A 57,671-nucleotide genomic window follows, 5' to 3' on the forward strand; every position below is an offset into this window, starting at 1 on the left:
CATCGTAATCAAGCACTCAAAAAGATTGAAATCGAAATACCTCAGCATTGTACGCAGGATCGGAAAGAAGAGGGCGATAGTTGCAATAGCCAGAATACTGCTTGAAATGATATACACAATGCTGAAGAAAGACGAGGATTTCGTTGACGAGATCGATGCCTTGACAGAGAGAAAGATGAATTCCATGCGCGTAAGGGCACAGAATCCCTCCCTGATAAAGAAACTCTATGAGGTGATGAACTTTATAAAGAAGAAAAGGATGAGAGGTTCGCCTAACGAACTTTTTTCATAGAAGCGAATACTCTCGATTTCATCTGAAAATTCAATAACCCTTTATTTTTTTGACTGCTTCTACTACTTTTTTTATCCTCTCCTCAGTTCTGCTGTCCTTGAATTCAATATGCGATATTTTTTTACTTTCCAATAATCGAGCCGCTTCATGTCTGAAAGAGTCACCAATAACACACTTTTTTATTTCCCAGCCATTTACATTGCGAATTACGCTTATACATTTTTCAATTTGAGTGATAGCTTTACTTGCAGCACTGCTGTCTACCCTTCCTTTGCATTCTATTATCCAGAGTCGTTTAATCTCGGAGGACTCTATTAGTATTACATCGCATCTGTTTTCACCGCTTCCTTTCGGTTTACACTCGGGTCTATCGTAAAGAAATGACACAATCCCGTTATTTGCATAGACATGACATTCATTCGACAATGAAATCACCATGTTATGTTTCTAAAAGGAGTTTGTTCATTACCCTCCCAATTGTTACTATTTCTTCGATTTCCCCCTTTTTATTAATGTTTAGGGGAGTGGTACGACCCTCGTTCAACAAATAAACTCTCAATATCTTGCTCTTATTATCTTTAGATAGATGTGCTAATCTCATCACAAAATAATCACTGTGTGTGCTAACAAGTATAGTTTTATTTCTTTCTTCAACAAGGTTCCAAAGGTATTCGGCAACCTCGACCTGTTTGTTGGCATGTAGATTTATTTCGGGCTCTTCGATTAGAAGAGCATTGTTAAGATCAGATTCTGCTAGAACAACCAGTGGGATCAGTTGTAAAGTTCCGGAAGATATTAGGTGTAAGGGTAAACTGTTTTCACCCAACCTGAAGTTAATGAAAAATGGTAAATTAAAATCCAGAGTTAAATTACCCATAATTAAATCAGAAGCGTTTCTAGAGATTTCTTTCTTACTTGTTGTTATGAACTGGATGGCACCTAGGTAATTTGACATAAATTCTATTAGCGATAGCTTACTTGCTTGATTTGGTTGGGCTTGAGGCAGAATCGGAAATAAGTTTTGTAGGCCCCTAGATTTCGCAAGGTCTTCTATAATGTTTGGCATGGTCACAAGAACAGATAGCCTTTCTGTGGGTATGAGAACACTTCGTAATTGCTGCGATTGGAATGAACTGCCGTATGAACCTCCGCCACTTCCCATGAAATTAACTGTGAATCCTTTTACGTAGTTTATTAGAAATTCACGATAAGGCAGGAATTCAATTGAGGGGCCCTTGTCATGTGAAATAGTAATGTTTATTTTCATTTGTTCAAAGTAGGCTGTTATTCTTGCTCGGTCTCTTCCGAATCGAATAAGATTTTTAGGATCTGTCTGAAAATATCGGAAGAGTTGGCCATAAACATTTCCTAAACCAATGTTCTGTTGATTTCCTATTTTGCCAAGATTCTCAATAACATAATCAACAACCTGATTGATGTCGTCTTCTGGATATTCTGACATGTTTATACTTATTGGATATCCTTTATTCTCCTTTTTAACCAATATCTCCTCTACGCCCCTGAAAACGATGTTTGAAATTGTAAACATGTATGTAGTGGAGGCAAAAGCCATCAGTCTGTCAACAAGATTTATTATGAATGTTTTTCCAGAGGAATTAGGACCTATTATAGCTGTGAAATCCCCTAGCTCTAGGTCTGCTCTTTCTATTGGGCCAAAGTCTTCGATAAGCAATCTGACTAATTTTCTATTTGTAGGTTTCATACTATTTCCTCCCTGCATTTTCATTATTGTCTAGTAAGATATAGCTAATAACTATTACTTTTTGTTCCCCCTGTAATGATAGGTGTTTGATTTCTCCTAAACATCGCATAAAAGTTAATTTTTACCTACCTTTTCTAAAAAGGTATGGTCGCAGTGCCGTGCAGTTATTGCTCCTTGAATAGTTGAAGAACAGCACGGTGCGAGGCCCCTCATATCCCCGTAATTCCGCACTGAGCGGAGGACACAGAGTAAATAGCGAAGTCGGGGTGAATTTGAGCCTGAGCATACCAAAAGGTATTAAAATCTGAAAGAATAAAGAGTCATATTATGACCAGAGAGAAACAGTCAAGGCTAGTAAGCATACCAAAGTCCGATCTGGATAGCCTTGAGGCTACAGTTGAGACTCTTGAGAATGAGTATGTAATGGATCAGCTTGAAAAAAGTGAGCAAGATATACAGAATGGAAAAGTCAGAAACGTTAGAGATTTCCTGAAAGAACTCTAATAATATTTCTTCGCTTCGTCTTTGTGAAGAATTGCTCTAAGAATCACTTACTTTTACTCCTAATTTATTTCATACCAAACTCTGAAAGAGCCGATTCTGAGCTGCCATAGTCGGTGGAGCTTGCATCTCAATGGCTTACCAAACTGCGGTTCCTGTTCCAGTCTCAGGGCAATGAGAATACAAGAATACAGAAGTAAAAAATATTCTATTAATAAATTAAATGGACCGGTCGGGATTTGAACCCGAGACCTCCTGCTTGCGAAGCAGGCGATCTACCGCTGATCTACCGGCCCGTTTATGGTTTCCTGTCAGGAATTATGTAGAACTACATTATTCTATTCCAAATTCTTGGGTTTCAAACGAGAGGAGAGCATTTAATTTTTGAATTTTTTGGCCTCACGCTTTAATTTGTTCCTAAGACAATTTCGTTTTAATATCCGTTTGCGATAAATCAGAATGAATTTGCTTCCCGGGGGGAACATAGAACCAAGGGAATACCAGATCAATCTCTTCAATTCTGCAAAAGAGCAGAACACGTTGATTGTTTTACCGACAGGTCTCGGAAAAACAGTAATTGCCGCAATGGTTGCAAATTACGTGATCAACGGAAAGGGGGAAAAGGTACTGTTCCTGGCTCCAACGAGACCACTTATACACCAGCATTTCGGAACGTTAAAAACACTTTTGGATCTGAAAGAAAACGAAATATCTGAATTCACAGGGGAAGTTGGGGACGAAGATCGCTCAGCATCATGGGTCACAAGCAAGTTGGTCGTTTCAACTCCTCAGGTTGCCCTAAACGATCTCAGGCATGGCCTTTACGATTTATCAAGGTTCGGTCTTATCGTCTTTGATGAGGCACACAGGACAACGGGAAATTACGCCTATGTTGAAATAGCAAAAAACTACCTGGAAGCCCGGAAAAAATTAATTCTGGCAATAACCGCAAGTCCGGGGTGGAACAAGGAGAAACTGAACGAAGTCATTTCTTTATTGGGAATAACAAACGTACAGATAAAGAACGAGAATGATCTGGATGTCAAAAAATATTTTGGCGGCATAAACATAGAAACCATAAGGCTGAAGAGATCTCAGGAGGAGATCGAGCTTTCAGGCATTATAAGAGAGATAAGCAACAAAATTTCCTCACGCTTAAAAGAGATGGGCATACTGAATTCAACGAAAGTCTCAAGAAGCGAACTGGCAAAACTTATTCCGATACTGGTGCAGAAGGCAAAGGATGGAGACAAATCTATATTCAGGATCATTCCGTATCTCACGGCTCTCATTCGCCTGGATTATCTTTCTGAATATCTCGAGACACAGGGTATAGAAATCGCTTATGATTACCTGAACGAGATGCTTGAAAGCGAAGAAAAGACCATCCAGAGGACAGTGTCAATTCTTTCCAAATTCGCAGAGTTTGCTGAGTTGAGAATCAGGATGAAGACCTTTATAGACGAACATCTGACGAATCCAAAAGTGTACATGACTCTCAGGCTGTGCGAAGATCAGATCCGGAAAAACCCGGGGTCCAGGATAATCATATTTACTCACTTCAGGAAAACATCTGATATCGTTGTGGAATATCTTACCAAAAACTCCAGGTTGATAAAACCAGTAAGATTCGTTGGCCAGTCATCAAGAACATCCGATCAGGGGATGTCGCAGAAGATTCAGGAAGAGATCATAGAGAAATTCAAGAGCGGAATATACAACGTCCTGGTGGCTACAAGTGTTGCCGAGGAGGGTCTGGACATACCATCAACAGATCTTGTGATATTCTATGAACCAGTGCCCTCTGAGATCAGGAGCATTCAGCGACGAGGAAGGACGGGAAGGACACATGCAGGATCTGTCAAGATCCTTCTCAATGAAGGGACCAGGGACATAGGATATTACATGTCCAGCCTTAAGAAGGAAACCAAGATGAACAGGAACATATCCAAAATGAATAACACGAAAGAGAACGAGGGAAAAGCGGAATCCAAAGAGAAGAGGATCGAAAAGAGTCTTGATGACTACTTCTAATGAAAATAAAAGATCAGTGCAGTTTAAAAATTCAACTGTATTCCTGGCCAATGTAAGTAAGTTTTGCAAGCAGAGCGTCAAGCTGGATCCTCTCGCTTGAACCCTCAACCAGCCGGAATTCGGCTTCTCCGAGTGCCATTATAACCTGCAGCTTCTGTTTCGCCTGTATTCTCTCATTCCTTATTGCGCTGTGCAGGCCACGGATTATGTCAAATCCGGATAATCCTCTGGACATCAGGAGCGAATCTATGCCATCTCTGGCGTCATCGAACTGCCCGGCAAGTGCCTTTGAGAGAATCGATTGAAAATCCTTCGGATTCGCTAGACCAGAAATCTCGTAAATATTCTTTGCAGATATCTCCCCAGAAGAGGCTGCTGTCTGCAGAATGTTTATGGCTCTCCTCATGTCTCCGTCCGAAAGATCGGCTATTGCATCCGCACTGTCTTCGGAAAGTGTAATCTTTTCCTTTTCGCATATGTATTTTAGCCTGCCCTTTATATCTTCATTTGATAGCGGCTTGAATCTCATTACAACAGTCCTTGACTGTATGGGCGGTATGATCTGAGTGGAGTAGTTGCACGACAGTATGAATCTGGTGGTGGATGAATACATCTCCATGGTCCGTCTCAAGGCTGCCTGAGCTTCCTGCGTCAACTGATCAGCCTCGTCCAGGAAAATGATCTTGAAACCAACGGGATTCGAGGATAGTAGCCTCGCAAAATTCTTCACGTTCTCCCTTATAACATCTATCCCCCTCTCGTTGGATGCGTTGAGTTCCATGAAATTTTGTTTCCAGTCCTCTCCAAAAAGCTCTATCGCTATGGCTATGGCTGTTGTCGTCTTTCCGGTACCGGCAGGGCCAGCAAATATCAGGTGCGGAAGCTCCTTGTGCGTGACAAACGATTTGAGCTTGGCTATTTCTTCCTTCTGTCCGACGATCTCGGATAGGCTTTTTGGCCTGTACCTTTCCGTCCAGATATCTATCATCTTAACTTTTCCTCTCTTGGCCAGGATTATTCTGTCTCACGCCCATTACTGTAAAGCGAAACAAGCTCGAGAGCCATGATCCCGATGTTCTCTCTTTGAACTGATACTTAGAATATATAAAAAGTTGAGTCCATCTCCTTCGTTCACTCAACGTTCACACTTATCTTTGGCAAATCCCCAGTCTAGGAATCGAGGCTGCTGCTCTTTTTCGTGACCTCACCTTCATTTTAGCATCCGTTTGATCTGCCTGCGAACATTTTATGACTGTGGATAAAATACGATGCGCGTAGATCATGAAAAAGATCCTTGTTATGGCATCCGGACACGGTACGAATTTTAGGGCGATCATTTACAGCATAAAAGAGCACAGACTCATGGCAGAAATAGCGATGCTGGTTACAGAAAATCCCGAATGCGGTGCGGTAGATATCGCTAAGCGGAACAACATAGAAACTAAGATCGTTCCGTTTGACAAAAACGATCGTGAAAGTTTTTTCCGTCAAGTCTACGGGATCATAGATCAGGTCAAGCCAGATCTTGTTGTCCTTGCAGGATTCATGAAGATACTTCCCAAGTGGATGGTCGACCGCCTTCCGGAGAAGATAATAAACCTTCACCCTGCCCTTCTTCCATGTTTCGGTGGCAAAGGATTCTACGGAAGCAGGGTGCACAAGGCAGTGCTTGAAAGCGGTGCTCGGATAACAGGATGTACAGTGCATTTCGTCACATCAGACGTGGACGGCGGTCCCATAATTGTACAGAAAGCCTTGACGGTGAAGGACGATGACACAGAGGAATCACTTGCCGATCGCCTCAGCACTCTCGAGCATGAATCGATTGTTGAGGCCATAGCCCTCATCCTCTCTGGAAAATACAGAATATCAGGGAAAAGAGTCATCAGGGGGAAATAGTGGCAGTCTTTCCAGTTCTGGATGATACTCTGTTTACAAGGAACAGGATAAGAAATACCGTGGCGATAATGCCGGAAAATATGAACCAGAACGAAGCGATGTCGATAAACGGACTTGTCCCGGGAGCTATATAGTTTAGCGTTAGAACGCCATTGTAGAACCAGTGCATGGGGATGTCCACAAATACCCCGAACTCTAGGTAGCCAAAGGCGAGAATGACGCCGATCAGGGCGGCCTGTAGGAATTTTCCCCAATCCCAGGCACCGAAGAGCACATGCGCATATCCGAAGGCAGCGCTAGTTATTATTATCAGGGAATATCCAACCCATCCAAGCTTGAGCCCGTACTTCCTGCGAACGTATCCCGGAGCTAAGAACGAAAGAAGAACATCCTTCTTGAACGGTCTGTAAAGGGAAACAAGAACCATGGCATAAATCCCGAGAGGAATGATTCTGAAGCCAAGCTCCTCCACGAATGGTGCGTATATGAGGCTGATGTAACTGAGGTATTTTTCAGAACTATTCACAACACTACCGCCGCCTATGGGTATACCGAAGTGTCTCTCGACGGCGATCACGACGAGGGAGAGGAAAAGGCCGAACGTTGTCATTGCTCCGTAAAACAACGCTGAGTTCCTGTCCAGAGCCCTATCCTGTTTCTTCAGGAACGATGTTACGAGAATGACCGCGAAGAACACTACGTAAAGGATCATCATTACCAGGGCAAGGTTGTAAACGGTGACTCCAGGCATCGGAACGTAAAGATGCGGTACCGTCATGCTCTGCCTGCCAACGAACAGCAGGAATATCCAGAAGTACGGTGCTATGTATTCCGAGAGGTAACGGCTAAACTCAACACTAAACAGTTGCAAGCTGGAAAATATGAGAAAGATAAAAACTATGGAAAAACTTGCCAGAAATACGTAGAAAAAGAACCTGGAGCTTAGTATTCTATCCAGATCCTTATTTGCTGAATTACCCTGATGGTTTGTTTTCTGGCTCGCTGACATCTCAATGGGCGATGACAAGATACTTATTTAAGCATTATTTAAAATCCGATCGCCTGGGTCACGGATTCTCCGTCGGTGGAAATATCATGCTCCATCAAGAACGAATTTGTATCCATATTCTATGATCCCGTAATCCCCCTCCTGGGAGACACGCCTGAATACAGATCGCACTCTCTTACCGATCTCAACCTCGCCAGGATCGCTGTCAACGATCTGCCCTGTGATCATCGGACCGTCATCGAGCTTTATTATTGCAAGCGTGTATGGCCTCTGCCTTGTGAATGCAGTTGGCGCATCATGCACAACGGTGAACGACACGATCTCTCCCTTTCCTGAGAGCTGTATTTCCTTCATCTTTCCGATAGATTCACGATGGCACTTCGGACAAATGTCTCTTGCAGGAAAATACACCCTTCCACAGTTTCCGCACTTCACGCCGAGAAGCCTGTATCTTTTTTCTGATTCTCTCCAGAACCTTGATAGCTCTCCCATCAGTCCACCCCCACTATGTGTACAACTGATGTGGAACCGGTTCCACCCATGCTGTGGAGCATAGCAGTCCTTGCATCCTTGACCTGTCGATCACCTGCTTTTCCCTTGAGCTGCATGAATGCCTCAAAGAATTGGCCAACCCCCGACGCACCGTACGGGTTGCCCTTGGCCTTGAGTCCTCCCGATGGGTTCATCGGGATTCTTCCATTGAGCTTTATCTCGCTTTCCACAAGATCCTTCGCCTTACCCTTTGGAGCAAATCCCAGATCCTCGAGTTCAAGAAGGCCGTATATGCTGTAAGAGTCATGAAGTTCGACAAAAGAAAGATCGTCATTCTTCATTTCTGCCTTTTCCAGCGCCTTTCTCGAGGCTATCTTTGCAGATTCAAGCGTGTACATGGATCTCCTGCTGTGCACGGCAAGATAATCCTGACCCTCCGCCGAACTTATGATCCTGATTCCTTCCAGCTTGTTCTTCTTCATGAATTCCTCAGACGCGAGCACTACTGCAGCGGCACCATCGCTTATCGGGCTGCAGTCCATCAGGTTGAGAGGCTCCGCCACCTGCGGGGATGCCATTGCCTGCTCCATCGTGATCTTGTTCCTGAAATGCGCGTCCGGATTCTTTGATCCGTTAAGGTGATCGTTTACCGATACGGCAGCTAAAGCTTCCTTTGGAACGTTGAAGTCACGCATGTACTTTCTGGCAACTATGGCAGCCATGGCAGCAGGGGTGGCGCCAAGAAATGCTTCCCATTCCCTGTCCAGTATCGAACTTGTAAGATCGAGAATCTCGGAGCCGAATATGTCAGTCATCTTTTCAACACCGCCAACCATGGCAACATCGTATTCTCCAGACTTTATCGCAAGGAAAGCTTCCCTGACCGCAGCTCCCCCAGAGGCTGTCGAGGCTTCAACCCTGATCGCTGGCATGTCATTTTCCGCCATGCCAGAGAAATCAGATATTAGGGCACCGATGTTCTCCTGGCTGTTTATTATGCCAGAGAGGCTGTTGCTCCCGTAAAGCACCTGGACGTCCTTGGAGTATATGCCAGCATTCTGGACGGCAAGGAGTCCTGCGCTGACGGCAAGTTCTCTGAGCGATTTGTCCCACAGTTCACCGAATTTTGTTTCACCTGCACCTATTATATAGACATTACTCAATTCCTTCACCCACTATGATCTTCTTCTTGAATTTTGCATAGAGCGCATAATCTACCCATCTCACATTGGAAAGCATCTGCTTAATTGTTGGAGCTGCATTCCTGTCCATCTTTTCTATTTCCTCTGTTACCGTAATGTCGAACGCATCTGATCCTGCACCCGATCCAAAGGATACAGCCAGGATCCGGTCTCCGGGTTTTGCAACATCCAGTATTGAGGATAGGCCAGTCATCATCGAAGCGGAATACGTGTTTCCTATAACAGGGGTCAGAAGGCCCTGTTTTACCTGTTCGTCCGTGAAATTGAGAATCTTTCCCGCGCGTGTCGGGAATTTTCCGTTGGGCTGGTGGAATACGGCGAAGTTATAGTCCTTCGGCGTTGTGCCCATCCGCTCCATCATCATCTTCGCGGCCGAAATGACATGCCTGAAATAGGCGGGTTCACCAGTGAACCTCTCACCGTGTGTTGGGTAAGGTTCTCCTTCCCTTCTCCAGAAATCCGGAGTATCTGAGGTTACAGACAATGTATCGTTAATCTCAGCTATGACATCCTTCTTTCCCAGCACGAAAGCTGTTCCTCCGGCCGAGGCAGTATATTCGAGAACGTCTCCCGGAGCCCCCTGTGATGTATCTGCACCTATTGCCAAACCGTATTCTATATTCCCTGCATCAACCATTGCTTTCACGTTCTGCATCGCCGCTGTTCCTGCTTTGCACGCAAACTCGTAATCTGCAGAGAACAGCGAAAAATCCGTTCCAATGGCCGACGCCACTATGGTCGCAGAAGGCTTAACAGCATATGGATGTGATTCGGAGCCTATGAACAGGGCACCTATCCTTTTCGGGTCGATGGCTTTTCTCTTGAGTGCGTTCCTCGCTGCTTCGACCGAGATCGTTACCGTATCCTCGTCCGGGGCCGGAACAGACTTGCTTAAAACATAAATACCGTTCTTGATCGAATCGGCATCCTCCCCCCAGACCCTTGCAATTTCCTCTGGCTTTATCCTGAATATCGGGACATATGAGCCATACGTTACAATTCCAGACATAATATAACCTGTACTTTAAGAGATTAGTTGTATTAAAAACTCACGAAATCAAAGACGGCAGTTGACGTATTTTTATCGAGCGGAATCTGAAAAATTAGCCATTATGGTCTTCCGGTACTTTGAATCCGGTAAAAACAGCGCACCTCAGAATAGTATATATATTGTTTATTAATTTCCTTCTATAAAAGGTGTAGGAATGGTTGATTTAACTCCTAACGAAAAAAAGGTTTACGATGCGATTAAGAAGCTCGGTGCGACTTCTGAGGACAAGCTGAAATCCGCAGACGATATCATGAAGGCATCAGGTCTTGGAAAAGCCATAGTCACAGCGGCACTGCAGACTCTTGCGAGCAAAGGATACGTTAAGAGAGTAGCAAGATCCAAAAGCGCCGGTTATTTTGCTACAAAGTGAATGCTTTTTCATTCCTTCAATTTGGAAAGAAGCGTGTGTTCAAGGGCGTATGCTTTAACTTCTTGGCGGGTCAATAATTTTCTTCTAATATCTCATGAGACTGTACTTGTTCGGTCTCAGGAAGTTACTTTTTTAGGAACTTATCAGGATTGTCCGTAACGATTCCGTAAAGCTCCACATTGATTGCTGATATTTCCGATGGATCGTTTACCGTCCATGGAGATATTTTGGTTCCATGAATATCATGCATCTTATGGCCTTTCAGGAGAGTGTATTCTGGAAGGAGATGGTCGATATGCTGCCTGTCGATAAACTCCTGCAGATCGCCGATAGAAAAATAGTTTAGTGAATCCGAAGAAACATCAAGGCCAATCTCGATCTTGCTTGACAGTTCCCTGATCCTTTCTATAGAAAGTGGGTTAAAGGATATGATTTTTGCAGTGTCTGAAGCTCCGTGATCATTTACCAGTTCCAGTACCCTTGCGGGAAGATCAGGGTAGCATGGCGTCCCATTGTCCCTAACGGTCTTTAGCTCAATAAAAATCTGCTTTTCTCCAAGTTCCGACAGGACTTCATCCAGGGTTGGCACCGCTATGTCTGTTCCTGGGAAGCGGTATCGTTTAATCGTGTCGAGATCGAGATCATTTATTTCAGCATCCACGCCAAGCAATCGTTTTAGATTGAAGTCATGAAAGACGACGATTTTTTTGTCCTTTGTAAAATGAACATCAAGTTCCACAGCGTCCGACCCTATCCTGAAGGCATCTACGAACGCCGGGATCGTATTTTCCGGATAATTTTTCCTGAATCCTCTGTGTGCTATAATTTTCACGTCCCACTGATTGGGAGAATTTATTAAAATTATACTGTGTTGTTGGGTTTCCATTAAATCTGGAACAAAGAGTCATGTATTATCATCTATATTCTACGGACTTAGCAGTCCATGGTTCTTTTTCAGAGATTATATATTAAATTGCATTATAATGGACAAAATTGTCCATATTAATGGATAAAAATATATTCGATTAAAGACTATCAGATCGTGAACATTTATAGTATATTGGAAAACCTGAGGAAATCCGGCATGGCAGTATTTAATTCACTAGAGTTTCAAAGGTTTGCGGGCATATCTCAAGATTCGGTTCCGAAATATATTATGCGTATGAAGGAGAGAGGTTTGCTACTCGGTGTGGAAAAAGGAAAAATATCCATAACCGAAGATCCTTTTATAGTGGCATCCCAGATAGCATACCCTTCATATATATCATTCACAACCGGCCTCTATTTGAATAATTTGATGGAGCAGACTGTTGACAAAATATTTGTTGCAACGCCTGTTAGGAGGAACAAATTGGCGTTCAATGGGATGGACATAATTTTTGTTCACTTTAACCCATCTATGATGTTTGGGTACCAAAAACATAGACAGGAAAATTCATACATTGTGTTCGGGGAACCAGAAAAAATAATACTGGATATGCTTTACAAACCATGGATTGCTAATCTGTCGTACGTCCTGGATATCATGAAACAGATTGATGTTAAAAAATTATTAGGTTTTGTCTCCTCGGTAAAGGAAGAATCGGTAAAAAGACGGCTATTTTATTTACTGGATTACAGTGGTATAAGTGTAGATGCAAGCGATTTTAAAGTTATATACACACTGAATCCCCATAATAAGTTCAGGGGGAAGTATGTCAGCAAATGGAAAATATACGACAATGAGGTGAACTTTTGATTGACAGGAGCGATATTTTAAGTCTGAGCAAATTGAACTCGTTGAAGCCATTTCAGCAGGAAAAAAATTACATACAGACGTTGATGTTGCGTTCTATTTACCGAAGTGCAAACAGCTTCATTTTTAAGGGTGGTACGGCGCTATTTTTTTTCTACAGGTTACCTAGATTTTCTGAGGATCTGGATTTCAATGACCTGTATGGGACAGACGAACAGAGAATAATTGAAACCTTGCACAGGGACCTACTGTTAGTCGGCATCGAAAATAGGTTTAAGATCACTTCCTCAAACGAAGCCTCAGCAACATACCAGTTCTCGGTCAAAGGTCCTTTGTATACATCCGAAGTTTCGGGCTTGACAGTAAAGGTAGACATTAGCAAGCGCGAAAAAACACTGAGGAAACCAAAGGTAATGCAGATCGATTCCCAGTACAGGGATGTACTCCCGTTTAGCGCAATTGTCATGGATATTAGTGAGATTAAGGCAGAAAAGGTTAGAGCAGTAATTACGCGGGACAAGGCGCGCGACGTTTATGATATTTTTTTCCTCATGAGAAATTTTGGAGATACGATTGACAAGGACCTCGTGAATCTAAAGCTTGGATATTATGGAAGAAAATTTTCAATTGAGGAGTTTGCTGAATCTTTGAACAGGAAGAAATCAAAATGGATCAGTGAGCTGAGTTCGATCGTAATAGGAGAGATACCAGATGTGAACGACGTAGTATCCTCAATTATGGTATCGGCGGAAAAGCACCTTGTTTGAACCAGGGCAAGGTTTAGCAGTGAATCTGGCTGTAATTAATGTTAGAACAAATTTTGAGACTGTTAAATCCTGAAAATAGAATCTAAGCCATAGGAAAAAAGGGAATGTCGATCAGTCCGGAAATGGGAGTAACTACGAGTGTGAGAGGAAAATAAACGAGATACTATAGAAAAATGTGTCTGAAATGAACTCATCCCTACTTGATATACAAATTGGATATCTTTATATTGTAGGACTCCATAAATAGATTTGTTCACAGAACCATAATTGGGTAGAAAGCAACATGACGACATTAATCCTTAACGTTGACCGCGATAACGACTTCGGAGAGAAAGCGAATTTCAATGGGCCAGTCGTAGGATTGGAAAATTGCCACATTGCCGCCGAAAAACTCATGGAAGTGGACCCTGAAGATTCTGACGCAAATGCTTTGTTTGGCGCAATTAAGCACTATCGCGATCTCAAGAAAGAAGACGAGGATGTGGAGATAGCACTCGTTACAGGGGATAAAAATGTCGGTGAGGTTTCCGACAGAAAACTTGGGAAGCAGCTTGAACAGCTTCTCTCGGGCAATAAGTACAGCGGAGTCATCCTTGTAACAGATGGAGCGGAGGATGACTACATCGTTCCTCTGATAGTCTCATTCAAGAAGATAGAGTACGTCAAACATATAATCGTGAGGCACAACCAGAACATTGAATCACTATATTATTACATTGTCAGGGCTATACAGGATAAGAGGCTTGTAAACAAGTTCATAATCCCGATAGGCCTTATTCTGCTGGCGTATGGTGTCGTGTCGGTTGTTCTCCTGAGCTATAACTGGGTGACAGCAAAGATAACATACCTTGATCCGAGCATTGCCGCGTTGACCGTTGTTACGATAGTCATTGGTGCGTATCTGCTCGAGAAGGGCTTTGAGATCGGAAAATCTACGCAGCAGATGGTTGGGAGGATGTGGGATTACGCATCTGAAACCAGGATACTATTTCTTTCTTATATAATTGCCATTGGCTTAATATTCGTTGGAATAGCATACAGTTACGCATCTGCAAGGGCCATAGTCAATTCTCCGTTTAACAGCGTCCTTGTTTTTCTTAGCGTTTTTACATGGTGGGTCCTTGCCTCCATTTTTGTAAGGGAAGTGGGCCTTTCCCTTGAACTTTACACAAACGGGGAACATGGCGGTGTGTCCAAATCCTTATTCGGAGTGACATTCTCTGCTTCCATAGCATTCATAGTTTACGGAATAATAAGTTATATCCGGTTCCTTCTTCTGTTCACATCTTTTACCACAGGGATACTCAGTGTCTTCTATATTGTCCTTGGAGTAATAATAGCCATCCTCTCTGCACTTGTGCACAGGTACTTCAACGAGAAGGGTGTCTCTTCCAGCAATGTCAAAGTGGAAAGCAACACCCCAGATGGGCCTGCAGATAACAAATGAACTTGAATGAATGGAATGCTGTTTATGATCGTATATCTCGCGATCTTGGTTTTTCAAAGGAGTTGGATTTCAAAAGTTCCAGGATACTCTCCTCGATTCTTGGGTCATCTTCAGGCCTTGCCATTACGGAAAAATTTCGTGGAAAGAATGCTTACGTTGTTGGGAATGCGCCGGATCTGAAAAATTATCTTGAAAAGAGGACCGGGGAAGTATCAATAGTTGCGGACTCTGCGATAGATACCTATCTTGAACTTGTTGGCATGCCGGATATAATAGTTACGGATCTTGACGGTGACATTCCTGCCATGCTCAAATGCAATGAATCAGGGACACTATGTTTGATACATGCCCATGGAGACAATATTGGTTTGATAGAAGAGTGGTCCAGGAAATTCACAGGGCCAAGGATTGGAACGACACAGAACCAGCCACTTGATAATATATTCAATTTCTTCGGGTTCACGGATGGAGACAGGGCAGCTTTTTTCGCAAATTATCTTAATTCCAGGGAGATTCGCCTTGTAGGATTCGACTTCAAGAATCCTTCGTACAAAAGTGGCGGAAATAGAGAACGAAAACTAAAGAAGCTTACGTGGGCTAAGTTCCTCCTGGACTTGCTTTCTAAGGAGAGGGGAACGGAGTTAATTGAGGGCGGCGTTATTCTTCTTTAATAATTTCGGATCCATTGAAAACTACCGGAAATTTTGCTATGTCAAGCTTCAGGGAAGCTTCCACATCGCCTGATGATCCGATAAGCCTGAGCCTTCTTGCTCCATTTGAATTTCTGATCTTTTCCGCGTAATCTTCAAAATCTGGATTCTCGTTCAACAGGAGTTTCTGCAAATAGCTTGAGAAAATATAGTCCTCATCGGCAGAGCCATCCGGTCTCCCAGACATGACTATCTCCACGGTCTTCTCATTCATGAGGGAAATTTGTGTGGCTTCTGCGTTCAGGAACGATGAGATGTAAACCTTGTCGTTTCCATATATCTTTTTCAGGACCAGTGTTCCGTTTGTTGACGTAAAAATAACAGTTTTTCCATAAAAATTAATCTTTGACAGAATTGATGGCGAGTTATTGAAATCGAAGCCAGGAACCTTGAATCCGAAACGTTCGCCAATAAGCACGTAGGATGGATTTTTTGATTTCATCCTCTTTGCGTCGCCTACACTGTACATCGGTATTATCTTCTCGGCACCTTTCAGAAGGATCATCGGGATGGAACTGGTTGATCGAAATATGTCTACCAGGACTTTTGTCGAATCACTGAACTTTCCAGTTTTTCTTCCCTCGGTTATTAGGACTTCCAACGAAACGGATATATATGGATCATTAAAGAACTATTCAGGTCATAATTTTTGAAAATGAAAAAAATAATGAACGATCAAAAACATTAATGAGGGTAAAATGGATATGGCGAAAATAAAGAGGTAACATATAAATGCCACAATCTGTATCAACTATGGTAGAAGGGGGTAAAGCTACAAGCGGTCCTCCACTTGGTCCTGCACTCGGCCCACTGGGCCTGAACATGGGGCAGGTTATAAAGGATATCAACGAGTTAACAAAAGACTTCAAGGGACTTCAGGTCCCAGTTACTGTGATCGTTACGGATCCTGCCAACAAGAAATATGAGATAAAGGTTGGCATGCCCCCAACATCAGCGCTACTTAAAAAAGAACTGGGCATAGAAAAAGGATCGGGCAAGCGGAAGGAAACAATAGCCGGGAACATTACGATCGACCAGATAAAGAAAGTTGCGTCTTCAAAGATTGAGAAGTTACTTTCAAACGACATTAAGGCAGCTGTCCTTGAAGTTGCCGGTACATGTGTTTCAATGGGAATAACAATAGACGGAAAGGACCCGAAAGAATTTCAAAAGCTTGTGAAGAGCGGAGAGATCAAGCTCTAGGATCCTTATTGTCAGTTGAAACAAGAAGAGTGATATTTAAAGTAACATATACTATTTAAGACTCACGTCAAGAGTTGCTAAGGTTAATATCTACCTTTGATCTTGCGGTGTACAGGCATCGACTGTAATATGTTCGTTCAAAATAGACGGAAGGACTTATGGTTTTGCTGTAATTGGTAGGAGAAGGTTATCTTCGCTGGCACTACCGGGTGATTGAATTGGCTGAAAAAAACGCTGTATCTGAAACAATCGAGGAAATTAAGAAAAATTCCAAGGAACGCAAGTTCAAGGAAAGTATTGAGCTTGCAGTTAACATGAAGGAAGTAGATTTGAGCGATCCTAAGAACAGAATAAACGAGGAAATAATTTTGCCCAAGGGACGGGGAAAGGATCTTAAGGTTGCGGTCATTGGAACAGCCGAAATGAAAACTAAGGCTGCCAAGGTTGCAGATTTTGTTTTTGGCCCGGAGGACCTTGGCAAATTCGCCGAGGACAAAAAGGCGTTCAAGAAACTCGCTGGAGATGTTGATTTCTTTGTAGCCGAAGCTACACTCATGGCAGGGATAGGTAAATCTCTTGGTCAGGTTCTTGGTCCAAGGGGAAAGATGCCAAAGCCCCTTCCCCCAGGTCAGGATCCTACACCTTTGATAAACAACCTCAAAAAGACTGTGAGGGCAAGAAGCAGGGACAGGAGGACTTTCCATGTACCTGTGGGCACAAGAGACATGAACACCAGTGATCTTGTGGACAACATAAATTCAGTGGTAAAGAGGATTGTGGGCAGGATGGAGAAGGGAAGGGGAAATATCGAATCCATATACCTCAAGACGACGATGGGTAAAGCAGTGAAACTTGATCTGGAGGCGATACAATGACGCACCCAGCACCTTGGAAAATAGAGCTTGTAAAGGATCTTGAGAGCGATATCGAGAATAATCCTGTCGTGGTGGTTGTAGGCATTAAGGGAATAGCGAATGCACAGCTTCAGAATATTAGAAAAACCCTGAAGGGGAAAGCAAAGTTGAGGGTCGTGAGAAAGAGGCTCCTCCTGAAGGCTCTGGAAAACAGCAAGAAGGAAAACATTCATGACCTGGAAAAACTCTCTGAAGGACAGGTTGCTGTCGTCACAACATCTTCTCAACCCGCTATTATAGGGAAAATACTTGAGGGAACAAGGCAAAAGGCTTTTGCAAAGGGGGGAGAAATTGCGGAAGATGACATAATAATACCTGAAATGGCAACAGATTTCCCGCCGGGCCCCATGATGAGTGAATTCCAGAAAGTTGGCTTGCAGACGGGAATCGATAAGGGGAAGATAGCCATTAAAAAGGAGGCTCTCTTCGTAAAGGCTGGAGAACCGATACCTAAGAGCAAAGCGAAGATACTCGTTAAACTGGGAATACCAACGGTTGATTCCGGGCTTGACATCAGGGGTGCATACAGTGAAGGTCTTATTTTCGATAAGGAAACTATGTCGATCAATGTGGACTATGCCACTTCAAACATAGCGATTGCTTTCTCACAGGCGAAGAATGTCGCTCTCGAGGCAATGTTCCTTGTTCCAGAGATACTGCCCTCCCTGATCGTGAAGGCAAGGTTCTCTGCCGAGCAGCTTGCCGTGATGACGGGAACAGTTGACGAAGGCAATGTAGACTTATTTATACTTAAAGCTATTAGGGAAGCAAACAAACTGAATGCTACTGTTTCTGGCGAGGAAACGGAAAAACAGGAAGAGAAGAAAGAGGAAAAGAAAGAACAAAAGGCAAAGGCTGAAGACACCTCGGACAGTGTTTCAGAGGGTTTAAGCTCGCTATTTGGATGAAAGGAGGAAGAAAAATGGAATATATATACGGAGCACTTTTGCTCCATTCGGCTGGAAAAGAAATAGATGAAGAGAATCTGAAGAAAATACTCAAGGAAGCTGGCGTAGATGCGGACGATGCAAGGCTGAAGTCCCTTGTTGCTAGCCTCAAGGAAGTAAAAATAGATGAAGTGCTGAAGAACGCTGGCACGGTCCTGGCCGCTCCGAGCGCCCCGGCATCATCAGATTCTGGAAGCAAGAGCGAAAAGAAGAAGGAAGAGAAGAAAGAGGAAAAGAAAGAAGAGGCACACTCTGAAGAGGCTCTTGAAGGCCTGAGCTCACTTTTCGGATGAGAGTGATAGATGGACTATTATGCATATTTCTGGGATCTGTTGAAATATTACATCCCAGTGATATTACTCATTCTTTCCCTTGTCGTTTTTAAGAGTATTCTTCTCTTGATAATCTCGATAGTGTGGATACTGGCTTCCGTTTTTGTTTCAATTTCAGAAATGGAGCCGCGCAAGGGCAATTTTGTATAAATTAAGATACTAATTTCAATTCTTTTAACTTTTCAAAGACCTCAACAGCGTGTTCTTTTGGGCTCACCCTCGGATATACGTAAGCAATTTTTCCATCCCTACCTATAAGATATGTGACTCTGCTGGCGGTCCTCTCCTTAAGCACGCCATATTTCTGTGTGATATCTTTCTTCTTGTCGGATACAAGCGTAAAGTTCAGATCGTACTTTTTCTCGAATTTCTTGTGCGAGGTATCGCTGTCAACGCTCACACCAAGAACTTTTATGCCATTCTTCTCGTAATGGTCTATGTGATCCCTGAAATTGCATGCCTCAGCCGTGCATCCCGGTGTGTCATCCTTAGGGTAAAAATACAGGACAACAGGTTTGCCCTTAAAGTCCGAAAGCCTGACAGTTTTTCCGTTCTGATCTATAGATTCAAAGTCTGGTGCTTTTGCCCCCACTTCCAATAAATTCGCCATGAAATATGATTGCCATTTTCATAGATAAACCTTATGTTACTTTTAGCTCATAAAAATTTGTTAACACTATATTTAATAACGCGTTTTTCCTCATTACTTTTATGGACATTGGATCGTTGAAGAAAAATCTCCTCTGGAGCGGGGTGGTGGCGATGATCTCTGCAGCGATATGGATCGGCGCTGCAATAATTATCAATCCAAGTTTTGACTTCTTTACTGGAGCGTTGAGCCAGCTGGGATCCCCAGGGGCAAATTATCCATGGGTATACAATGTTGGTCTGATGTTTACCTCGGTCATTCTTTTCGCCTTTGCGATCGCACTTCTGCTTAATTCGCAGAATAAGGTGGAGTCTTCAGGAAGCGCCTTTCTGATGATCGCATCCTTATTTCTGGCCCTTATAGGAATCTACCATGGGGGGACGTATCCTCATGATTTTGTTTCTCTCTGGTTCTTCGTTCTTGCGGACATTTCCATCCTGACATGGGGGATAGGCATGATTCTTCATGACCTGCTACATGGGGCATATGTGATCGCAATTGTGGCAGTTGCCACAGGTGCGGGTTTCGGAATCTCATGGCCGTCAAGTGCTGAACTTGAAACTTTCGGTACGGCTGCGATTGCGTTTTGGGCGGCCTTAATGATCGTGTTTTTTATGCGTAATTCAGGAAAAGTGGGGAAAAAACGACAGATATAAACAGCTATTCTTGGTTTTCTGCTAAAAGGCTGAGATAGTGTACATAATTTGCTGTAATTTCTGAAAGATCCTGCACATTTCCTAATTTTCTTCCATGACGTTGTTGAGAAAACACTCCATCAACTGTTTCTTCCTTCCTTGCTGTCATTCAGGAAAATACTTATTACTTCTTTCACTACATCTAATTGATTCTGTGTATTTTCGCCTCTTCAAATCCAAATTGTGCGGGATCCCGTCAATTCTACAGCAGATTCGGTACACTATTCATCGAACTGAATAGTTAAAAAACTGCTCATTTTAATATACATCGTTAAATCATGGTTTATGGCAGTAACGGTTGCGAATATTATAATAAATACGCTGGCAGATCTCGGTGTTAAGAGAGTTTACGGAGTTCCAGGAGATTCAATAAATCCACTTGTGGATGCTCTCAGAACACAGAAAAGAATAGAATTCGTCCAGACAAGGCATGAAGAGGGGGCGGCACTGGAGGCAGCGTTTGAAGCGAAGTTCACGGGGCATGCAACTGTATGCATGGGTACTTCCGGTCCAGGGTCAATACATCTGATAAATGGTCTCTACGAGGCAAAAATGAGCAGGGTACCTGTCATAGCTCTCACTGGGCAGGTTGAGACGGACCTGCTCTACCAGGATTATTTCCAGGAGGTTGATCTCAACAGGCTGTTTGACGATGTCTCTGTATTCAACGCACAGGTCATCAATCCCGATTCAGCATTCGCCATAGTCAAAAGAGCGTATCGGGAGAGCATGAGTAAGAGAGGTGTATCTCACCTCACCCTGCCGGTCGATATACTGAGAAAGAATGCCAGCTCAGGCATAATCGATAATTTTTCATTCAAGTTTCCGCAAACGGTTATTGATGCGAAACCTGCAGAAGAAATGATCAATGCAAGCCAAAACCCTCTGATATTCATCGGAAGGGGTGCATTTGGCCTATCGGATCTAATAGGTAAGTTCGCAGAGAAGATAGGTGCCCCCATCATATACAGCGTGAATTCTAAAGGCGTGGTTGACGACAACGATCCCAAAGTCATGGGCCCGCTAGGTCTTCTCGGGTCAAAACCAGCCGTCGAGGCTATGAAACACGCAGATCTCCTGATTCTCCTCGGTACCATATTCCCCTACGTATCATTCATGAACGATAAGGCCAAGGTCATACAGGTCGATATAGACACCGCAAACATAGGAAAGAGAGTTCGTGTCGACTTACCGTACCAGTGTACGGTCTCAGATTTTCTCAGCAGTGTGTCACCTGAAGAGAAAGAGGAAAAATTCTATGCTAAATTCTCCGAAGACAAAAAAGACTGGATCTCAAACCTTGAAAAACTGGAATCCGATATGTCCACTCCCATCAAACCGGAATTCCTTACATCGATAATATCCAGGAAAGCTGATAAAGATGCTGTCTTCATAGTTGATACCGGCAACGTTACAGTCTGGTCAACAAGAGATATAAGAGGAGGTACGCAGAGGACATTTCTGCTCTCCCCCTGGCTTGGTACCATGGGCGTTGGAATTCCAGGAGCCGTCGGGACCTCGTTCGCCACAGACAGGCAGGTCATAGCCATTACCGGTGACGGAAGTTTTGCAATGACAATGATGGAACTGATCACTGCAAAGAAGTACTCAAGGCCGGTTAAGATTGCAGTGTACAACAATTCCAAGCTCGGAATGATCAAATTTGAAGAAGAGATAATGGGGTATCCGGAATGGGGTGTCGATCTCCTTAACCCCGATTTTTCGAAGATTGCAGAAGCCATAGGGATAAAGGGAATACGCGTTGAGGACCCGAATAAACTTGAAACCGCGATCGATGAGTTCCTGAAGTTTGACGGGCCAGCTGTCCTGGACACTGTAATTTTCGCAAACGAGAGACCCATGCCGCCAAAACTCGTGTTTTCACAGGTAAAGGGATATATCACCTCGATCCTTAGGGAAAAGCTGGAGTGATCATAAAGTGGCGCTGGAACTCGGAGGCGTTGACGAAGTGCTGTTCTTTGTAGATGATGTGCCTCGAGCAACAAATTGGATCATGGAACTCCTAGGCAAGAAACCTGTTTTTGAGAGTGAAAATTACTGTTCCTTCGACCTGGGATTTTGCAGGATCGGACTACACGCTTCAGATGAAAAGACAAGCTCCGGCGTTTCCGGTCAGGTAACATACTGGAACGTGAGTGACCTTACGCAGGCAATGTCGTATTTCATGAATCATGGCTGTAAGTTGTTCAGAGGTCCCTTAACAGGTGTAGACGGGGTGGACGTTTGCCAGATGGTCGATCCGTTCGGCAATTCATGGGGACTCGTCCAGAGAGCAAAAGTACATTGAAAAATCATTTCATGAATTCGTGCCAGCGTATTGGGTGGACGTCAATATGATCCATTAATGATGAAGCACCTTTTCCAACCTTGATCAGCGTTTGCTTTTTATATCTTATGTCTACAGAAATGTTGCTTGAATTAAAAAATTTAGAATAGGAACGCAACGTTGAAAGTTTCATCAAGTTCTTCGGTATCTTTGAAACCAAAAGTTTTGAAAACTTTTTGTCCAACAAATCTATCGTTACGTTACCTGCATCCATTGATACATGCATAAGTGGTGAATTATTCAAATTAATTGAGATATTTCCGTTTACAGATTTAATGAATGCCGCAGATAAACCTTTAAGACTTGTCTTTGTCATGGATAGGCCGGACCAAGACACTGACTGTTCCGTTTATTGTTATATTAGCATTCACACCTGGTAACTTTATACTGAGCCCCTGAAACGTGAATTCAGCGGAACTTTTAGTACCTTCTATTGCGTCGAGAAAACTCTCTATTAATGATTCTTCTTCTGCCATAGTTACGTATGTATTCATATATATTTAAGCTTTTCAATTTAGAGACTCGAATTCAAACAACTTCTCCAAAATTGAAACGGTCGAATAAGATATGAACCGGAATTCACGTATTCCAGAGATTCGCAGAAGCTTAAGCTAGATCAGCTCCTTTTTACTGTTAATTTTTCAGATCAGCTTCCAGATTGTTGAGCAATTTCTTCATAGAACTCTGAATATCCAGGACCACACCTTCGGCCCTCTTTTTGATTACAGTCGGATCGTTAACGTGGAACTCATAATACTTCCCCCCGGCCTGCAGCGTCTTGGGTGTCTTGTATACCAGGCCTACGCTTACAAGCCTCTGCAGGGATTTGAACACAGTGCTCCTGTTACGCTGAATCTTCTGGGAGAGCTGATCCAGTGTCATAGTTCCATTCGCTTTAAGCACATTAAACACATACGCGTCTGAAGTCGAAAGGTCGTATATGCACGTAAGAAAATCCGTGCACGTTGATCCTCTTCTGGTTAATTCTGTTACGTTTACCATGTATGCATATCCCTTGGATATAGAGATATTTTTCGCTAATTGAAATAGTGACATAAAGTATGATTTGTACCCGGATAATAGAATTGGAGAATCGCTGTGCAGTCCTTTCTCCAATCTTGTCCAGAGGCAAAATTCCAAGGTCGCACAATAGATATCATTGTGAGATACGCTATTGTATAACTTTATAATCATCAAACATGGAAATGGATTACGCGGCATTAATCAAAAAATATCTAGGTGAATTTACGGATCTAAAAAGCGTTAAACCCATTGGTCGAAGAGCGATCGTAACCGGAAGCGGTGATGCTTTTGCAGCCGCAACGGTTATCGAAGACGCATCAGGTGGCAGGTTTATCGCCATGGATCCAGAAACTCTCTTGGTGTCAGATTCAGAGATTCCGATAATAATTGTGTCGGCTTCTGGGAGAACCAAAGAGGCAATAAATGTTGCACGTAAATTCCACGGCAAAAACACGTTGGTTTCCGTTACTGGAAACATGGACTCTGAAGTATCGAGGTTGTCAGATCGTACTATAGCAATTCCGATAGAATCAGAAAAAATGAGTGGAGTGCTGTCCTTTCTTGAAATGCTCGACGCACTTTTCAGACTCGCGGGCTTGCATGTTGAATTTGAAGACGTGAGATCTTCGGAACACTTTGATCATCCATGTTTTGTTGGTTCTGCGTTAAATTTTGGAGTGGCTCAGTTTCTCTCGCTCAAAATGGCAGAGGTATTCGGTATCAGTTCTGAATACTTTAGAGGAGGGCAATTCTTCCATGCGCCAATATTCTCCATGAGAAAGAGAGAGGTAGTGTTTCTGTCGTCTTTGGATCATCGGCTGGAAAATTATCCAGTTGATGTTTTTGGCAGGATCGTGACCTCAGGTACAAATAATCCTTTTTCTAATACTATATGGGGGCTCGAAACAATAGCCAACACTATGGTAAAAAATGGGAGGAAAACCTTGTATTTTCTGGATGATAAGGAAATTCTTGATATAAGTTCATCCGCAATTTACGGCTGAAAGAACAACAAAGAATTAATCTTGGAAGAGATTGCGGATACATTGGAGTACATAGGATATAATTCAATAGCCAGTGGCAGCAAGGGAAACTGCTCAATAATCTGGGACGATCAGGATCTTCTGATATTTGATTTTGGCATAAGCCTTAAATCTTTTAAAAAGCGTATATCTGAACTTAAAATTGACGCTTTGAATAAGTCACTTTTCATAAGCCATGAGCACTCTGATCATACAAAGGGTGTTGGGTCCCTTGTCAAACACGGACATGTCGACGTTTATTCTACAGGAGAGACTCTCGAAGCGATACGACTCAGCAACGGATACCCAATTTACGGGAAAATTGCGCTTGGGAATTTTAAAATTACACCTGTTAAAATATCGCATGACGCTGTTAATCCCGTAGCATTTGTTGTATCTTATGGGCACTACAAAATTTCCATAGTTTCAGACCTAGGTATTGTATCCCAGGAATTGATCTCAGAAACAAAAGGGTCGAAAATTGTATCTTTTGAATCGAATCATGACGTGGAAATGCTGAAATCTGGAAGGTATCCGGATCAGTTGAAGAAGAGAATTCTAAGCGATCATGGTCATCTCTCAAATGAACAGGCTGCCGAGGCACTTTCAAAAATAGTTGATCGAGATACAGAGATCGTTTTAGCGCACCTGAGCCAGGAAAACAACAGACCTGATATTGCGATGGACTGCACAAGATCTTATTTGAAAAATAGAAACATAGAGTTCGGAAGCCTGGAATTTGCAAGTCAAGAAAGCGGTTCTACTCTTCACCTGATTGATATGCTATAACTTAAGCCGATTCCTGAGGCAACTGCTAATGGTAATATTTGATATTGTCATACGTAAAATATGAGTAGCAATATAGGTTTTGTCGGAACTGGAAAGATGGGTTCAAGGATCATATCAAGGATCCTGCAGAAATACGAAGTGACTGGAGCATACAACAGAACAAAGGAAAAATTGAATCAATTCCCATCATTGAGGCAATACCAGACGCCTGCACTTCTGGCAGCTGAAAACGATATAATATTCATAATGCTAACAGATGATAATGCTTGTGGTGAAGTTGTATTCGGAGAAGATGGCATCCTCTCCACGATCAGGCCAAAGTCCATTATAGTAAATTTGAGCACTGTTTCCTATAAATTCGCTGTGTCATGCGCGTCAGCGCTTTCTGAACATGCAGTACATTACTTGGATTGCCCCGTGCTCGGTAGTATAATCCCTGCGGAACAGGGAAAGCTGACCGCACTGGTTTCCGGAGAGGAAGATATATTCAATATCGTAAAGGGTGTAATCGAGACCTTCTCAAGCCATGTTCTGTTTCTCGGTCCAGCCGGAAATGCGATAAAAGGGAAACTGGCAAACAATCTCCTGATGGCAACAAATTTTGTCGTTGCATCTGAGGCGATACTGTTTCTTGAAAAAAGCGGCTTTAAGAGAGAAATTGCTCTGGACATACTCCTAAACGGAGGGGGTAGTTCAAAAGCGCTTGAATCGAAGGTGGACGACATAAAATCTGAGGACTTCATTCCACAGTTCACGCTCAACCATATCGTCAAAGACATAAGGTATGGAGAGGAGCTCTGCAACTCCGCCAATTTTCCAATGCTGAGCATGGCGTCGGCTCTCCAGATATACAACATTGCAGAGTCTATGGGGCTAGGAAACCTGGATTATTCTGCAGTGTTTAAGTCCTTCCGGCTCTCCCTGGGCGTGAAAAAATAGATAAACGTCTCCAAATTGTGTTTCAATCAAAGAGACGTACCGCTATCATAGTATCTATATAGGGATGAAATATACTTTTGCGTAAATGGACAACCTCATAATTAGGAACGCCTCGCAGATGCTTACAATGTCGGGCTCCAAAGGCCATCCCCTTGTAGGCGATAAACTGGGAAGATTGAAGATAAAGAAACATCATTCCATAGTCATAAAGGAAGGATACATAAGCCGGATCATTCCAGATGATGGGCTTTCCGAGATGAAGCTCGACAAATTCAGGATCATTGATGCACATGGATCTGTCGTTATGCCCGGCCTTATAGACTCCCATACACACATAGTTTTTGGCGGTGACAGAACCGAGGAATTTTATTTGAGGCTGAAGGGAAAAAGCTATCTCGACATCCTCTCCTCCGGAAATGGTATCTACAAGACGGTAAATGATTCCAGATCGATGGAAGAGGAACAGATCTTTAAGGAAACCTACTCCCGCGTAACAGAATCCATAATGATGGGCACGACGAGCATGGAAATAAAAACAGGCTATGGCCTCAACCTTGAAACGGAAATGAAGCTTCTGAGGATAATCAACAGGATTGCTTCTCTTGGAACTATGAACGTTGTGCCAACTTTTCTTCCGTTGCATGCTGTGCCTCACGGAATGACCGAGAGTCAATATGTAGACTACGTGGTTGAGCAGATTCTTCCTAGGATAGGCAAAGAAGTAAAATTTGTGGATTCGTTCTGTGACAGGGGCGCGTTTAGCGAGGAAAGCACGGACGTATTCTTTAGAGAAGCATCAAAGAGAGGCTTTGAATTGAGATTGCATGCAGATGAACTTGCGGATATTGGTTGCCTGAAACTATGTGAAAAATACAGGTTAAAGAGCGTCGATCATCTGATAATGACCGACAGAAAAGGGATCGATAAGATTTTGCATTCAGGTGCCTTTGCGACATTCCTGCCTATAACTGCATTCAACATCGCAAATGGCAAATATCCAGACATAAGACAATTCATCGAAGCCGGAATCCCTGTTTGCATCGCTTCTGATATATCGCCACTTTCAATAAACTCCAACCTGTTCTTCGCTGTGTATCTCGCAGTGCGGTTCAGTCGAATCTCAATTGAAGAGGCCTTGAACGCTGTTACCATTAATGCTGCGAACTCTCTTGGTATTCAGGATAAAACAGGTTCCATTGAAAAGGGGAAAATCGCTGATATCATAATTTTGAATGTAGACGATTACAGAAAGATTCCCTACGAATACGGTACACGGTTGATAAAAACAGTGATAAAGTCCGGGAACGTGCTTTTTGAAAATATGTAACATCCTTGTATCTTTATGGCCATACTCCGGACTCTATTGGACCGCAAGACTGAGCAACAATCCTCTGACAGATCCAATATTCCAATTTCAAATCCAATCCGACATGCAAGAACAAGATAACTAGTCTAATGCGAAATTATGTTGCGTATTTTTTTGTTGGAAAATCAATAGTTTTGCTCGGTCCGATTCGGCTATTCCTCAAGATTTTCACTGATGATTTCTGCTATATCCTTCACCGATATCTTATCTTCTGCGTTAAGAGTCCTTGAAGCGTCCTCCATCATGGGCATGCAAAATGGGCATGCAACAGCCAGCTTAGTTGCACCAGTATCCAGTGCCTGCTTGAATCTTATCTGGCTTATAGAATCCTGGCTTTCAACCTTATACCAGTAATTGCCTCCTCCAGCGCCACAGCACAAGCTTTTTTCTTTCGACATGATCATCTCTTTCAGATCGCCCGAACTGCTGACTATCGCCCTCGTATTGTCGTATTCCCCATTGATCCTTCCAAGATAGCACGGGTCATGAAGCGTTATAATTTCCTTTGTTTTCTTCACCTTAAGTTTTCCCTCATCGATCAATTCCTCCAGGAACTTGCTGTGGTGAATCACTTCTGCCTTCAGGCCGAATTGTCTATACTCATTTTTGAATGTATTATAACAGTGCGGACATGATGTTATTATCTTTTTCACGGAGTGGTTGTTGAATGTCTCGATGTTCTGCATTACAAGGTCCTGGAAACTTCCCTCTTCGCCTATCCTTCTCGCAGTTTCGCCAACGCATTTTTCTTCGGATCCGAGAATGCCATAACTAACACCCGCCTTATTCAGGAGTCCAAGAATTGTTCTCGTTGTCTTGTTGTCTCGAGGATCGAACGCACCCATGCATCCCACCCAATAAAGATACTCCTTCGTCTCATCATACTTAGGGGCAATGTCAAGGAGTTTGTCTCTCTCGAAGGGACTGTTGCCAAACGGGTTCTGTGCATTTGTAAGGTTGTTCAGATAGGTGCTGGTCTGCTTTGAAACTTTGCTTTCCATGACTAAATCCTTTCGATAATCCATCACAAAACTGAAAGGCTCTATAAGCACCGGACATTCTTCGACGCAAGCCTGACAGGTGGTGCAAGACCACGCTGCGTTTTCAGTGATAAGAGAACCTATTGCAACCTCGTTATCGTATAGATTTTTCTTTATGTTCTGAACAAGAGCTCTCGGGCTTAGATCAGTTCCAGCCATAAAAGCGGGGCACGCACGCTCACATCTACCACAGTCCGTACACGCGAGTGCATCTACTTTTTGCATCAGCGGTACCTCTGAAATAGTCTTTGTTCCTACCTTGAAATTGAAATCTCCTGATTGGAGGGCATCAGCGAGAATAAAAGGCGTAGGAAGCGCACCCCTCTCCTTGATACGCTTTTCGGAAATGCTGACCATTGCAAGAGCCATATGAGAAAGCTTGGAAAATGGCAGGTAAGCAGCAAGAAGAAATCCAGTATAAACGTGTACCATCCACATTATACGATATGTCTGGACGCCAAAGGAGAAACTCCAGGAAGAAAACAGATAACTCAATGGCCATTCCACGAACCTGTATACATCAAAGGATTGCCGAAAGAGATATATTTTTAAAGCCCCTAGAAAGAAACCTTCGGCAGCCATAACGAGCAGGCCAAAGAGTATAACATAATCTTCATTTTTTGTGTCAAGCAATACACTCTTTCTTAGGCGTCTGTAAAAAGCCATTAAGATACCGGCGATCAGCATTACTCCGCCCAAGTTTGCAAACGCTTCAAAAATAAGGTAAAATTCCCCTACTAGTATTCCATGGTGTATTGTAGGTTTGAGGATATCATGGGAAAGCATGATCAATGAAGTTGCAATGAAGAGTATGAGTATGCCCCATGAGATCAAAAAATGCATTGTCCCCGCGTATCTGTTCTTGATGTTTTTCTTGTGGAAGAAGCCATATACGAGGGCCTGCTTGATCATCCTCAAGATATTGTGGCGAAAATAATCCCACATTTTTCCTATGGTAATACCCATCTTGCTGTAAGATCGATACCACCAGAAGAAAACAAAGGCCACAACGGCAAATGAGAGTACGTAATCAATTATCAATTCCTGGCTACTAACAAAGACCAAAGTGGAACTGGTTATCGGGGCTCCAGCCATAGTTAACTATTGTGATTCCGGCTTAAATTTTTGTGAGAAAACAATAGGCTATAGATATTTCTCACGAGGGTAGAAAATGATTAACATATTTGGAAAATAACAGAAGTGTATTGCACACATTTTCGATTTTCAATTCTATTTGTAATTTCTATTCATTTAGCGATTCCGTGAACATCTAATATCCTGTTATTTCAAAAGGAATGTAAATTATGCTTACAGCATAATGAAAGAAGACGAGCAAGTGTTAAAACCATGAACGTAATAAGCGCATGTTGGATAAAATAGAGGAATGCATAATAAAATTAAAATCAGCTGGGTCTAAGCGTATTCTTCTGCAGCTCCCAGATGGCCTTAAGCCAAAAGTGTTCGATATCTTCAATAGATTTTCCAAGGAATTTAGCGTTATTGTGAGCTCTGATGCATTTTACGGGGCATGTGATGTAGGCAATGTGGAATCTTATGCTAACGTTGATTACATAGTGCAGTTCGGACACTCCGAAATCCCGAATATAAAATACCCACGGCCAATGATGTTTATAGAATACCCTTACGACAACAAGATAAAAATTACATACGAGCAGTTTTCCATTCTTAAGTCTAAGGGATACAAGACTATTGGTGTATTATTTTCTGTCCAATACAGGGATCAGGCTCTCCAGCTCCTTGATATGCTTAAAGAAAAAAGTTTCGATGCGATAATGGGCAAACAGGACGAAAGGTTGAAGTATCCCGGTCAGGTTCTTGGGTGCAATTTCAGTTCAGCACATTCTATATCTCTCCAGGCAGATGCATTTATAGTTGTCAGCACAGGCATGTTTCACGCCATAGGCGTCCAGTTGGCTACAGACAAGGAGGTCTATATATTCGACGTCAACGCAATGAAACTGATAAGCATAAGGGATGAGGTAGATCTGTTTTTAAGGAAAAGGTACGCAAAAATATCCAGAGCACTTGACGCAAGGAAGATCTGTGTTGTGGTTGATACAAAGATAGGGCAATACCGAGAGAAGTTGGCGGATAAAATAATAGAGCAGGCAAAAGAACTTGGCCTTGAAACGGTGAGGGTGGAGGCCAACGATGTTAAGCCAACAGATCTGGAGAATATGATGTGCGATGCTGTGGTATTCACAGGATGTCCAAGAGTCCCCATCGATGATGCAGAGAAATTCAGGATGCCAGTCCTTACCCCACCAGAATTCCAGCAACTTTTCGGTCTAAAGAAGACCAGAAAGTACGTTATGGACGAGATAGTGTCCGTTGACGAGCTACACCTAAACCTTTCTTCCGATAAGATAGGTCGAACCTAAGCCAACGATCTCCACATCAACCCTTGAATATATGGGTAGATGTAATTTTACAACAACCGGCCTGTAAGCCTGATCGCGCCCAACTATCGTATCGTCCTTTCCATTCTCCGTAACAAGGATACTTTCAATCCTGCCCAAATTCTTTTCAAGATTTTCGGAAAGTATCTTCTTGTGTAAATCAGAATATTCCTTTGTCCATCTTTTCACTAGATTTGAAGAAGGCGGTTTTGCGAGGTAGTCAGGTGTATACGGTCTTGGAGAAAACCGAGTTACATTGATTATATCCGGTCTTGATCTCTCTATAAGCTTCACGGTCTTTTCGTGGCTCTCCTCGTCATCACCATGATAACCAGAAATTATGTCTGTTGAAAGAGTGGAATCCTTGTAAGTAGACCTGAACTTTTCCACTATGTCATAGAACGTGTTGACATCATATTCCCGGTTCATGGACTCCAGTATACGGTTGTCACCGCTTTGAACAGGGAGATGCATGAATTTGAACACTCTTCCGTCACGGTAGCATTGCATAAGATCATCCACGATGTCGGAGGTATTCTTTGGTTCCATCATTCCAACTCGAAGGGAAAAATCATCCTCAAGAAGAAGGATCTGTTTTATGAGATCAGGCAACGTCAAATTTATGTCCCTGCCGTAAGCTGCTGTGTCGAGAGAACTTATCCTTACCTCTTTCAATCCCCTCTTGAGCTGCATTGCGATCTGGTTTCTTATCTTCTCTGGTGTCCTTGAAATCAGCTTGCCCCTGGCAATATGCGATATGCAGAAATTGCAGCTCCCTGTACAACCCTGGTTTATCGGAATACCATCAAATATCGACGGTTCTTTGATCTCAATACCATCAAGATTCCCCGTATAAAATGACCTGAAACTTTTTGAATCGATTACCTCGATATTGCTGCCATTCAGCATCCCGCCGTTAACAGTCGCAAGGCAGCCTATCACCTTAACTTTTGAATATCTGGAAAGCTCCTGGATTCTTGAGTACATCTTATCCTCTGTTTTCTTCACAACGACGCAAGTGCCTATAACACAAAGGTCTGAATCCTCGGGCGAGCCAACAAGCTCGTTTCCCTCGTTGAGGAGCTTGTTAACAAACAATCCGGATTCTGATTTGTTAAGGGTGCAACCATAGGATTCAGAGTAAATTTTCATTATCGACCAATCTACCGTAGATTGTTAACAATTATTATTTGTTTGTCACAAAGAGATGGAAATTGAAAATGCTAAGATTGAAATTATCCTCATTGTGTTGAAACGTTCAATTGCTTATGAGATTTATTTCCAATGACAATACTATGGCCGAGCGTGGCCTACTTTGGAACGCCTGATGCCATGACTTTGTCATAATCCTCTGCGCTTATTTTACCCGTTGCAACAGCAAGGGTCTTTATGGATTTTCCAGTTTCGAGAGCTTCATGGACTATCTGAGCTACGAGATCATAGCCCAGGTAAGGATTTAGTAAAGCAGCCGATCCGAAGCTCTTTCCCATGTGCTCCAGACACATTACTTTATCTGCAGTTATCCCGTCAATGAGTTTTTCACGGAACATCTTGATACCGTTCGTCAGTATGTTTTCAGAGCGTGTAAGCTCGTAGTCAATATGTGGCATCATTACGTTAAGTTCCAACTGTCCAGCCTGGACTGAGAAATTCAAGGCCTGTTGAGCTCCGAGTACAGAGTGGCAAATCATGTTCATGGCTTCTGCTATGGACGGGTTTATTTTTCCCGGCATAATGGAAGAACCCTGCTGTACTGCTGGTATCTTTATTTCATGTATCCCAGCGCCCGGACCAGAATACAGCAGCCTTATGTCATTTGATATTTTCGTTATGTCAAGCGCCAGATCCGAGATAGAGTTCATGACCCTCGCAAAATCTGTCATGAATTCCATTATTCCTGGCAAATTGCTGCTACCGTAAAAGTTTACGCCTGTAATCTTAGATATCTCATCGACTACATTTTTCTGGAAACCTGGTGCAGTATTTATTCCAGTTCCAACGGCAGTTCCCCCAATGTTCAATTCCAGCAAGTAATCAATAGCCTGTTTGATTGCATTTCTGTCCTTTTCAAGTGCATATCCCCAGGCAGAGAATTCTATTCCTAACGTTATGGGTGCGGCGTCCTGAAGATGAGTTCTCCCGGTTTTAACAACATCCGCAAATTCCTTTGCTTTCCGTTTCATCGACGAGACCAGCAAATCAAGTTCTCCTAGGAGATGCTCCCCCTTATGGTACCCTGTAAGCCGAATCATAGTTGGAATGACATCATTTGTTGACTGGCTCATATTGACATGATCGTTGGGATGTATGAATGTATACTCTCCCTTATGTTTTCCGCCTATTTCCAAGGCCAGATTGGCTATGACTTCATTTGCATTCATGTTGTAGGAAGTTCCAGCACCAGCTTGGAATACATCGATAATAAATTGATTTGTGAGTTCTCCTTTAAGAATCCTGTCGCACGCTGCTAGAATTAGATCTTTCTTTTCCTCCGGCAATTTTTTTCCTTTGTAATTTGCAATAGCTGCTGATCTTTTTATTCTTACAAGAGCGACTATATGATCAAAATCTGCAGTCGTACCTGTAATCTGAAAATTTTCTTTTGCACGTATAGTGTTGATCCCATAATACACATTGTCGGCTAATTCAACTTCTCCTATAACGTCTTTTTCTGTTCTGCTCATGTCTTAACTATCGCTCTGCAATATTAATATGTTTTTAGAAAGCCAATCAATAGTCATTGCAGTGTTATCGGTTTAAATTTAAAGAGATTCAAAACAACGTAAACTTTGAACGGAATGGACAGCAATCTAGCCGTGGAGATGATCGATCGCAGGTATATCGTACATTTCTGTATGCACTAATGTGTTAGGCATAGAGCTTATAGGGGATATAGATATTTACCGGTAGGTGAAAATATGACACTTTATGTAGATTCACTGGCAGTTATGCTGATTGGACTTGCCATGGGAACTTTCCTTGGGGCATTCTATTTTTTCTTCAAGGCAAGAGGAAATGATCAACAGGTTAGAAACCTTATAATCCCGGCAATAGCGATAGGGTTCTTTGACTTCGTAAGCGGTTACGAAATGTCCTTCACTTGGCCATTGCCAAGTGGGTACAACATGCTTTTTGGAGACCCATTATTGCTGTTTGGGCTGTTGCTGATAGCTTCAGCGGTAATGATCTACAAGAACATGAATCTTGGACTTCTCCCGCTACTCTTTGTATTGCTCGGGATATACGTCCTTGTTGGCGCATATAGCATAAATGAGTTAGGTCTTGAAGGTAAGGCTTTTGTGAGCGATAACTGGTTTACTTCAATGGGCCTGTATATATCTGATGGCATAGGCGCGTTACTTGCTCCGATTCTCTATCTAAAGCCAGTCGGAAGCGGGAAATATCTCTATTACATCGAGTGGATAATACTTGGAATAGGAACAGTATTCGCTTTGGTAATAGGATTCATAGCACTTAACGGTCACCTAATTGATTTCGCGCATTACTTCCCATGAATACGCGCAATTAAATTTATTTTTATTTTATTTAATATTTCTAAATTTTAAATTTTTTCTTTGTTTAACGTGTTTTTTACACATAATTTTCAACAATATATATTTCTAACATATACATGCTGTAATATAATATTACCTAAAACACGATAATGATTAATAATTTGTCAAAATACCGCACAAGAGTTGAATGAAAACAGATGAAATTATTATAAGAGTAGGAGGCGCGGCAGGAGACGGAGTGCAGTCTGCCGGTTTCATTATTGCAAAAACCTTTTCCAGAAGTGGGTTGCATGCTAATACGTATAATTATTATCAGAGCCTCATACGTGGTGGCCAGAGCTGGTATCAGGTAAGGGGATCGGATAAGAAGGTAAAGTCTCAGGGCGATGGCCTTGACATACTAATCGCTCTGAATAAAGACGCCCTTGAACGCCATACAAATCCGGAAATAAACGAGGGGGGTGCTTCTCCGCTGGACCCAGATGGTATAGCCATCTTTGATAAATCTATTTCTGGTTTTAAGGCTGGCAAAGGAAATTACCTAGCCATGCCACTATCGGATATAGCCGGTAAATACAGCAAGAATGCACTTATGAGAAATACTGTGGCAATTGGGGCAGCAATGGCAGCAATCAACATTAATTTTGAGATTCTTGCTTCTGTGATCAGGGATCAGTTCGGAAGCAAGGGTGAAGTTGCAGAGCAGAATGTAAAAGCAGCGAAGGAGGGATATGATTATTATCTGGCGAACTTCAAGAAACTGGGAGTAAATCTTAAAACCTCGGATAAGAAATATTACCTGATGGCAGGAGGAGAGGCACTTGGACTTGGGGCAGTCCATGGTGGTTTGAAGATGTACATAGCATACCCTATGACACCCGCTTCTTCCGCACTTGATTTCCTGGCAGACCATCAAAAAGAGTACGGTATACTTGTAAAAGTACCCGAGGACGAGATATCTGCAATAAATATGGCCATTGGTGCCAATTATGCTGGTGTAAGGGCGATGACAGGTTCTTCAGGCGGCGGCTTTTCGCTTATGGTGGAGGCGCTTGGTATGGCCGGAATGGTGGAAGTTCCGCTTGTTGTCTACGAATCACAGAGGGCAGGACCATCTACAGGACTCCCTACAAAGACGGAACAGGGGGATCTCAACCTTGTTCTTGGTGCTTCTCAGGGTGATTTTCCAAGAGTCGTGCTGACGCCCAGGAATGTCGAAGAAGTGTTCTATTTTGTTGGTAAAGCGCTGAATATAGCAGAAAAGTACCAGATGCCTGTCATAATAATGAGCGATCTTTCACTTTCAGAACATTACGAAACTATCGAGCACCTTGATCTAAGTTATAAAATGGAAAGAGGGAAGATTGCCACTCCAGACATGAAGAATTATAAAAGATATGAATTCACAGAGGACGGCATATCATATAGGGCAATTCCTGGTACACCCGGACTTATGCACAATGAGGATTCGGATGAACACGATGAATACGGGGCTGTCGTCAGTGATGCAGTTACCGATCCAGAAATAAGAAGAAAATCAATGATAAAAAGGATGAAAAAACTGGAAACTTATATGAAGGAAATTCCTCCAACTCCAACCTACAGATTTGACGATGCAGAGTATGCAGTTATTCAGTGGGGAAGTACACAGGGAGTTGTCGAGGAAGCCGCTGATATACTCAGGGAGAAGGGACTCAAAGTTGGTGTGGTCGAGATCAATCATGCGTTTCCTCTGAACCCGGATATCGGGAAATTACTTGCCGGAAAGAAGAAAGTAGTGGTTGTTGAGGGAAATTACACAGGACAGCTTAACAATAGAATTAGAGCTGAATTCCTCGTTAAGACACAACTTGTAACAAAATTCAACGGAGAGAGTTTCTATCCAGGTGAGCTTGCAGAAGAAATTGAGAGTGTTTTAAAGAGGTGATAAAGATGGTTACAGTAGCAGATTATAGAGGTAGAGTAAGGCCAGACTGGTGCCCAGCGTGCGGAAATTTTGCACAATTGTCAGCGATAAGCGGTGCTCTGACGGAGTTGTCCATAGCTCCAAAAGATGTGGTCGTAGTATCTGGAATAGGATGTTCAAGTAATATGCCGGAGTTCATAAATACCTACGGGTTTCATGGCCTTCATGGGAGATTGCTCCCAGTTGCTTCGGCGATAAAATGGGCGAATCCCAAACTGACCGTTATAGCGTATGGCGGCGACGGAGATGGTTTCTTTGAGGGAACACAGCATTTCTATCATTCAGCAAAGAGAAACATCAACATAAAGTATATAGTATCTGATAACCAGACCTTCGGGCTGACAACCGGACAGGCGTCTCCAACCGCACCACTTGGCAGGGTCACAAAGTCAACTCCTTTCGGAAATCCGGAAAAACCCGTTAATCCATTGACTTTCGCCCTATCTGCAGGTGCAACGTTTGTCGCAAGAGGATTTTCTGGAGATACAATTTTCCTTAAGGAAATTATAAAGAAAGCCATAATGCACAAGGGTTTCGCTTTCGTCGACGTTTTTAGTCCTTGTGTGACCTACAATAAAATAGAGACATATGACTATTTAAGACAGAGGGTCTATAAACTTGATACGGACGTTACAGATTTCGACAAGGCATACAAGCACGCGCAGGAAGAAGGCGACAGGTTACCAACGGGCGTATTTTATGATGTAACGGAAAAAATCTACGATGACTACGATCCAGTGATATCAAAGGAATCCTTGAACGAGGTACCGCCGTACAAGTTCACAGAAAAGACGCTTGAAGAATTTCTTTAAGCGCTAAAAAATTTTTTTGTATTTTAAGAACTCACGATTGGTGGTGTTTGCACCGGTTTGAAATACTGTGTATTTCTTGTTTTCACATGATTGAACCACCATATCTTTGAGACAAGCTTGGCATCTTCGAAAGGTGTCGGCATTGAAGGTTCCCTGAAGCACTGGGTGAAACAGTCGTTGCAGTCTTCCGTGAATTCGTCCCATTCTGGTTTCTTGTTCAGGACAGTCTCTATGTGTGTAAAGCATGGATGCACCTTACCCTTGTAGTCCGTGTAATACACAGTTTGCCCCGCCTTGCACTTTGATACAGCTTTCCGATTCACATAATTCACGGCTTCCCTGTAATAGCTTCTTGTGTTGCCGAAAACGTGTTTGTCGTAGTTCTCGTACGCGTAAGAGAATGCCTGTTTTATCATGTCGTCCGATACCTGAAAATCCTGGAAATAATAAGATCCCTGATCTGGGAAGCACATGGATAATGGAACTCCAAGCTCATCGTTTGCGAATTCAACCATATCCTTGACCTTGAAATAATTGAAGTTCGTGACCAATGCGTTTGCGGTGACAATTTTTAGTCTTTTTTTACTTTCTATTATGGTCTTGACGACTGTGTCAAATATCTTGAGACCACGGTATTCGTTATGTTCCTCAGGAATATTGCTGTCAAGTGATATTGTCGCGCCATCAAGATACGGATAAAGCTTTCTCAGGACGTAAGGATTGGTACCATTGGATGCTATATGGGTGATAAAATGTTTTTCCTTCAATTTCTTTATTATAGATTCAACGGATTTGTTGAGTGTCGGTTCACCGCCGGTAACAGATACAATCTTTATGCCATTCTTTTTCATTTCATCGATATGTTTGTCGATCTGATCTTCTGGGAAAAATATCTGTCCCTGCCAAGCATTACAACTTTTACATCTCAGGTTACAGAAGTAATCGATGTTCCAAATCATCGTCTTCATATACTTCCGTAACCGTTTCAAAGATTTATTCCTTTTGTATTGTTTGCCCAAATATAAGGCGCACGAGGCAATATGGATTCCTAAAAGAAAAACTGGTAAGAAAACGCGATAAAGAGCCTCATAACAATAGAAAATTTATTATTTCGTGTAGGATGATATATTCGCCCAGCGAATTTCTCTTCATGGAAGTCATTGTTCAACAAAACAAGGGGTGGATATTCTATTCGATATGACATGTATTTAATCGACATTATATATAACACCCAATCCGGTTTTTATCGCTGAACATTAAAAATATTTCGTCATAAAAACATCGTCAACATAGGCCCCTTCCATGAAAAACTGATTCTTACGCCTTCCCTCTTCTTCGAAATCCAGCTTTTTGTAAAGCTCTATTGCGTTGGTGTTCGACGAAAATACCTCGAGGTTCAACTTCTTAATACCATTCTGTTTACACCATTCAAAACTTCTTTGCATTAGTTTGGTACCGATACCTTTGTGGCGATACCCCTTCTTTATGGCTATACCTAGATTTGCAGTGTGCCTATTCTTTCGATGAAAACCCCGTTGAAGCGTGAGAACACCAATGATCTGATCATCCTTCTCACATACAAAAGTGGCATCGTCTGGATTTTTCAGGCGTTCCTGCTCACCTCTCTCGGTAAGCATATAATACTCCCCCACTAGATATATTCGCTCATCCATGACGCTTTGCATGCACATTATGACGCCACGCGCATCCTTGGGCTCGGCCAGCCTCACCAAATAATCGTTCGCAATTTCGTTCGGATGCTCCTTTGCATGCCAGTGCAACATACCAGACTCAACGCATTATAGCAATATTAGATAATATAATTTACCTTTTAATCAAAGTGGCTTTCAATCCTTTGTAAAGTTCACTCACGTCTTCAGACAACTTTCTGGCTTCTTCAGCAATCTGGTCCCTATTTTCTATAAACTTCGGAGTAAGGATTGCTCCTTCTTTGGAAGGTGATATCAGCCCATCATTTTCAAGGACCCTCAAGGAGTATCTGATCTTGTGTTGCGGTATTCCTGTTTCATTGGAAATCCTTATGATCCCTGCAGGTTGTTCCTTCATGAGTGTCTGTATAATTGAAATGTGCCTCTTGATCGTTTTTAAATCTTCTTCAAGCTCTTTGAATATTATGGTTTCATTTGCCATGCTAATGAATGTCTCAGCGTTATATACACATTTCGAAGTCCTGTTCTCCCTAAATATCAATGGGAAAAGTTGCAGGAGAAGCAATTAACTCCTGATAATGTGTTATAGGAATACAGACGGAATGCCAGGGGCCTTACAATTTTCTGAGCAGGAAAGTCCCGATCTTCAGAGAGGAGATGAATTGCGAACGAAAAATTTACAGCAAACAAATCCCATAAAATACGGAAGCAAAGGCAAAGGAGGAGTTTTAGTCTAATTTTCATGGATATATCTTTTCATGGTTTTCGAATATGCTGAAATCGCCCTTCACCTTGAGGATGGACTCCAATTTCTCATCTCTTTCCTTTATATAGCGGTTGAATTTTTCCTTGTCCGTATAATACTCGCTGGTCTTTATTGCAGTTTTCCTCAGTGCAATTTGAAGCTTGATCTCAAATTTCAGTCTCTCATCAAAGTTATCTATATTTACTTCGATACTCACGATGAATAGATAATGCTGTGAGCATATTAATTATTCAGTCTTTCTTTGGATGTCAGCAAAAAGGATAAATCGTTCAGGGATATAGTCATCTATATGCCAGAGTTCAAGCTTAGGCAAAGAGAGCCTTTCGTCTACGAGATCTACCAGTCAAGCGATCCAAGGATGAAGGTTCCAGGGATTATATACTCCAGTGACAGATTGATGGAGCAGATATCGCATGATCAGAGCGTACAGCAGGTCATGAACGTTGCAATGCTGCCTGGCATCGTGAGGGCTTCATATGCTATGCCTGACATCCACTGGGGCTATGGTTTCCCGATCGGCGGAGTTGCAGCATTTGACTTTGATGATGGCGTCGTCTCCCCAGGAGGCGTCGGTTACGATATAAACTGTGGGGTTTCACTTGTACGGGTAGATGCTCCGCTTTCTGATGTGAAATCAAGGATAAAGGAATTGACGAATCTGTTATTTTCTGCGGTCCCGTCGGGAATCGGTAGCACGAAGTTCCACCTAAATGAATCCCATGTTGAAGATTTACTTATCAATGGTTCAACATGGGCCCTCGAGAACGGATTTGCTGAACCATCCGATCTGGCTTCCACGGAAGAGCACGGAAGACTGTCAGGTGCTGATCCAGGGAAGGTTTCTAAAGAAGCAAAGAAGAGAGGGGCAAAACAGTTAGGGACTTTGGGGGCAGGAAACCACTTCCTGGAGATCCAGCGGGTCGAAAAAATACTTGATGCAAATGTTGCAAAGGAATTTGGCATATCAGGTGAAGATACAGTTACGGTCATGGTTCACACCGGTTCAAGAGGCCTGGGCCATCAGGTTGCAACTGATTACATTCACTCAATAAATAGTGGAGAAAGCGGTGTCGTAGAGCATCCGGTGGATCGCCAACTTAACTCCGTAATGCTCGACAGTAATTTGGGTATGGACTATATTGCCGCCATGAACGCTGCAGCGAACTTTGGATTTGTCAATCGCCAGATCATTGTGAACAGCATAAGGGAGGTCTTCGGCAAGTTATTTCCTGGCACCAAAGTGGAGCTCATATACAGCCTTGCTCACAACATAGCCAAGGTCGAGGAGCACCATGTTGACGGATCAAAGAGGAAGCTGATCGTCCACAGGAAAGGAGCGACCAGGGCATTTGCATCAGATGAGATGCCTGAGGGTGATAGATTTTCCAGATATGGCCACCCCGTCCTTATTCCAGGAGATATGGGTTCCGCTTCTTACGTTCTCGTTGGAACGAGCGGAAATGAAGAGCGATCGTTCGGTTCCAGCTGCCATGGAGCGGGAAGAAAAATAAGCAGGAAAAAATCCCTGGCAGAGTTTGACAGCGGCATGGTTGTCTCAGCTCTAGAAAAAAACGGAATATACTTGAGAGCACAAAATAAGAACGTTGTTTCGGAGGAAGCACCTGGAAGTTACAAGGACGTAGATGAGGTTGTGGAGGCTGTCACCGGAGCTAAGCTGACGCTACCTGTAGCGAGGATGGTTCCCATGGGTGTAGTGAAAGGATAATGAGGATATCGGGCAATATATTTACAGGCTCAAAACTCCTAAAAGGAAGTGTAAGTATATCTGAGGATGGAATGGCTTTTTCGGACGAAATTTCAAATAGTGGAATTACCGGAACTCTCGTTCCAACGTTTGTCAATGCACATACCCATATAGCGGACTTTTTCATGGACAATGTTCCAGAAGGTGGAATCCCGGAAATCGTTGGCCCTGGTGGTTTCAAAGCAAAAGCTCTCGAGCGTACTTCAGATGATATAATTATATCCAGCATGAGAGGCGCCCAGAGGATAATGAAGGCAACCGGGACATCTGCATTCCTAGATTTCCGTGAATCTGGTGTCAAGGGAATAGATTTACTGAAAGCCTCCCGGCTTGATGGAATAAAGGCCCTGGCTCTCGGCAGGCCAGTAAATGGAGACAGAGATTTGCCCGATGTCCTCGACAGATCTGTGGGGTTGGGTTTAAGCTCGATCTCTGACGTCGCCATTAGTCATATGATGTCTGCGGCCGAACTGGTCAGAAAGAACGAGAAGATATTCGCAATGCATTTCAGCGAGAATAAGCGAGAAGACGCAAATAGACTGAAGGAGTTGAAGCCTGATCTTCTTGTCCACTGCCTGGAAGCTACAGATTCGGATCTTGAGATCATAAGGGACATCAGGGCTCACGTTGTCATTACGCCAAGATCGAATGTGTTCTACGGGAAGCGGCCGGATTATTCCAGATTTTTGAAATACAGGATACCGTTGATGCTTGGAACCGACAATGGAATGATAAATGCGCCGGACATGTTCCAGGAGATGCATTTTCTATTTCTATACCAGAGGAGCATCGGATATTTTGAACCTGAGATGTTGCTGGAAATGTCCACTTCCTTACCAAGGGAGTTTTTAAAAAAATTTGGTATCTCCATTCCTGAACGGTATATCCTGTTTCCGAATCAAAGGCTCACTGCCTATGAGATAATTGAAAAGGGCAGTTACATGAGGAAGAAAATTTTAAAAATCAGGTGAATATGATGAGTTTCTCGTGCCTGACAGCAAGATGGAAAAAATATCTGCTGATCAATTAATAAATAACGTGGCGATTCCGGTCGAAATGAGCAGTTGATATGACCGATTTACTATCAGGAAAGAAGATCAGGCAATCCGCGAGAGGAGGAGCGGATCATGCATGGTTCACAAGCTATCTTCTTTCAAATATTTCCGGTGGTATAATTTCACCTCTGATTCCATTGTTCGTAGTCCTTTACCTACATTCGAATGTCGAGTACGTTGGTATAGTTTCCGCACTATCTTCCGCCGCAAGCGTACCGGCACTGATATTCTGGGGCAATCTATCGGATAAGCTGAAGAAGAGAAAGGTCTTCGTTGTGATCGGGTTCGTTGGGTCGTTTCTTTCGCTACTTTTGATCCTAATTTCCAAAACTCTGGGAATGTACATATTGACGCTTGTTATATTCCAGTTTGTGGCTGTTGCCAGCACTCCAGTTGCCACACTTCTTATACTGGAGAGTACGGTAGAGAAAAAATGGCCGAATGTAATGTCAACATTCAACATTTTCTCATACATAGGTCTGATTGCAGGGCTTGCAGTAGGTCTGGTACTTATGACGGTTTACGCGAGTATCAGTTACAGCCTCCTTCCTTATCTGTATCTTGTAGCAGCCTTTATTTATTTTGCGGCAGGCATAAGCGCGATATTTTTACTGCCGGAGCCTGTAAAGAAACTCCAGAGGAATACGGGCGCCCTGGCCAGCATCTTCTCTCTGAGGACGACAGAAAAGATACGCTATTTCCCGAACTATATGATACACATAATCTCATCGAGGAAGAATAACGGGACTTCAAAGCTTGCTCAGCGGACAAAAATTTACATCTTCTACACCGGTTTCCTCATGTTTGCCTTCCAGCTGTTCTTCGTGCCTTTTCCAGTTTTCATGATAGACAAGCTCGGAGGAACCCAGGATGAAATATTCATAATGTACCTGCTTAATGATTTTGCATCTGCAATTGCATTCCTTTTCAGCGGTAGGTTGTTGAATTCTATAGGTATAGCCAAAACACTCAGTATTGCATTATTTTCACGGGTCGGAATACTGTTTTCAGCTATGGTCCTTGCCTTTTTCTTTGGTTCTCTGAGCTTTTCACTTTACCTGGGGATAGCCATATATGCTATAATGGGCCTTTTCTGGAGCTTTATAAGCATATCATGGTCGACATCAATATCAAAACTTGCCCTGCCAGAGAACCGCGGGAAAGCCATAGGATATTATAATTCCTTCTTGGGCATTGGACAGATTATAAGCGGGGTGACGGCAGGTTTGCTGGCCCTTTATTTTGGGTACGGCATAACATTTGCTCTTGCCGCAATAACTGTGCTGTCTGGCGCCGCGTTGCTGATAAGGTTTCAATACAAAATGAAGGACATAATAACGAATAGCCAGACCAAGAGGGTTGGAAGTGTGTGAACAGAGCAACTATTTAACCCCCGCGTTCGATTGGATCGAAGCAGAGTTTTATCTTTTTAACTGCTATAACGAATCCACAAATACTGTGTATTAAGGGAGTTGTAGTAACCTATGAGAAAACTTTATTCCGACGTGATCATAATCGGTGGAGGGATATCCGGGCTATCCACCGCATATTTTCTTCATGATTCTCGAAAAGACTTAAAGATCACACTTATAGAGGGAAGTGACAGATTCGGCGGAAAAATAAGAACAGAGTCTCTTGGAGAGTTAATAGGTGAAGCTGGACCGGACACCTTTGTTATGGGATATCCCGTAATGAACACTCTTCTCGAAAAAACTGGGCTGGAAAAAGAGATAATAAAGCCATTGCCAAATAAGGCATATATCTGGACTCGTGGCGGTCTTCATCCTATACCCGAGGGCCTTGTCATGGGCTTCCCATCTACAAAGGTCGGTCCCCTAATAAATTCCAGAATCCTTTCGTTCAGCGAGTTGATGAGATGCTCTATGGACATATTTCTGCCAAAGACAAAAATAGACGGGGATATAGGTATAGGGGAGCTTGCGGAGAAAAGATTTGGAAGGGGACTCAAAGAGTCGATAGTCGATCCGCTCATAGGTGGAATAATGGCATGCAGTTCCGATCGTCTCAGCACAAAAGAAGTGATGCCCGCATTGTTTAAAGCTGCCCAGGAGAACAGGAGTCTGATATTGGCCATGAGAAATTCTGCTAAGAACAACAAGGCAAAGAGAGCAGGGTCGGCATCTTTCATGAACGGGATGTCGTACATGACCGATAAGATCGTCGAGAAGCTTGAAGGTGTGGAAATCATCAAGGGGGAGAACGCAACGAGCTTGGCAATCCGTGATGGAATGTTCAAGCTGGGAACTGAAAAATCTGAGATTGAGGGCAAATCGGTTGTTCTGGCTGTACCGGCTTTCTCATCTGCTAAGATCCTTGAATCCAATTTTCCAGAGCTATCAGCGAAGCTTTCAGGAATCACATACACGTCTGTGGCCATAGTGATTCTGGCTTACAGAAAGGAGGATTTCAATCCGCCGTTCAGATCAAGTGGATTCCTTGTGTCTCCAAAGGAAGGAAAGCTTATGACTGCTTCTACCTGGCTAACGATGAAGTGGGAATATGCGAAATCTGATGATTACTTTCTGGTCAGGTGCTTTATCGGCACACCTGAAGATGCCAGATGGGAAGACATGACCGATGAAGAACTTGTAGGAAAAACAAATTTAGAACTCTCGGAGGTTGTGCATATCAGTGGTAGTCCAGTTAAAACAAAAGTTATCAGGTGGTTCAATGCTCTTCCTCAGTATAAAGTGGGGCATTCTGACATTGTAAAAGAAGTAGAATCCAAATTGCCTATGGGACTATATCTGACAGGTGCAGCGTATCACGGAGTTGGAATACCCGCATGCGTAACTGATGCTTTCAATGTTGCAAAAAAGATAAACGAGAAATTTCAAGAAAAAGATTCGAACCAAAAAAAGTGATTTAATAGGCTTTTATTTTGTTTCGGTCTATTACTGTCCCCGGAGGCGTCACAACAAGGTAGTTCTTGCTGATTCCGGCAACATCTCCATTATTGTCTTTCACCAGTTTCTTTACCTCTTCGGTTATTCTTCTTATTGTGTATTCTTCGGTGAAAGCAGACGTGCAGTCAAGTATGAGTATATCCCCATCGAATATGTATGGCGATATCTTTCTCAGGTCTTCAAGGCGAGTTATCTCAGCAACGCGCACGACTGACTTTGTGTCTTCCATCTCTCCGGAAAACTTGTAATCATTCAGATCGATAAACTTTCTGCCGCCGGAGGTCAGGCCCTCAATATCCCTTCTGTTTCTTTTCCCTATTATTGGCATATGCATGGGTAATTGTCAGACAAGCCTATTAACTTTTCTCAAGTTTTCGCAATTCACGATCCATTTCTGCGTCTTTTAAGGTTTGAATTGCACTATGTACAGAGGTAAGAATCATGTGTTAACTCTCTTTACGAAGATATAAAACAGGTTTGAAAGCCCATCTCTCCATGTCCTGAGATTGGACTTTGTGGCCCTTACTCCATAGTTTATCGGTACCTCGATCAGTTTTCCAAGGCGTATGGCTTCTATCTTGATATCCTGGGAAAACGACATACCGTCACTGAGGTTCCTCATTTTGTCGTAAATTTGTCTTCTGAAGACCCACAGGCCGCTTTGGGAGTCCTTTAGTTCATATTTGAAAAGGAAACTTATTGTTTTATTCAGTACTGTGTTTCCCACATAGTGTAGCGTTGTATAGTTTCTGGAAGTCCTGAGTGTCAGGCGCTCACCGGAAACAAAATCCACTTGATCTATTTCCAGCAGTTCTATCAATGGTTTTACAATCTCCGTTGGATAAGTTCCGTCTCCATCCATGCATATTATTATGTCGCCTGTAACCTCGCTCAATCCACGTTTGTAAGCTACACCGTAACCCTTCTTTTGTTCATTAATTACTTTAGCGCCTTTTGATTGTGCAACTTCCTTTGTATTGTCCGTGGAATCCGAATCCACGACAATAACTTCTATATCTCCAAGAGTCTTCAAGCCGTCTATAACGTATCCTATAGTCCTTCCTTCGTTGATCGTTGGAATCACTGCACTTAATTTCATTTTTCCAATTGAGAACACAATTTCGATTCTATATAATAATCTGACTTATGACGATCTTGGCAAACATACATAATTTTAGATGTACTCAAAAACAATTGTTGGGATCTTTTTCACTTTCGATCCGGCATTCTGGAGAAATTTGCATGTTCTTGACTTGTCGCGAATAATATCATTATTTTGATAATGCAATTCTGGTCACAAATCTTTTTGAATTAACAAGCAGGATGGAATGCGCGTTAATTAGGAATCTATGAACTCATTGAACAAATCTCTATTGATCGTGCGTTGTAACAACCTTGTATGGTACGAATGTAAGTAACCGATGTACATGCCCCTCTAAGTAAAACACTTTTCTGAGTATACTATTTGATGGACTAACCAAAAAAACTCAAAAAGATTTATATGATTATTAGAGTTGTAGAATGAAGGGATGATTATTTGTCTATAGCATTTGTATTAATAAGTACAGTTCCGGGCAAGGAGCACGAGGTATACAATAAAATCTCAAAAATTAACTATGTCACCGAAGTTCATCCTCTGTTTGGTGAGTATGATTTGATAGCGAAAATAGATGCCAAGGATTACAGTGAGCTGGGAAAAATAGTCCTGGATCAAATCAGAACCATAGACGGTGTTATAGATACAAAAACTTTAACGGGTATAAAACTTTAAGGTGTTAAAAAAATGGCATACATGTTTGGTGGGTGGTTTAACTCCCTGATATTTGCTTTTGTAATATGGGCCCTGCTGGCCATCACAATGGTTATACTGGGAACGCTTACAGCATATTTCGGAAGCGGAAAGAGTCGGATGGTCGGAGGGTTACTCGTAGTAGGCGGACTTGTTATTGGGGTCGTTGAAATATATGTGGGGCATTTCCTTATGCCAAGCATACACTTGCTCCAAAACGTTGTCCTGGGGACAGTGTTTTATGTTGTGGCTGCTGTCATCGGGGTAGTAATTGGCCTGTTGATATTCCTGGGCGCCATAATGAAGACATAAAATATCCATTAAATTTGTTCTTGAGCAACTGTTTTCCAAATATTTCTTTATTTTTTTGAAATCAATGTTTAAATAAATGAGTGTAATTTTTGGAATATTCTGATTGACTTTAGATAGGTAGTTCAACATGTTAAAATTTGCTGTCATTCCATGGAACTTCAAAACTGATCCAGTTATGTTTGCCAAGGCTTCCGCTTTCAGTGACGGGGAGTGGAATTCAATGATGAACAAACTGGGTAAAGATTCAGGTATCGTGCTTTCCACCTGCAACCGAAGCGAAGTATATTTTTCCATTGAAGAGAGAGAGATCGATAGTATCAGGGCAAAATTTCCTGAGATCTTGCTAGACGACGATGCATTAAGGCATGTTTTCAGGGTTGCAGCCGGCCTGGAGTCCATGTCTATTGGCGAGAACGAAATACTTGGTCAATTAAGCGAAGCTTTTGAAAAATCTCTGGAACAGAATCGATCGAACAAATTCCTTTCCCTGATCTTGAGAAAGGCGATAAGCACTGGAAAGCTGGTAAGGAAGGAAACGAAGATATCGAGGGGAAAAACATCCATCTCTGCTATTGCAGTTGAGAGAGCCAGCAAGAAAACAAGCATCTCAGATTCTGTGATCTCCATAATAGGCACCGGAAGAATGGCCGAGCAATTCCTGAAATACCTTCTTAAATACAGGCCTTCGAATATTTCGTTGATAGGAAGGAACGCTGATAGGCTTTCACAGCTTTCAAAGCAGTACGGGGCTGTTCCACACTACTTTGATGACATGCCGTCAGTAATCAGTTCCTCTGACGTTGTTTTTGTCGCAACTTCGTCAAAGAAAATTATCGTTAGAAAGTCTTCAATAGATCCAGCTATCAGGGAGAAGCAGATTTTTATCGATATATCGCACCCAAGGAACGTGGAAGCCGACATAGCCAGAATACCTGGTCGGGAGATAGTAAATCTTGACGATATTACCAGGGAGGTAAGCAAAAACCTCTCAAAGAAGGAAAGTGAAATCGCATCTGCCGAAAAAATAATTTGCGAAAGCATAGAAAACCTGAAAGCAAAAATAAAGGAAATGCAGATTGAAGATTTGATAGAGAAATCCTATAATTATATGGAGCAGATAGCGAAGCGCGAGGTTGACAGGATGTTCATTGAGTTGAAGAAGGGGAATGATCTCGATTCAGTAAAGGGCGCAATGATAAAATCTATGATCGATAAGATGCTTTCACAGTTCATCAGGATCCTGAAGAAAGCGGCAGACAAAGGCGATTCGGAAACTCTTGAAAAGCTGGAAACGGCCTTTTCTTCATAACGCCTGTGATTTTGTTATCTATTGGATTATAGAATCAAGATCAAGCTCTGCCATTGCTACGGGATTAACAAGTTCAAATTTTTCGAGTAGCGCAGGATGTATCTCTCCGATGAGCCCGATCTCCTTTCCGCCAACGGAAAGCGATCCTGTCCGACCTTGTATGAAACCGTAATAACTGGTCTGCGTAATGTCAGTCCTTTGGATATTCAACCTGGAGAGAAATGGATCAACTATCCTCTTTATTTCAGAGAAACCTGCCTTAGAATTTGTCAAGCCAATGCATAAGTGTGTTTTCTCACCCATGTGAATCACTACCTTTCCTATTTCAAATGTTTCTTGTGGCAATTTCCTCCTCTTGTTCAGTCTGAAGAAATCAAGCATTCCAAAAATCAATCGATCCCTTGGGATGCTATAATCCAAACTCTTGGGATTTATGACCTCAACGTCACCGTAATAATTCACTCCCTGGTAATATACTGATGGTGACAAGAAAAATGTTTGAATTTCCTGGAGACCGAAGCCAACTAGAAGCTCCCGTATACCATCTTTCCACTCAGATTCTTTTGACGTTGATCCGATAGTGCTCAATTGCGGTTTTCTGCTTGCGATATTGTCGTATCCGTAAGCTTTCCCGATATCCTCTATGACATCCACCGGCCCCATTACATCAATCCTTGATCCTTTAACAAAGACTGAGAATCCGCGTGGATTTTCTTCAACCACATAACCCATTCTTTTCAACGCACTACTGGTTTCTGTGTTAGTTAGCCTGGTTCCAAGGACCCCCTCGACTTCGGCGCGGGAAATAAGCACCTTACGATCGTTATAAGTATGGAGGTCCTTCCGGTATCCTCCATCCTGTTCTGCTTTATGAAGCTTAAAGCCTATAGAGTTTAGGTAATTTGCAACAAGGTAGTACGCAGAACGAGTGGACGGCCAGTCATTGCCAGTTATATCAACGAATATGTCGCTGGTCATTTCTGAAATCTTTGAGGCATTTCCGTTCACGATAGGCGGCATAGAAAGCACATTATCATCCGAATCCAGAATGAGCGGAACGTAATCCCTGTCCGGGATCAGGTGTCCGAATTCCTTCCCAAGCTCGTGGCCGTTCAGTATATCTTCAGGTGTTCCTGTAATTTTTTCATCGTAAGTCGTGAATGATATCTCGTTAAGTCCTGCAGAAATATAACGGAAAGGTGGCTTTAGATTCCTGAGGTCGTGTATTCCTATGGCAAATTTCGACCTATTTTTCCCTATCGTTTGATGCAGTTTTTCTTGGTAATCTATGATTTCGTTAAACCTATCACCGAGTGTGGAGCCATTTGCCCAGAAACATAATATATATCTTCTTAGCTTCAAAGCTTTATCTGATACATGAAGTGATACTGGTGGCGGCTTCATTGCTATTCCAGAGAGGTTTTCGGGATTCTTAAAGGTCCTGATTGCGTCAAACATTGTCGAAAAAGAATAAAGATCAGGCCTGTCAGGATTCAACTCGATTTTAATAGCATCTGAAGTGACATCAATTGAAAAACCGATTATACCGGAGAACCAAGTAAGTTCATTCGAAGCGTTCTCACCGAATCGGCGCTTAAGATCTGAAATATCTTCACGAATTACAACCATTTCAGAGAATATAGCTATAGGTGTTATTTATTTTGTCTTTAAAATGCGTATCTGCTCCGGAAAAAGGCAAAATTGTATTTTCGCGGAAGTGAAATTATTCTATTCCGCCTTCTTTGGAAATTTCCCCTATCTCCTTGTTCATCCTGTTGAGTGTGTAATCTCTCAGGATTACCCTGATTAGATCATCCAGGGATATTGCTGTACCCTGATCCAGATCTTTCTCAAGATCCTGAATCATCCTCTTTGGCAACACAAGATCTATCTTTGTTGTTGGGCCTTTCCTGTAGTTTCGTTCTATGAACTCATCGATCGCACGTCTGACTATATCTGAAACATTCTCATACTGGAAACTCTCCACAAGATCCTCCAGTTGATCCATAGTCTCCTTCGAAACTCTTACCGTAATCCTATATGGAACTGACAATTTCTCACCTTTTATTCAGTAGGACAATTTCTTCTCGACTGATATGTCTGACAAGACAACTATATTATATAAGCTTTATGATTTATTTTACATATATGACATAAATAAAATAATAAGGGAGAATGTGATAAATAACTATGTCAATAAAAATTGGACGTGACTGCTTCATAGCAGACAGCGCCGTCTTAATTGGTGACGTTGAAATAGGGGATCGAGTTGCAATAATGGATGGTGCGGTAATAAGGGGAGACCTGGCAAAAATAACTATAGGCAATGACACCAACGTGCAGGATAATGTGACAATACACTGTGATGAGAATGATCCAACAATAATCGGGAACAATGTGTCAATTGGGCATAACGCGGTTGTTCATGGATGTATTATTGGCGATAACGTCTTGCTGGGAATGGGTTCTGTTGTTATGAATCGCGCAAATATAGCTGATGGATCGGTAGTTGGAGGTGGAGCACTCGTCACTGAAGGATTCAAATGTAGTGCAGAAAGTCTCATTGTAGGCGTCCCTTCAAAAGTTATAAGATCTAATGACAAAAAATTGTTGCAATATGCAACCGAAAACGCTCGATCTTACGGTGAATTAAGAAAAGGTTACATTTCTGGGAAGTTCGAGAAGCTGTATGGTTACCAGATGAGGAAGAACGAATCTGTCAAGTAAAGTCTCCTCTTCGTTGCATTTGTTTCTTAATTCCTTAGGGTCTTCAGTATTTTCAGCATGAAGTTCACTGAATACACAATGAATAGGAAATAAGTGCGTGCATCAATATGGTAAAAACAGTGCTAATTATCGGTACTCTGGGCATAAAATTTAATGAAAAAGGATAAGGTGTAATTTATCGAATATTATTTTATAAATTGTGGTCAAGATAATCGCAGTAGGTATAATAATAACAAAGTATATCATGGGATCATTGTCTAATTCTGGTCTGACGAAGAAAAATACGAAATTGATCAAGCGCCTGGTAAATGAACTGCAAGCCGCATCATCGATTGATGAGAATGCAGTATATAAGGAGATAGCCGGCGCGATGCTCACATTCACCTCTATAGAAGACAAGGAAAAGTTAGCAATGCTCACAGGCTACTTGAATGATGTATTCTCTCTCTTGAATGAAAAGTTTCACGACAAATACGTCGCCATTGTCATGAATCTTTATTCGCTTTCCACATCCAATCCGATAATCATTGCCAACATGATTGATGTGTATGCGGAGCAAAAAAATTACCCAGCTATAGTAGACCTGTTCAGAAAGGACCATGAGTTGCAGATAACTCCCCACGTCATAGAGATTTTAAGGGGCATGTGCGACAGCCCAAAGAACTCCTCTATGGCTGCATCCCTCATATCCTCCAGGGGGATTTATGATGAGACAATACTGGAAAAGTGTTCTCAACACTGCGATTCAAAGGTTTTGGAAGATGTAATTAAAAGCTATTCCTCCATCAAAGATGATAGGACAAGAGTATTGGCGTTAAAATTTTTCTGGGATAAAGTGGAAGATGCTAAGCCCAAGCTCGATCTCGTAGAGCTCTTACTTTCAGCAAATTCCGGGGATCTTAAATTTTACACAGAGTCTTTTCCCGTTGAACAGCTTAGAACAAAAGAGGAATGCGAGCAGGCGTTGCAGGTTCTTAAACGGTCCGGAACCACAGAGATTCTCGAAAGAGCAATTGACAAATGCATGCTCATATGCCCGGACAATGTCACAGTCTTAAAGGCGGATGCGGATAATAAATACAGTAGAGGTGATATAAAAAAAGCGCTAAAGATTTACAGGCAGATTCTTAAATCATCTCCGGAAGATCTAGAAGTCCTTCAAAATGTGATAGACATAACGTTCAGCGAGGGACTGTACAAAGAGTGCCTCAATCTGATTAGCAATTCGGATATATTGCAAATAAAAGGGAATAATAAAATCACGGCCATAGAATGTGAAATTAACCTCCTGCAATTTCAGGAAGCTCTACATGATCTCGAATCTGCTCTTGCGGCGTCACCGGACAATTTGAAACTTCTCGCCTTAAAATTAGGTGTCTCAGAAAAGATCGGAAGAATTCTGGAAAGTTACGAGACAGCAAAGAAAATTTTTAATATCGATCGTGCAAACATCTCCGCAATGAACTATCTATGCAAATATTATGTGGATAGGCGAGAGTTCGAAAAACTGGTAGAACTTCTTGGTTCAATAGATAATATTCCAGGAAATTTCCGTGGATTTTACGCGGGCTCTCTTTTATTCGAAGGCAAAATAAAAGATGCAATGACGGTTATGCAAAGTTACCCTGAATTGTTGACTGATGGATTTGTACTTGACGCAATATACGCCAAAGTAACAGATTCAGTTTCTATTAATCAGCTTTCTGAGATAAGTAGGAAACTAAGCGGTGGTGCATCAGAGTTTAAGCTCATAGTTGATGCACTCTATGGCAGGCCCATAATGCATGCGGGTTATGAAGAAATGGCGATGCGAACATCGTCGCTAGCCGTTATGTACGTTATAACAAATTCGTACTATAAAGACAATGCCGAACTCTCAACCAGCATCGAGAAAAGGCTTAGGCTTCCAGAATTCGAAAAGTTGTATTCCGTGCTGAAGAGTATCAGGGAAATCAGAAGTGGGATGAAACCCGAGAGTTTATTTGATTATTCAGATCTGGGGTATCCTGTTTGCAATGCCCTTCTGGACATGAACATGACTGACAAATGTGAACAGCTCTTTTCCGGGGAAAAGTATGATAAGAACAATGTGCACTATATGTATGTCCGTGCCAGAATATTTGCTGCAAAAAAACAAATGGGAGAGGCAGAAAAAATTCTAACGAACCTGAGGCAGATTATCGATAGTCTGGAATTTTCAAGGATTCTCCTACTTCTGGACCTTGAAAAAGGGGACAAAGATGAATTTTATAAGACTGTTGTTAACATGAAAAAAGAAGGGGGGCTGGTAGATAACGACATTGAGGTTATCCGAAAAGCAATAAAGCAGACAAATCACTGGGACTTCGCTGAAGTGGTGATCGGTCTCTTCGGATCTGAAGTATCGGACTCGCCTGCTATGCTGAGGTTGAACAGAGATTTTTCACTTCATTCTAATGAGCTCGAGAAAGCGCTGGAACTTTCAGGAAAGATAATGTCTTCCATGAATTTTTCTCCGGACGATTTAAAAATACATGTCAGTCTGATGCAGACGGCGTACAGTACGAAAGATATACTGAAATTGCTGGAGGATATTGATAAAAAGCATAGCGATCCTGAGATAGAGGCTATAATCGGGGACCTGTATTATAGAGACAAGCTGTTCAACAGGGCTTACCCGCACTATTCAAAGGCAAAGGATCTAGGGTACGATATGAGCAGGTCCAGGAACTACGCCGAGGTTCTATTGGAAATGAAAAGATATGACGAAGCATTAACAATTTTACAGATCTGCAGCGATTCATTACTGCTTTCGCGGCTTTATTACGAGACATCAAACATATCAGGCATAATACAGCTAATACAAAAACTTAAGCCGACAGACAGTGATTTTGACGGAGTTATGGATTTCATAGTGGAAAATTTTTGGGGAAACCCTGAAGTCCGTTATGAATTGATAAAGTATTACCTAGACGGAGATTATGTTAGTTTTGGATCAAAGATCGTGAGGAAATGTCTCAGCGTGAACGATATAAAGACAGCACTCGGAATTGCGAAGGGTCTGTACGGTAAGCAACCAACAATTGAAAATGCAATCCTTTATTCTCAGGCACTCTACTCATCAGGGGAGAAAGATGAAGCCAAAAGGGTTCTTACAAAAGCATTGAAGAAAACACAGGATGGGAAACTTAGAATCGATACCTTAAGATTGCTATACTCTTTCCTGTACGAAGATCATGACACTGATTCTATCCTCTCCCTGTACCTGGAAAACCCGGAAAGTGTGGATATTGAGATACTTAAAATGGTCATAGATAGTTACATAAGCACTGGTATGGTGAACGAAGCAGAGGCGATTGCTGATAAGTTTTATGAATCCATCCTGGACAAAGATACATACACAGAGATCAAGAAGAATATAGGCAATAGGAAGGAGCTTATAGAAACCGTTGCATATGCGTCAAAAGTTCTAAAAGAAGAATATGCTGAGAGGAAAACGTTTAGTTCAAATGAAGAATTTTATAACGCGGATATACCGATAGATAAAATAGCAGAAGTGAAGAAATTTTTGACAAAGAAACCAGGAACTGGGGAGTTGAGCACAAAGGATATGGAACAGCTATCGGCTGAAATTATACATAAACTAGTTAAGAATGAAAATCTTAAGCAACCCTCTGATCTCACAATCTACCTCATATACCATCATCTGGATGGCGACGATTCGATACTGGCGAAAAACCTCTATTTCTACATCAAGGATGCGATCCAGCAGCGAAGGATCCCAGTTGTCGATGATCCTGAACTCAAAAAGCTAACAAAGATTGCGACGAAGAAATACATACCATTGGATCCGATCATTATGGCTTCGGAGCTGGACATAGGGATATCCAAAGCCATGGATATTATTACCTTAATACGCTATCTCTCTGAAATTGGCAATGGAAGTGAAGAATGATTGCGTTATGAAACAGATTCCACGAAAAAGGAAATAGAAGACCTAGGCATTGCTATTCTCGCTCTCACCTTTGCCTTCACGGTTTCGTCTTATGCTGGTTACAGGTATCATCCTCCTCCAAGTATCGCAATTACCATACTCGTCTACAGTTTCATTGCTGTGATCGTTGCGATGTTGTTCCATGAACTTGCTCACCGGCAGGTCGCAAGAAAATTTGGTGGTTACGCCAGATTCAAACTCTGGCCGATAGGGGTTCTCGTTTCGGTCCTAGTATCTTTGCTTGGTTTTGTCATAGCAGTTACCGGGGCGGTAAATATCGGTGGGATATATGACAGGGAGAGAATGGGAAAAATAGCACTTGCTGGCCCGGCGTCTAATCTGGTTTTTGGGACAGTTTTCTTTATCCTGGCCATTGCGACTCCTGCATATTTCCAGTTCTCATCACTGTTTGTATTTCTCAGCAGGATAAACTTCTACATAGGGACATTTAACATGATCCCGTTTGGTCCGCTAGATGGAGGTAAAGTCCTCGCATGGAACATGCGTAATTTTGCTGTTGTTTTCATAATCTCTCTGTTTGGAGCGGTGCTTTCCTTCGTATACCTGTAAAACTTATTTTTTATTTTGCGAAGCTGAATCGGAAGCGAAAGTTTTCTTCTCCTAGTCCGCACATGATTCCCTGAGCCATGTGTCCTGAACTTAGGATTTATGTTCAGAAGATATTTTCACAAAGAATACGATAATCCTGACATATGCGCCTTATAAAATTGGTTGACAATATCGTAATGCGAGAAATGTACACGGACGTGAAATGCGCCATTACAAACAATAGGCCGCAGATGGCCATCATTGCTCTTTTTGCTTACTCCGAAATGATTGGCGGGATATGGAGGATGGTACACGGCGGGGAGGAGGAAGTGGTGTTCGGGAAAGGTCAATCTAACAAGAATTTTGCATCTTATATTTCGATGGCTGGCACAAAATACTCTGGAATTAACAGCAGGGAAATCTATAGGATAATTCGTGGTGGGCTTGTTCACAGGTATTTGATAAGGGAAGCCGCAATAGTGAAGATAAATCCGGATGATCCAATGGACAGGAATGCTGGCGACAAATCGCAGGCCATAATCTTTCGCAATTCAAGAATCGAGTTTGATGTCAATGCCTATTTTCGAGATTTCAGGAGAATCGTAACAGAACTGAGGAAGAATGTTATTAGAAAAAATCTTGCAGACCTAATATTTGCAGAAGATATTGGAAAGACCAACTATCTGACAGATGGCAAAAGAAGGACCGAAACAGGTGATTAAATATCTGTGGAGTACATGTAATCCATCTTCCAGATGATCTCGCAAGAGTTATATATTTTCCAAATATAAACGCAGGTAAACAATCATAGCAAAATATTGTTTTAAGTGGTAATAATGCAAACAAAAGAAACTTGCACTTCATGCGGTGTTGGGCTGGTGGATAAAGGGTATTCTATCTTCCTCTGCCCCAATTGTGGAAATGAACTGATAGGCAGATGTAAGGAATGCAGGGAGCACTCTACCAAATATGTGTGTCCGTCCTGTAATTTTATTGGGCCGTAGGGGAATTTTATGGGAGACGTAATGGTTGTGTTGAAGATCCTTCCAGAGGATTCCGACGTTGATATGTCAGAACTGGAGAACAAGATAAGGGCGAATCTCAAGAAGGTATGCGAAGTAAACAGCGCAGAAATCCAGGAAGTGGCTTTTGGGCTCAAGGCGATAAGGCTTCAGGTCATAGTCCCTGATGAAGAGGGAAAAATTGATCTGGTGGAATCACTGATTTCCAAGATAGATAAGGTTGGGCAGGTCGACACAGAAGAGGTCACCCTGGTCTAACTATCTCGTATTTTTAGGGGAATCTTAATCCTTTGGGTTATTGCATAAACATCTGGAAAAAGTTGTTATTTTTCCTGGTAATGTTGCGTTTAGAACTACATTACCATTACAAATAGAAAAAATATGATCCATGGGATATAAAACCGTTGTTTCATAATAGTGGGCTAGGTGATAAAAACACATGATTCCTCTAGGTGTTATTTTCTCGAAACCGTTGACGATCGCTCTTTTCGTCGTCATGATGCTGTTCCTATTTGGACTGATAGTAATTGCAGTTTCAGGTAGGAAGGACAAAGATTCTACAGAGACTGTGAATTTGAAGGCGCTGGTCATAGTTC

The 57,671-nt window shown here is 42.3% G+C and carries 62 protein-coding genes and 1 tRNA gene (1 of these 63 running past the window's edge); 38 read left to right on the plus strand and 25 right to left on the minus strand.

Translation table 11 applies throughout. The features are described 5' to 3' along the window. The coding region (locus LVQ96_02240) for a hypothetical protein (GenBank protein MCW6169970.1) at nt 1-292 on the plus strand (292 nt) is incomplete at its 5' end. 30 nt (nt 293-322) lie between these two features. On the opposite strand, the gene LVQ96_02245 is transcribed toward LVQ96_02240, so the two are convergent. Together LVQ96_02245 and LVQ96_02250 are read right to left on the minus strand one after the other, a co-directional pair. After that, nucleotides 323-718, minus strand: a complete 396-nt coding sequence (locus tag LVQ96_02245) for a hypothetical protein (GenBank protein MCW6169971.1) — start codon at nt 716-718, stop codon at nt 323-325. A gap of 13 nt (nt 719-731) precedes the next feature. Then, complete coding sequence (locus LVQ96_02250; protein ID MCW6169972.1) at nt 732-2,015, minus strand: AAA family ATPase; 1,284 nt, start codon at nt 2,013-2,015, stop codon at nt 732-734. 327 nt (nt 2,016-2,342) lie between these two features. Between LVQ96_02250 and LVQ96_02255 the strand changes: the two genes are divergently transcribed. Continuing rightward, nucleotides 2,343-2,519, plus strand: coding sequence for a hypothetical protein (locus LVQ96_02255; protein ID MCW6169973.1), 177 nt, complete (start codon nt 2,343-2,345; stop codon nt 2,517-2,519). Between the two features lie 221 nt (nt 2,520-2,740). On the opposite strand, the gene LVQ96_02260 is transcribed toward LVQ96_02255, so the two are convergent. Beyond that, a tRNA-Ala gene (locus LVQ96_02260) sits at nt 2,741-2,812 on the minus strand. Between the two features lie 163 nt (nt 2,813-2,975). Between LVQ96_02260 and LVQ96_02265 the strand changes: the two genes are divergently transcribed. Further along, a complete protein-coding gene (locus LVQ96_02265; GenBank protein ID MCW6169974.1) occupies nt 2,976-4,550 on the plus strand; it encodes a DEAD/DEAH box helicase family protein in 1,575 nt (524 codons plus the stop codon). A 31-nt stretch (nt 4,551-4,581) separates the two neighbouring features. Here LVQ96_02265 and LVQ96_02270 read toward each other — a convergent pair whose 3' ends face one another. Continuing rightward, complete coding sequence (locus tag LVQ96_02270) at nt 4,582-5,538, minus strand: replication factor C small subunit (GenBank protein ID MCW6169975.1); 957 nt, start codon at nt 5,536-5,538, stop codon at nt 4,582-4,584. 293 nt (nt 5,539-5,831) lie between these two features. Between LVQ96_02270 and purN the strand changes: the two genes are divergently transcribed. Then, entirely contained in the window at nt 5,832-6,449 is a 618-nt protein-coding gene (gene purN, locus LVQ96_02275; protein ID MCW6169976.1) for a phosphoribosylglycinamide formyltransferase, read from the plus strand. Here the strand turns inward: purN and LVQ96_02280 are convergent. From LVQ96_02280 to LVQ96_02295, 4 genes are all read right to left on the minus strand, one after another. Beyond that, on the minus strand, nt 6,436-7,458 hold the full coding sequence (locus LVQ96_02280) for a hypothetical protein (protein MCW6169977.1): 1,023 nt from the start codon (nt 7,456-7,458) through the stop codon (nt 6,436-6,438). The genes purN and LVQ96_02280 overlap by 14 nt on opposite strands. 84 nt (nt 7,459-7,542) lie before the next feature. After that, entirely contained in the window at nt 7,543-7,950 is a 408-nt protein-coding gene (locus LVQ96_02285) for a Zn-ribbon domain-containing OB-fold protein (protein ID MCW6169978.1), read from the minus strand. Beyond that, entirely contained in the window at nt 7,950-9,122 is a 1,173-nt protein-coding gene (locus tag LVQ96_02290) for a thiolase domain-containing protein (GenBank protein ID MCW6169979.1), read from the minus strand. Before LVQ96_02290 ends, LVQ96_02285 begins: the two co-directional genes overlap by 1 nt. Beyond that, the gene (locus tag LVQ96_02295; protein MCW6169980.1) at nt 9,106-10,161 is read right to left on the minus strand and encodes a hydroxymethylglutaryl-CoA synthase; all 1,056 of its coding nucleotides are present in this window, start codon (nt 10,159-10,161) and stop codon (nt 9,106-9,108) included. The genes LVQ96_02290 and LVQ96_02295 overlap by 17 nt, the downstream gene beginning before the upstream one ends. 196 nt (nt 10,162-10,357) lie before the next feature. Here LVQ96_02295 and LVQ96_02300 point away from each other — a divergent pair, with 196 nt between their 5' ends. After that, the gene (locus LVQ96_02300) at nt 10,358-10,573 is read left to right on the plus strand and encodes a transcriptional regulator (GenBank protein MCW6169981.1); all 216 of its coding nucleotides are present in this window, start codon (nt 10,358-10,360) and stop codon (nt 10,571-10,573) included. Between the two features lie 124 nt (nt 10,574-10,697). On the opposite strand, the gene LVQ96_02305 is transcribed toward LVQ96_02300, so the two are convergent. Beyond that, entirely contained in the window at nt 10,698-11,405 is a 708-nt protein-coding gene (locus LVQ96_02305) for a glycerophosphodiester phosphodiesterase (protein ID MCW6169982.1), read from the minus strand. Nucleotides 11,406-11,657: 252 nt separating this feature from the next. Here LVQ96_02305 and LVQ96_02310 point away from each other — a divergent pair, with 252 nt between their 5' ends. The 4 genes from LVQ96_02310 (at nt 11,658) to LVQ96_02325 (ending at nt 15,193) form a co-directional block, all read left to right on the plus strand. Then, entirely contained in the window at nt 11,658-12,311 is a 654-nt protein-coding gene (locus tag LVQ96_02310; GenBank protein MCW6169983.1) for a hypothetical protein, read from the plus strand. Further along, nucleotides 12,308-13,075: a nucleotidyl transferase AbiEii/AbiGii toxin family protein gene (locus tag LVQ96_02315; GenBank protein MCW6169984.1), complete on the plus strand. Its 768-nt coding sequence runs from the start codon at nt 12,308-12,310 to the stop codon at nt 13,073-13,075. Before LVQ96_02310 ends, LVQ96_02315 begins: the two co-directional genes overlap by 4 nt. A gap of 283 nt (nt 13,076-13,358) precedes the next feature. Further along, nucleotides 13,359-14,522 (plus strand): DUF373 family protein, encoded by a 1,164-nt coding sequence (locus LVQ96_02320; GenBank protein MCW6169985.1) that lies wholly within the window; start codon nt 13,359-13,361, stop codon nt 14,520-14,522. Then, nucleotides 14,519-15,193 carry a DUF115 domain-containing protein gene (locus LVQ96_02325; GenBank protein MCW6169986.1) on the plus strand — a complete coding sequence of 225 codons (675 nt, stop codon included), beginning with the start codon at nt 14,519-14,521 and terminating at the stop codon, nt 15,191-15,193. The genes LVQ96_02320 and LVQ96_02325 overlap by 4 nt, the downstream gene beginning before the upstream one ends. On the opposite strand, the gene LVQ96_02330 is transcribed toward LVQ96_02325, so the two are convergent. After that, nucleotides 15,180-15,833, minus strand: a complete 654-nt coding sequence (locus LVQ96_02330) for a 2-phosphosulfolactate phosphatase (GenBank protein ID MCW6169987.1) — start codon at nt 15,831-15,833, stop codon at nt 15,180-15,182. The two genes, LVQ96_02325 and LVQ96_02330, sit on opposite strands and share 14 nt — an antisense overlap. 131 nt (nt 15,834-15,964) lie before the next feature. Here LVQ96_02330 and LVQ96_02335 point away from each other — a divergent pair, with 131 nt between their 5' ends. From LVQ96_02335 to rpl12p, 4 genes are all read left to right on the plus strand, one after another. Next, entirely contained in the window at nt 15,965-16,435 is a 471-nt protein-coding gene (locus LVQ96_02335) for a 50S ribosomal protein L11 (protein ID MCW6169988.1), read from the plus strand. Nucleotides 16,436-16,653: 218 nt separating this feature from the next. Further along, on the plus strand, nt 16,654-17,310 hold the full coding sequence (locus LVQ96_02340; protein MCW6169989.1) for a 50S ribosomal protein L1: 657 nt from the start codon (nt 16,654-16,656) through the stop codon (nt 17,308-17,310). Then, complete coding sequence (gene rplJ / locus LVQ96_02345) at nt 17,307-18,257, plus strand: 50S ribosomal protein L10 (GenBank protein MCW6169990.1); 951 nt, start codon at nt 17,307-17,309, stop codon at nt 18,255-18,257. The genes LVQ96_02340 and rplJ overlap by 4 nt, the downstream gene beginning before the upstream one ends. A 14-nt stretch (nt 18,258-18,271) precedes the next feature. Continuing rightward, complete coding sequence (gene rpl12p, locus LVQ96_02350) at nt 18,272-18,589, plus strand: 50S ribosomal protein P1 (protein MCW6169991.1); 318 nt, start codon at nt 18,272-18,274, stop codon at nt 18,587-18,589. A gap of 190 nt (nt 18,590-18,779) precedes the next feature. Here rpl12p and LVQ96_02355 read toward each other — a convergent pair whose 3' ends face one another. Next, entirely contained in the window at nt 18,780-19,238 is a 459-nt protein-coding gene (locus tag LVQ96_02355) for a peroxiredoxin (protein ID MCW6169992.1), read from the minus strand. 101 nt (nt 19,239-19,339) lie between these two features. On the opposite strand from LVQ96_02355, the gene LVQ96_02360 reads away from it, so the two are divergent. The 3 genes from LVQ96_02360 (at nt 19,340) to LVQ96_02370 (ending at nt 22,280) form a co-directional block, all read left to right on the plus strand. Further along, the gene (locus LVQ96_02360) at nt 19,340-19,933 is read left to right on the plus strand and encodes a DUF998 domain-containing protein (protein MCW6169993.1); all 594 of its coding nucleotides are present in this window, start codon (nt 19,340-19,342) and stop codon (nt 19,931-19,933) included. A 324-nt stretch (nt 19,934-20,257) separates the two neighbouring features. After that, on the plus strand, nt 20,258-21,904 hold the full coding sequence (locus LVQ96_02365; GenBank protein ID MCW6169994.1) for a thiamine pyrophosphate-dependent enzyme: 1,647 nt from the start codon (nt 20,258-20,260) through the stop codon (nt 21,902-21,904). 7 nt (nt 21,905-21,911) lie between these two features. Further along, nucleotides 21,912-22,280, plus strand: coding sequence for a hypothetical protein (locus tag LVQ96_02370; GenBank protein MCW6169995.1), 369 nt, complete (start codon nt 21,912-21,914; stop codon nt 22,278-22,280). 4 nt (nt 22,281-22,284) lie between these two features. Here LVQ96_02370 and LVQ96_02375 read toward each other — a convergent pair whose 3' ends face one another. The 3 genes from LVQ96_02375 to LVQ96_02385 all read right to left on the minus strand — a co-directional run bounded on the left by LVQ96_02375 (nt 22,285) and on the right by LVQ96_02385 (nt 23,321). Further along, nucleotides 22,285-22,635: a hypothetical protein gene (locus LVQ96_02375; GenBank protein MCW6169996.1), complete on the minus strand. Its 351-nt coding sequence runs from the start codon at nt 22,633-22,635 to the stop codon at nt 22,285-22,287. After that, a complete protein-coding gene (locus LVQ96_02380; GenBank protein MCW6169997.1) occupies nt 22,616-22,795 on the minus strand; it encodes a hypothetical protein in 180 nt (59 codons plus the stop codon). The genes LVQ96_02375 and LVQ96_02380 overlap by 20 nt, the downstream gene beginning before the upstream one ends. A gap of 157 nt (nt 22,796-22,952) precedes the next feature. Next, nucleotides 22,953-23,321: a helix-turn-helix domain-containing protein gene (locus tag LVQ96_02385; protein ID MCW6169998.1), complete on the minus strand. Its 369-nt coding sequence runs from the start codon at nt 23,319-23,321 to the stop codon at nt 22,953-22,955. Between the two features lie 197 nt (nt 23,322-23,518). Here LVQ96_02385 and LVQ96_02390 point away from each other — a divergent pair, with 197 nt between their 5' ends. The 4 genes from LVQ96_02390 to hutI all read left to right on the plus strand — a co-directional run bounded on the left by LVQ96_02390 (nt 23,519) and on the right by hutI (nt 27,419). Next, nucleotides 23,519-24,346 carry an SIS domain-containing protein gene (locus LVQ96_02390; protein ID MCW6169999.1) on the plus strand — a complete coding sequence of 276 codons (828 nt, stop codon included), beginning with the start codon at nt 23,519-23,521 and terminating at the stop codon, nt 24,344-24,346. 42 nt (nt 24,347-24,388) lie between these two features. Continuing rightward, nucleotides 24,389-25,153, plus strand: a complete 765-nt coding sequence (locus tag LVQ96_02395) for an MBL fold metallo-hydrolase (GenBank protein ID MCW6170000.1) — start codon at nt 24,389-24,391, stop codon at nt 25,151-25,153. A gap of 60 nt (nt 25,154-25,213) precedes the next feature. Then, nucleotides 25,214-26,092 (plus strand): NAD(P)-dependent oxidoreductase, encoded by an 879-nt coding sequence (locus LVQ96_02400; GenBank protein ID MCW6170001.1) that lies wholly within the window; start codon nt 25,214-25,216, stop codon nt 26,090-26,092. An 85-nt stretch (nt 26,093-26,177) separates the two neighbouring features. After that, a complete protein-coding gene (gene hutI, locus LVQ96_02405) occupies nt 26,178-27,419 on the plus strand; it encodes an imidazolonepropionase (GenBank protein ID MCW6170002.1) in 1,242 nt (413 codons plus the stop codon). Between the two features lie 191 nt (nt 27,420-27,610). On the opposite strand, the gene LVQ96_02410 is transcribed toward hutI, so the two are convergent. Next, nucleotides 27,611-29,593 carry a 4Fe-4S dicluster domain-containing protein gene (locus tag LVQ96_02410; GenBank protein MCW6170003.1) on the minus strand — a complete coding sequence of 661 codons (1,983 nt, stop codon included), beginning with the start codon at nt 29,591-29,593 and terminating at the stop codon, nt 27,611-27,613. A gap of 269 nt (nt 29,594-29,862) precedes the next feature. Between LVQ96_02410 and dph2 the strand changes: the two genes are divergently transcribed. Further along, the gene (dph2, locus tag LVQ96_02415) at nt 29,863-30,900 is read left to right on the plus strand and encodes a diphthamide biosynthesis enzyme Dph2 (GenBank protein ID MCW6170004.1); all 1,038 of its coding nucleotides are present in this window, start codon (nt 29,863-29,865) and stop codon (nt 30,898-30,900) included. Here the strand turns inward: dph2 and LVQ96_02420 are convergent. Both LVQ96_02420 and LVQ96_02425 read right to left on the minus strand, forming a co-directional pair. After that, on the minus strand, nt 30,865-32,070 hold the full coding sequence (locus LVQ96_02420) for a tRNA (N(6)-L-threonylcarbamoyladenosine(37)-C(2))-methylthiotransferase (protein ID MCW6170005.1): 1,206 nt from the start codon (nt 32,068-32,070) through the stop codon (nt 30,865-30,867). The genes dph2 and LVQ96_02420 overlap by 36 nt on opposite strands. A gap of 158 nt (nt 32,071-32,228) precedes the next feature. Further along, a complete protein-coding gene (locus LVQ96_02425; GenBank protein MCW6170006.1) occupies nt 32,229-33,602 on the minus strand; it encodes an aspartate ammonia-lyase in 1,374 nt (457 codons plus the stop codon). Nucleotides 33,603-33,836: 234 nt separating this feature from the next. Between LVQ96_02425 and LVQ96_02430 the strand changes: the two genes are divergently transcribed. The 3 genes from LVQ96_02430 to LVQ96_02440 all read left to right on the plus strand — a co-directional run bounded on the left by LVQ96_02430 (nt 33,837) and on the right by LVQ96_02440 (nt 37,211). Further along, nucleotides 33,837-34,433, plus strand: a complete 597-nt coding sequence (locus tag LVQ96_02430; GenBank protein ID MCW6170007.1) for a DUF981 domain-containing protein — start codon at nt 33,837-33,839, stop codon at nt 34,431-34,433. Nucleotides 34,434-34,620: 187 nt separating this feature from the next. Then, a complete protein-coding gene (locus LVQ96_02435; GenBank protein ID MCW6170008.1) occupies nt 34,621-36,360 on the plus strand; it encodes a 2-oxoacid:acceptor oxidoreductase subunit alpha in 1,740 nt (579 codons plus the stop codon). A gap of 5 nt (nt 36,361-36,365) precedes the next feature. Further along, nucleotides 36,366-37,211, plus strand: coding sequence for a thiamine pyrophosphate-dependent enzyme (locus tag LVQ96_02440; protein MCW6170009.1), 846 nt, complete (start codon nt 36,366-36,368; stop codon nt 37,209-37,211). 23 nt (nt 37,212-37,234) lie between these two features. Here the strand turns inward: LVQ96_02440 and LVQ96_02445 are convergent, their stop codons facing one another. From LVQ96_02445 to LVQ96_02460, 4 genes are all read right to left on the minus strand, one after another. Beyond that, the gene (locus LVQ96_02445; protein ID MCW6170010.1) at nt 37,235-38,179 is read right to left on the minus strand and encodes a radical SAM protein; all 945 of its coding nucleotides are present in this window, start codon (nt 38,177-38,179) and stop codon (nt 37,235-37,237) included. A gap of 288 nt (nt 38,180-38,467) precedes the next feature. Next, nucleotides 38,468-38,995 carry a GNAT family N-acetyltransferase gene (locus tag LVQ96_02450; GenBank protein MCW6170011.1) on the minus strand — a complete coding sequence of 176 codons (528 nt, stop codon included), beginning with the start codon at nt 38,993-38,995 and terminating at the stop codon, nt 38,468-38,470. A gap of 40 nt (nt 38,996-39,035) precedes the next feature. Beyond that, nucleotides 39,036-39,362 carry a transcriptional regulator gene (locus LVQ96_02455; GenBank protein ID MCW6170012.1) on the minus strand — a complete coding sequence of 109 codons (327 nt, stop codon included), beginning with the start codon at nt 39,360-39,362 and terminating at the stop codon, nt 39,036-39,038. A 259-nt stretch (nt 39,363-39,621) separates the two neighbouring features. Continuing rightward, nucleotides 39,622-39,843, minus strand: coding sequence for a hypothetical protein (locus LVQ96_02460; protein MCW6170013.1), 222 nt, complete (start codon nt 39,841-39,843; stop codon nt 39,622-39,624). Between the two features lie 93 nt (nt 39,844-39,936). Between LVQ96_02460 and LVQ96_02465 the strand changes: the two genes are divergently transcribed. From LVQ96_02465 to hemG, 4 genes are all read left to right on the plus strand, one after another. Further along, entirely contained in the window at nt 39,937-41,373 is a 1,437-nt protein-coding gene (locus LVQ96_02465) for an RtcB family protein (protein ID MCW6170014.1), read from the plus strand. After that, nucleotides 41,373-42,383 carry an amidohydrolase family protein gene (locus LVQ96_02470; protein ID MCW6170015.1) on the plus strand — a complete coding sequence of 337 codons (1,011 nt, stop codon included), beginning with the start codon at nt 41,373-41,375 and terminating at the stop codon, nt 42,381-42,383. Before LVQ96_02465 ends, LVQ96_02470 begins: the two co-directional genes overlap by 1 nt. Nucleotides 42,384-42,481: 98 nt before the next feature. After that, on the plus strand, nt 42,482-43,840 hold the full coding sequence (locus tag LVQ96_02475) for an MFS transporter (GenBank protein ID MCW6170016.1): 1,359 nt from the start codon (nt 42,482-42,484) through the stop codon (nt 43,838-43,840). Between the two features lie 111 nt (nt 43,841-43,951). Further along, nucleotides 43,952-45,352, plus strand: coding sequence for a protoporphyrinogen oxidase (hemG, locus tag LVQ96_02480; protein MCW6170017.1), 1,401 nt, complete (start codon nt 43,952-43,954; stop codon nt 45,350-45,352). Nucleotide 45,353: 1 nt separating this feature from the next. Here the strand turns inward: hemG and sepF are convergent, their stop codons facing one another. Both sepF and LVQ96_02490 read right to left on the minus strand, forming a co-directional pair. Next, nucleotides 45,354-45,722, minus strand: coding sequence for a cell division protein SepF (gene sepF, locus LVQ96_02485; protein MCW6170018.1), 369 nt, complete (start codon nt 45,720-45,722; stop codon nt 45,354-45,356). A gap of 111 nt (nt 45,723-45,833) precedes the next feature. Then, on the minus strand, nt 45,834-46,493 hold the full coding sequence (locus LVQ96_02490) for a glycosyltransferase family 2 protein (protein ID MCW6170019.1): 660 nt from the start codon (nt 46,491-46,493) through the stop codon (nt 45,834-45,836). 438 nt (nt 46,494-46,931) lie between these two features. On the opposite strand from LVQ96_02490, the gene LVQ96_02495 reads away from it, so the two are divergent. The 3 genes from LVQ96_02495 to hemA all read left to right on the plus strand — a co-directional run bounded on the left by LVQ96_02495 (nt 46,932) and on the right by hemA (nt 48,804). After that, nucleotides 46,932-47,165 (plus strand): Lrp/AsnC ligand binding domain-containing protein, encoded by a 234-nt coding sequence (locus LVQ96_02495; protein MCW6170020.1) that lies wholly within the window; start codon nt 46,932-46,934, stop codon nt 47,163-47,165. A gap of 12 nt (nt 47,166-47,177) precedes the next feature. Next, nucleotides 47,178-47,495, plus strand: a complete 318-nt coding sequence (locus tag LVQ96_02500; protein ID MCW6170021.1) for a hypothetical protein — start codon at nt 47,178-47,180, stop codon at nt 47,493-47,495. 127 nt (nt 47,496-47,622) lie between these two features. Then, complete coding sequence (hemA, locus tag LVQ96_02505; GenBank protein MCW6170022.1) at nt 47,623-48,804, plus strand: glutamyl-tRNA reductase; 1,182 nt, start codon at nt 47,623-47,625, stop codon at nt 48,802-48,804. A gap of 18 nt (nt 48,805-48,822) precedes the next feature. Here the strand turns inward: hemA and pheT are convergent, their stop codons facing one another. After that, complete coding sequence (pheT, locus tag LVQ96_02510; GenBank protein ID MCW6170023.1) at nt 48,823-50,433, minus strand: phenylalanine--tRNA ligase subunit beta; 1,611 nt, start codon at nt 50,431-50,433, stop codon at nt 48,823-48,825. A gap of 94 nt (nt 50,434-50,527) precedes the next feature. After that, the gene (locus LVQ96_02515; protein MCW6170024.1) at nt 50,528-50,857 is read right to left on the minus strand and encodes a ribbon-helix-helix domain-containing protein; all 330 of its coding nucleotides are present in this window, start codon (nt 50,855-50,857) and stop codon (nt 50,528-50,530) included. 137 nt (nt 50,858-50,994) lie between these two features. On the opposite strand from LVQ96_02515, the gene LVQ96_02520 reads away from it, so the two are divergent. The 7 genes from LVQ96_02520 to LVQ96_02550 all read left to right on the plus strand — a co-directional run. Then, complete coding sequence (locus tag LVQ96_02520) at nt 50,995-51,531, plus strand: gamma carbonic anhydrase family protein (protein ID MCW6170025.1); 537 nt, start codon at nt 50,995-50,997, stop codon at nt 51,529-51,531. Between the two features lie 199 nt (nt 51,532-51,730). Further along, nucleotides 51,731-55,465, plus strand: a complete 3,735-nt coding sequence (locus LVQ96_02525; protein MCW6170026.1) for a CDC27 family protein — start codon at nt 51,731-51,733, stop codon at nt 55,463-55,465. Then, a complete protein-coding gene (locus LVQ96_02530) occupies nt 55,466-56,074 on the plus strand; it encodes a metalloprotease (GenBank protein ID MCW6170027.1) in 609 nt (202 codons plus the stop codon). It abuts the gene before it with no gap. A gap of 158 nt (nt 56,075-56,232) precedes the next feature. Next, nucleotides 56,233-56,775, plus strand: a complete 543-nt coding sequence (locus LVQ96_02535) for a hypothetical protein (protein MCW6170028.1) — start codon at nt 56,233-56,235, stop codon at nt 56,773-56,775. Nucleotides 56,776-56,889: 114 nt separating this feature from the next. Continuing rightward, complete coding sequence (locus tag LVQ96_02540) at nt 56,890-57,057, plus strand: zinc finger domain-containing protein (GenBank protein ID MCW6170029.1); 168 nt, start codon at nt 56,890-56,892, stop codon at nt 57,055-57,057. 9 nt (nt 57,058-57,066) lie between these two features. Then, entirely contained in the window at nt 57,067-57,333 is a 267-nt protein-coding gene (locus LVQ96_02545) for an elongation factor 1-beta (protein MCW6170030.1), read from the plus strand. A gap of 181 nt (nt 57,334-57,514) precedes the next feature. After that, a protein-coding gene (locus tag LVQ96_02550) for a glycosyltransferase family 2 protein (GenBank protein MCW6170031.1) crosses the window boundary here: on the plus strand, nt 57,515-57,671 show its 5' end (the start). It continues 932 nt past the right edge of the window; only the first 157 of its 1,089 coding nucleotides appear in the window; it begins with the start codon at nt 57,515-57,517; its stop codon lies off the right edge, out of view.

This window comes from Thermoplasmatales archaeon, assembly GCA_026127925.1.
Lineage (GTDB): Archaea > Thermoplasmatota > Thermoplasmata > Thermoplasmatales > Thermoplasmataceae > JAKAYB01.

Coding starts and splice junctions, on each gene's coding strand:
- LVQ96_02540 (MCW6170029.1), top strand. CDS start 56,890: ATGCAAACAAAAGAAACTTGCACTTCATGCGGTGTTGGGCTGGTGGAT.
- dph2 (MCW6170004.1), top strand. CDS start 29,863: ATGTTGGATAAAATAGAGGAATGCATAATAAAATTAAAATCAGCTGGG.
- LVQ96_02475 (MCW6170016.1), top strand. CDS start 42,482: ATGACCGATTTACTATCAGGAAAGAAGATCAGGCAATCCGCGAGAGGA.
- LVQ96_02410 (MCW6170003.1), bottom strand. CDS start 29,593: ATGGCTGGAGCCCCGATAACCAGTTCCACTTTGGTCTTTGTTAGTAGC.
- LVQ96_02500 (MCW6170021.1), top strand. CDS start 47,178: ATGGCATACATGTTTGGTGGGTGGTTTAACTCCCTGATATTTGCTTTT.
- LVQ96_02355 (MCW6169992.1), bottom strand. CDS start 19,238: ATGGCGAATTTATTGGAAGTGGGGGCAAAAGCACCAGACTTTGAATCT.
- LVQ96_02425 (MCW6170006.1), bottom strand. CDS start 33,602: ATGAGCAGAACAGAAAAAGACGTTATAGGAGAAGTTGAATTAGCCGAC.
- LVQ96_02445 (MCW6170010.1), bottom strand. CDS start 38,179: ATGAAGACGATGATTTGGAACATCGATTACTTCTGTAACCTGAGATGT.
- LVQ96_02375 (MCW6169996.1), bottom strand. CDS start 22,635: ATGACAAAGACAAGTCTTAAAGGTTTATCTGCGGCATTCATTAAATCT.
- LVQ96_02255 (MCW6169973.1), top strand. CDS start 2,343: ATGACCAGAGAGAAACAGTCAAGGCTAGTAAGCATACCAAAGTCCGAT.
- LVQ96_02360 (MCW6169993.1), top strand. CDS start 19,340: ATGGACATTGGATCGTTGAAGAAAAATCTCCTCTGGAGCGGGGTGGTG.
- sepF (MCW6170018.1), bottom strand. CDS start 45,722: ATGCCAATAATAGGGAAAAGAAACAGAAGGGATATTGAGGGCCTGACC.
- hutI (MCW6170002.1), top strand. CDS start 26,178: ATGGACAACCTCATAATTAGGAACGCCTCGCAGATGCTTACAATGTCG.
- pheT (MCW6170023.1), bottom strand. CDS start 50,433: ATGGTTGTAATTCGTGAAGATATTTCAGATCTTAAGCGCCGATTCGGT.
- LVQ96_02430 (MCW6170007.1), top strand. CDS start 33,837: ATGACACTTTATGTAGATTCACTGGCAGTTATGCTGATTGGACTTGCC.
- LVQ96_02250 (MCW6169972.1), bottom strand. CDS start 2,015: ATGAAACCTACAAATAGAAAATTAGTCAGATTGCTTATCGAAGACTTT.
- LVQ96_02390 (MCW6169999.1), top strand. CDS start 23,519: ATGGAAATGGATTACGCGGCATTAATCAAAAAATATCTAGGTGAATTT.
- LVQ96_02420 (MCW6170005.1), bottom strand. CDS start 32,070: ATGAAAATTTACTCTGAATCCTATGGTTGCACCCTTAACAAATCAGAA.
- rplJ (MCW6169990.1), top strand. CDS start 17,307: ATGACGCACCCAGCACCTTGGAAAATAGAGCTTGTAAAGGATCTTGAG.
- LVQ96_02320 (MCW6169985.1), top strand. CDS start 13,359: ATGACGACATTAATCCTTAACGTTGACCGCGATAACGACTTCGGAGAG.
- rpl12p (MCW6169991.1), top strand. CDS start 18,272: ATGGAATATATATACGGAGCACTTTTGCTCCATTCGGCTGGAAAAGAA.
- LVQ96_02545 (MCW6170030.1), top strand. CDS start 57,067: ATGGGAGACGTAATGGTTGTGTTGAAGATCCTTCCAGAGGATTCCGAC.
- LVQ96_02310 (MCW6169983.1), top strand. CDS start 11,658: ATGGCAGTATTTAATTCACTAGAGTTTCAAAGGTTTGCGGGCATATCT.
- hemA (MCW6170022.1), top strand. CDS start 47,623: ATGTTAAAATTTGCTGTCATTCCATGGAACTTCAAAACTGATCCAGTT.
- LVQ96_02380 (MCW6169997.1), bottom strand. CDS start 22,795: ATGGCAGAAGAAGAATCATTAATAGAGAGTTTTCTCGACGCAATAGAA.
- LVQ96_02470 (MCW6170015.1), top strand. CDS start 41,373: ATGAGGATATCGGGCAATATATTTACAGGCTCAAAACTCCTAAAAGGA.
- LVQ96_02440 (MCW6170009.1), top strand. CDS start 36,366: ATGGTTACAGTAGCAGATTATAGAGGTAGAGTAAGGCCAGACTGGTGC.
- LVQ96_02520 (MCW6170025.1), top strand. CDS start 50,995: ATGTCAATAAAAATTGGACGTGACTGCTTCATAGCAGACAGCGCCGTC.
- LVQ96_02300 (MCW6169981.1), top strand. CDS start 10,358: ATGGTTGATTTAACTCCTAACGAAAAAAAGGTTTACGATGCGATTAAG.
- LVQ96_02285 (MCW6169978.1), bottom strand. CDS start 7,950: ATGGGAGAGCTATCAAGGTTCTGGAGAGAATCAGAAAAAAGATACAGG.
- LVQ96_02365 (MCW6169994.1), top strand. CDS start 20,258: ATGGCAGTAACGGTTGCGAATATTATAATAAATACGCTGGCAGATCTC.
- LVQ96_02385 (MCW6169998.1), bottom strand. CDS start 23,321: ATGGTAAACGTAACAGAATTAACCAGAAGAGGATCAACGTGCACGGAT.
- LVQ96_02280 (MCW6169977.1), bottom strand. CDS start 7,458: ATGTCAGCGAGCCAGAAAACAAACCATCAGGGTAATTCAGCAAATAAG.
- LVQ96_02435 (MCW6170008.1), top strand. CDS start 34,621: ATGAAAACAGATGAAATTATTATAAGAGTAGGAGGCGCGGCAGGAGAC.
- LVQ96_02295 (MCW6169980.1), bottom strand. CDS start 10,161: ATGTCTGGAATTGTAACGTATGGCTCATATGTCCCGATATTCAGGATA.
- LVQ96_02465 (MCW6170014.1), top strand. CDS start 39,937: ATGCCAGAGTTCAAGCTTAGGCAAAGAGAGCCTTTCGTCTACGAGATC.
- LVQ96_02400 (MCW6170001.1), top strand. CDS start 25,214: ATGAGTAGCAATATAGGTTTTGTCGGAACTGGAAAGATGGGTTCAAGG.
- LVQ96_02265 (MCW6169974.1), top strand. CDS start 2,976: ATGAATTTGCTTCCCGGGGGGAACATAGAACCAAGGGAATACCAGATC.
- LVQ96_02455 (MCW6170012.1), bottom strand. CDS start 39,362: ATGGCAAATGAAACCATAATATTCAAAGAGCTTGAAGAAGATTTAAAA.
- LVQ96_02270 (MCW6169975.1), bottom strand. CDS start 5,538: ATGATAGATATCTGGACGGAAAGGTACAGGCCAAAAAGCCTATCCGAG.
- LVQ96_02490 (MCW6170019.1), bottom strand. CDS start 46,493: ATGAAATTAAGTGCAGTGATTCCAACGATCAACGAAGGAAGGACTATA.
- purN (MCW6169976.1), top strand. CDS start 5,832: ATGAAAAAGATCCTTGTTATGGCATCCGGACACGGTACGAATTTTAGG.
- LVQ96_02335 (MCW6169988.1), top strand. CDS start 15,965: ATGCCACAATCTGTATCAACTATGGTAGAAGGGGGTAAAGCTACAAGC.
- LVQ96_02325 (MCW6169986.1), top strand. CDS start 14,519: ATGAACTTGAATGAATGGAATGCTGTTTATGATCGTATATCTCGCGAT.
- hemG (MCW6170017.1), top strand. CDS start 43,952: ATGAGAAAACTTTATTCCGACGTGATCATAATCGGTGGAGGGATATCC.
- LVQ96_02450 (MCW6170011.1), bottom strand. CDS start 38,995: ATGTTGCACTGGCATGCAAAGGAGCATCCGAACGAAATTGCGAACGAT.